Raw genomic sequence first — 55,192 nt, 5'->3', positions numbered from 1 at the left:
AAAGAGCCTCGCGCTCCGTCAGATTTCCTCTCAAATATCGATCAAAGCGGACGAAATACTGTCCGACAACACTAGCGATTGAAAGGAAATCGTTATGAATACTGGTACCGTAAAGTGGTTCAATAGCACCAAGGGTTTTGGCTTCATTCAGCCCGATGATGGCGCAACTGACGTTTTCGTTCATGTTTCCGCTGTCGAACGTGCCGGCATGTCCTCCCTGACGGAAGGTCAGAAGATCTCTTACGAGATCGTTCGCGACCGCAAGTCCGGTAAGAGCTCGGCCGACAATCTGCGGGCCGCATAAGGATGTCATTCGCCTCGGCTGACCACGGATGTACTGGCAGCGAGCGCTTGAATGACGGGAAGAGGTCGGGGTAACGCCCGGCCTTTTTGTTTTTGCCCGGCTTCGGCCGAGCCTGAAGGAGAAGATGATGAGCCCGAACGTCTATTCCGTCGACGATATCATCGTCCTCAAAGCCGGCCTGACCCGCACGGCCACCGGCGACCGGACATGCCGCGTCGTCGGACTGCTTCCGGCGGCGGATCGGGGCGAGCATCAGTATCGGGTTCGCTTCGATAACGAAAACTTCGAACGTCGTATCGTCGCAAGCGATATCGACGCGTCTGCGACCGCAACCTCCGCCGTCAAAAGCGAGGCTTCCCGGGAAACTCCCGGCGGATCGTGGCTCAAGCCGTCGCGCATGCGCATCGGCAAGTAATTTCAACCCATTGATAGAAGGCGGGGTTTTGCCCGCGATGGAAAGGAAATAGTTTGCAGGTTCTTGTCAGAGACAACAACGTTGACCAGGCACTCCGGGTGCTGAAGAAGAAGATGCAGCGCGAAGGCGTCTTCCGCGAAATGAAGGCTCGGAGCGCTTACGAAAAGCCTTCCGAAAAGCGCGTTCGCGAGAAGGCGGAGGCCGTGCGGCGTTACCGCAAGCTCGCCCGCAAGAAGATGCAGCGCGAAGGCCTGCTGCCGGCGCCGAAAAAAGTCGCCCGCCCGGCCCGCTGATATCTGTCACCGCCCGGACATCCCATCAGGAAGGAGGAGATCCCCATGACTGCAACCAAGGACGAATTCTTCAATCCCACCAAGCTTTCCGCGCGTGACAAGGCCGCCGCTACCGACCAGACAGCCCGCGCCATCATTGCCGCGGAAGCCAATCAGCGGGAAAAGAAAACCGAGAAACTGAGGCTGCTTCGCCTCGAAAAGGAAGCCGCCGAACCTTCGCCGGCGCCAGCTCGATCGAAGAGCCGCAAGAGTCTGACAGACCACTGATGTTCAAAAAGCCCGGGATTCCCGGGCTTTTTCTTTAGCGGAAGCAGTTGGGCCGACTACGCCGTCTGAAGCTTCAGCCGGCGCGGCAGCGGCGGGAACGCGAGGGCAATGAGAACAGCTCCAAGGCCCACCAGCGCAGAGCCGATGAACAGCCAGTTGTAGTTGTTGAACTGATCGAAGGCCCAGCCGCCGGCGAGCGGCCCAAAGGCCATGCCGATTGCGGACAGCATGGTCGCGGCGCCGAGAACCGTACCCAGTATCTTGGCTGCAAAATATTCTCCCGCCAGGACGGCATAGAGCGGCATTACTCCGCCATAGGTGCCGCCGAAGATCACCGCCAGCGCGTAGAACTGGGTGAGATCGCTTGCCATCGTGTAGGCGGCGATCACTGCCGCCTGGATCAATAGCCCGCCGATCAATACCGGCTTGACGCCCAGCCTGTCGGCCAGGACGCCGAAAAGGATCCGGCCTCCGAGACCCGCGGCACCTTCGACGCTATAGATGCTGACAGCCGCCATTGGTCCGATGCCGCAGAACATGGCATAGCTCACCATGTGGAAGATCGGCCCGGAATGGGCTGCGCAGCAGGCGAAAAAGGTGAAGGCAAGCACCAGGAACTGCGGCGAGCGGAACACGTGCGAGAGCGGAGTGTCCGCACGTTCCCCACCCGGCGCGGGGGCTGCGCCGGAAGCCGCCGCAGCCGGCGGATTGCGGACCAGAAACACCGTCGGCAGCAGCAGGATCCACGCGCCGACGCCGATCAGGAACATGGCCATGCGCCAGTCGTCATAGGCCGAGATCAGCCATCGCGCCAAGGGCGAGATCGTCATCGGCGCCATGCCCATGCCGGCCGACACCAGCGAGACCGCGAGACTGCGGTGTTTGTCGAACCAGGCCATGGTCACCGCGATCATCGGTGCGAAAAAGGCACTTGCCGACAAGCCCACCAGGCAGCCGTAGACGAGCTGGAACGCCAGCAGGCTCTCCACCTGACTTGCGAGCACCAGCGCCAATCCCAGCAACAGGGCGCCGATCAGTACGACCACGCGTGCGCCGTAACGGTCGCTGGCCGCGCCCCACATGAAGCCGCCAAGCCCCATGACGATAAAGTTCAACGTCATGGCGCTCGATATGCCGGCGCGCGACCACCCGGTCGTCGTGGCGATCGGCTCGATAAAGATTGCGAGCGAAAACATCGTGCCGACGGCGACGCAGCCCATCAGCGCCCCCGCAAAGACGATTGCCCATCGATAATTATTGCTCATGCCACTCCCCTTTCCACAGGTTCGAACATCACCCGTTGGGCCTCACCGCAACGGGTCCTCGAACCTATGACGTCCGAGCCCGGCCTCTCCCGACAGACCTCACCTCTTTTTTTAGCGCCAGCTCGACCCCAACGCAAAAGCCCCGCACGCGGCGGGGCTTCCAGAACTCATATCGTCGTGACGTCGGTTGCGTCGGTATCAGTCGCCACCGGTATTCGGGCGGGCCTTGCCGACATTGCTGTTGGTCGAGGCGGTCTTGCCGTCCGGCTCCTGGCCGTAATAGGTGCCGCCGAGGTGGCCGCCGCCGCTGGTATTCTCGACCTGCCGTTCGGCGCGCTTCACCGCTTCTTTCACGTCACTTTTACTCATGTCTGTCCTCCAGCTTGGGGTTGGTGACAGTGAGCTAACCGCCTCGATGGCGAGGTGTTCCCTGGCATCTCGATCAGTAAGGCCGGCCGCGGCAGCGGAAATCCCGGAACCTCTTGACGAATGATAACTTGGGTCCTATTTGGAAACGATCGTTCTCGAACTGTATCCTTCCCTGATGAACGCAGACGCTGCCACCCGCCCACCGGGCCGCCCCAGAGAATTCGCGATAGAGGATGCCCTCGACAAGGCGATCGTCGTTTTTTCCGAGCGTGGTTATCATGCCGCCTCCATCTCGGAACTCAAGGAGGCAATGGGGCTGACGGCCGGTAGCCTCTACAAGGCGTTCAAGGACAAGAAGGCAATCTTTCTGGCCGCTTTCGACCGCTACAAGCAGGTTCGCAACGCCCTTCTCGACCAGGAAATCGGCGCCGGCACCAATGGCCGCGACAGGGTTTTCCGCATGCTGCGCTTCTATGCGGAGGCGTCGCATGGCGAAAGCGGGCGGCAGGGCTGCCTGGTGGTTGGAACGGCGATAGAGCTTGCGGTCTACGATGCGGAGGCGGCCGAGCGCGTCGGCCGTTCGATGGCACGGAGCGAAGCTCTGTTCAACCGCCTCATTCGCGAAGGGCAGGCCGACGGCTCGATCTCGAAGAGGATCGACCCGGATGCCACCGCCCGTCTCCTGCTGTCCGTCACCCAGGGCCTCAGGGTCCTCGGCAAGACCGGCCCCGACCGCGATCAGGCCTTTTCCGTGATCGACGCGGCGATGAAGCTGCTCGACTGATTTTATTCGATCCTTCCTCCCAAGGAGTTTTTGATGACCAGCAATAGTGCAACGCTTTCGGCGCCAGCCGCTCCTTCCGCCATGTCGGCCGGCATGACCTTCATCATGGCCGCGGCTTGCGGCCTGATCGCCGCCAATCTCTATTACTCCCAGCCGCTTGCCGGGCCGATCGCCGCATCCATCGGCCTGCCGGCCCATGCGACGGGCCTCATCGTGACGCTGACACAGATCGGTTATGGCCTTGGCCTGCTGCTCATCGTGCCGCTCGGCGACCTTCTCGAAAACCGCCGGCTGATCGTGACGATGATTGGCGCTGCCGCGATCGCGCTCGTCGCCGCCGGTCTTTCGACTGCCGTCCTTCCCTTCCTCGCCGCTTCGCTGGCGATCGGCCTTGCCTCCACTGCCGTGCAGATGATCGTGCCCTTCGCGGCCAATCTAGCCCCCGACGCCCATCGGGGCCGGGTGGTCGGCAATGTCATGAGCGGACTGATGGTCGGCATCATGATGGCCCGGCCAGTCTCCAGCTTCATTGCCCGCTTCTCCTCCTGGCACCTCGTCTTTTTTGTCTCCGCTGCGGTCATGGTCCTGCTCGGCTTCGCGCTCGCCACCCGCCTTCCGAAACGGGTGCCGCAGACAAAGCTCTCCTATTTCGCGCTGATCGCGTCGATGGGGCGCCTCTATGCCACACAGCCGGTGCTGCGACGCCGCGCCTTCTACCAGGCCTGCCAGTTCGCCGCCTTCAGCCTGTTCTGGACCGTCACCCCGCTTGTTCTGGCCGGTCCCGCTTTCCAGCTGAGCCAGGCAGGCATCGCGCTCTTCGCCCTTGCCGGCGTCGCGGGCGCCATCGCCTCGCCGATCGCAGGACGCCTCGCGGACCGCGATCTCGGCCGCCCAGCGACGATCTTCGGCATCCTCTCCGTGGCGATCGCCTTCCTGATCACCCACCTTGCGCCGGAGGGTTCCGCTATTGCGCTTGCACTCCTGACATTTGCCGCGATCCTGCTCGACTTCGGCGTGACGATGACGCTCGTTATCGGCCAGCGGGCGATCTACGGGCTTGGCGCCGATCTGCGCAGCCGTTTAAACGGCCTCTTCATGGCGACTTTCTTCATGGGCGGCGCGGTTGGCTCGGCCGTCGGCGCGTGGGCGTTTGCGGAAGGCGGCTGGCTGCTTGCCTCGATGCTGGGCCTTACGCTTCCGGTCCTTGCGCTTGCCTATTCGCTCACCGAAAAGCGGAACTGACAGGCAAGCTGGGTCCGCCTGAGGGGCCATTCTGAAGGCCCTGATCATGTTCGAGCACGTTCTCGAACATGATCGAGGTCGATGAATCCGCTCCCGTTGCCGAAGGTCAGCCATCGCGTTCAAACCCGGAGGCTGCCTTGCGACTGACCAGACGTCTTCTTCTCGCCCTTTCCCTTTGCACCACCGCCACGCCGCTTCTTGCCGCCGATCCTGTCGGTGTCCGCAAGATGAGCGTCGTCTCGCAGGACTATCCCCGCCCGCTCGCCCTGACGGTCTGGTATCCGGCAGCGGTGGCAGGAGCGCCGAGCGCGACCGTTGAGGATCGCATCTTCGAATTTCCGTCCGCCTCGCAGGATGCGGAAATACGGAGAGGCCGCTTCCCGCTCATCCTCCTTTCGCACGGCTCCGGCTCACGGGCCGAGGGTATGGGCTGGATCGCGGCCGAGCTCGCCGAGGCTGGCTTTGTCGTCGCCGGCCCCAATCATCCTGGCACCACGAGCGGCGATTCCACCCCGGCCGCGACAACCAAGATCTGGGAGCGCACAGGGGATATTTCCGTTGTCATCACCGCGCTCTCTGCCGATCCCCAATGGAAAGCCTCGATCGATCCGACCCGTATCGGCGCACTCGGCTTCTCGCTTGGCGGCACGACGGTGCTGGAGCTCGCCGGCGCCCGTGCCGATCTTTCCGGCTATATCCGCTACTGCAAGGAACATCCGGACATGATGGACTGCCGATGGTTTGCAGGCGGCCGCGGCTATGCCGGCGGGGAGCAGGTCTCCGTGCAGCCTTTCGACCTCGCCAGCGTCGACAAGGCGCGGTTCGAACAGTCCAACCGTGATCGCCGCATCACCGCCGTGGTCGCCGTCGATCCGGGCCTTGCCACGGTGATGAAGCCGGAAAGCCTCAAGTCAATCGCCGCGCCAGTGACGCTCATAAATCTTGGAAGCCCGGGACAAATCCCGTTTGCCGTGCTGTCGGATCGACTGGCGACGCAAATAGCCGGCGCCGGCTACCGGCAGGTCGACAATGCCGACCATTTCAGCTTCCTGCCGGTCTGCAAGCCGGGTGCGACGGATTTCCTTCGATCGGTCGGAGAGATCGACCCGATCTGCGAAGAACTTGCCGAAAGATCGCGGGCGGATATTCACGTGGAACTTGCCGGCCTCATCAGACAGGCCTTCGAGCGCACGCTCAAATCCGGCCACTGACCCGCTGGACGCGCAAGGATGCTAAGCCGGCGTTTTCGCCGGCTGGCGATGTTCATGGTTTTTTAGGAACCCGCAACGCAACCTGAAGGCAATTCCTCGTCATCTTTAGGTGCGCCATGATTGTCTGGCATGTGGTTGTGGCGATCCTGACACTCACGTTGCTTGGCGCCGCGGTCCACATATTTCGATCGTCTTTCAACTTCATGCCCGACATATTCGTTTCCGGCAGTGGCCGGTTTTTTCGCGAGCACATGATCAATGATGCATTGAGTACCAACTACAGCTTCTGGGACATGGTCGCCGGCACGGAATATGACGAAGACGGATTTTACGAGTTCTTCAGCCTGAAGAATCTACGCATATGCTGCACACAGACGATAGCGGTCGGGCTGGCTGTGCTTTTCTCGTTCGACCCGCTCTGGGAAGGCTTCACTGGCGCCGTCGACCAGGCACCGGGATGGCTCTGGTCTCTTTTCGTTTACCGGATCCAAAACCTGGAACTCATCTGAACCTCCGAGCCAGCTTGATCACGTTCCCGGAAGCCGTGGCGATCAGGCTACCCGCTTGTAGAACAGCGTCGTGCCGCAGAAGCCGCCTTGCGGCCACATGGCATAATCGGGAATGACCCCGACGCGTTCCCATCCCAAGCGCGGGTAAATGCTTTCCGCCTCGCTGCCGGTTGCCGTGTCCAGCACCAGAAGCGTGCGGCCGCGCCGGGCGGCCTCGGCCTCCACGACCTCCATCAGCTTGCGCGACAGGCCGAGCCCGCGCGCCGAGCGGTGCACGAGAAGCTTCATCAGGTCGCCGCGATGCGGCTGGTTCGGTTTCGACGCCAGCCCCACCTGCACCGTGCCGACCACCCTGCCTTCCACCTCCGCTACCGCAAGAATGATGCTGCCTTTTTCCACCGCATCGGCGATCTCCTGCCAGTAGCCGGTTGCGTCGCTTGGCTCGAAGGGCAGCATGAAGCCCACCGAGGCGCCGCCATTGATGCAGTCGGAGAGGATTTCGGAAAGATCGGGAAGGACGGCGCGGGCTTCTTCGGCATCGACGATTCGGATGGTGGTCATGTCTTGTTCTTTCGGGTCAGGAATTTACCGGCCACGGTCGAGAATGACCGCGTAGCGGGCCGGCTTGTCGGATGGATTGTGGAAGTCGAAGGCGTCGCCGATATCCATGAAGAGGCAGTCGCCGGGATGGAGCGTGTGGACAGTCTCGCCGATGACCATTTCCAGCACCCCCTGGAACAGCCAGACGTGCTGGGTCATTATCCGGCTCTCTTCGCGCGGCGGAAAGCTGACGCGGGCATGCGGCGGAAAATCCACCTCAACGATATCGACCCGGCTCGGCATGCCGGGCGGAGATACCGAGCGCCTCACATATCCCGTATGCGGATCGCGCCAGAGCTTCTGATCGGCGTGGCGGCTGACCGGCGAGGTTGTGGGTCCGTCATCCGCGAAGAAGGCCGAAAGCGACAGGCCGAGCGCCTCCGAAAGTCTCGCCAGCAGCGCCGCCGTCGGGCTCGCTTCCGCCCGTTCGATCCGCGAAATCATTGCCCGGCTGACGCCGGAACGGTTCGCCAGCTCGTCCAGCGTCAATCCCGCCCGGGCGCGCAGGCTCTTCAGCCGTTCGCTGATCGCGTTCTCTATTTGTAAATCCGGTCCGTCCATAATCAAAGAATTACATTCTCTTATGATGGAATCAAGCGTCTTATGTCAGGCGCATGAAATTTGCGGGGCGATGCCGTTTCCGCGATAGCTTCGGCCGCCGCCGATCGGCTATGGGAGCAGGATCGGGATTTGCACCGGCCCGGCCGGCAGCAATCCGCTGCCATTGCCGGAGAGACGAGATGAACGGCCAGACATTGGAAGCGGCCTCGCCCTTTTCGATCGCCAGCATCGTCGTCTCCATGACGATCGCGGCGATCGGCAGCGGCGTGATGTTCGCCTATGTGCCCTTCATGCTCACCCATTCCGCCGCGCCCTGGGCGGCGGGTGCGGCGGTCACCGCCGTCGCCTTCGGCGGGCTTGTCGGCTGCGTGATCGGCGGGCCGCTGATCAAGCGCGTCGGACATGCGCGGCTTTTTGCCTGCTCCATGGCGATGGTGATCATTGCCGCCGTGCTAATCGCCGCCGATCTGCCGCCTCTCTACTGGATCCTTGCCCGCGGCCTCTACGGCGCGGCCGCCAACGTCAATTTCATCATCGCCCAGAGCTGGCTGAACCATGCGGCATCGAACGAGTGGCGCGGCAAGGCCATGTCCTTCTTCTACATGGCCTATGTGCTCGGCCTCGGCTGCGGCGCCTGGATCTTCGGGCAGATCCCGACCGACGGCAATCTCGCGCCGCTCGCCGTTGTCTTCTTCACCGCGCTTGCCATCCTGCCGATCGGCCTCACCCGCCTGCCGAACCCGCCGCCGCCGGCAAGCGTCAGCGTCAACGTCAAGATGGCCTGGCGCATCTCGCCGGTCGGGCTTGTCGGCGTGCTGGCGTCCGGGGGGCTTTCCATGGTCGTGCAGGGTTTCACCCCGATCTATGCCGCCACCAACCAGGTCTCGCAAAAAGACGTGGCGCTCCTGATGTTCGTCATGCAGACCGGCCTCCTCTTCATCCAGTATCCGCTCGGCGTGCTATCCGACCGCATCGACCGGCGCGCCGTGCTCGTCATCACCTGCGGCCTCATCGTCGCGGCGGGCATCGCAGCACTCTTCGTCTCCTTCGCAACGATCCTCCTCCTGATGATCGTCTTCCTGGTCTTCGGCGGGGCGATCGAGACCGTCTATTCGGTCGCCAATGCGCATGCCAACGACCGCGCCGATCCCGGCGATTTCGTGCCGCTTTCCTCGACGCTGCTCGTCGCCTGGTCGACGGCCGCCACCATCGTGCCGCTCGGCGTCACGCTTCTGACGCCCGTCTTCGGCCAGCACACCTTCATCTACGCGATCATCCTGGTGGCGATCGCCTATGGGACTTACGTGATCTGGCGCCTCAAGGAGCGCAAGGCGGTGCCGGCCGACGAGCGCGAAAACATAGGCATCCGCAGCGCCCAGGTTCCGAACGCTTCGGTCCTTACCGATCCGGAGACCGGCAAACCCGCGCAATAGGCCCCAGAACCGGGTTCTATCCTCACCGAATGGTTATCTTTCCGCTTTGCGGCAGGAACCTGCGCTGCTATATGCGCGGGCCATGAGCACCAATTCCGCCCGCACGCCCCTCGACCATATCCGCAACTTCTCGATCGTGGCCCATATCGACCACGGCAAGTCGACGCTCGCCGACCGGCTGATCCAGACGACCGGCGGCCTGGCCGAGCGCGAGATGTCGGAACAGGTGCTGGACTCGATGGATATCGAGCGCGAGCGCGGCATCACCATCAAGGCCCAGACGGTGCGCCTGCACTACAAGGCGAACAACGGCGAGACCTATATCCTGAACCTGATCGACACGCCCGGCCACGTCGACTTCGCCTATGAAGTGTCGCGCTCGCTCTCTGCCTGCGAAGGTTCGCTGCTGGTCGTCGACGCCAGCCAGGGCGTCGAGGCCCAGACGCTCGCCAATGTCTATCAGGCGATCGACAACAACCACGAGCTCGTCACCGTCCTCAACAAGATCGACCTGCCGGCCGCCGAGCCTGATCGGATCAAGGAACAGATCGAGGAAGTGATCGGCATCGACGCCTCCGACGCCGTTCTCATCTCCGCGAAGACCGGACTCGGCATTCCGGACGTGCTGGAAGCGATCGTCCACAAGCTGCCGCCGCCGAAGAGCGAGCTTGGCGACAAGGGGCCGTTGAAGGCGCTGCTCGTCGACAGCTGGTACGACACCTATCTCGGCGTCATGGTTCTGGTGCGCATCATCGACGGCGTGCTCACTAAGGGCCAGACCATCCGCATGATGGGCACGGACGCCAAATACACGGTCGAGCGCGTCGGCGTGCTGACCCCGAAAATGGTCAATGTCGACAGCCTCGGCCCCGGCGAGATCGGCTTCATCACCGCCTCGATCAAAGAAGTGGCCGATACCCGCGTCGGCGATACGATCACCGAGGACAAGCGGCCGACAGCGCAGGCGCTTCCGGGCTTCAAGCCGGCCCAGCCGGTGGTGTTCTGCGGCCTCTTCCCGGTCGATGCAGCCGATTTCGAGGATCTGCGCGCCGCGATGGGCAAGCTGCGCCTCAACGACGCCTCCTTCTCCTTCGAAATGGAAAGTTCGGCCGCACTCGGCTTCGGCTTCCGCTGCGGTTTCCTCGGCCTCCTGCATCTCGAAATCATCCAGGAGCGCCTGGAGCGCGAATTCGACCTCGACCTCATCGCCACCGCTCCCTCGGTCGTCTATCACCTGGCCATGACCGACGGTTCGACCCGCGAGCTGCACAACCCGGCCGACATGCCTGACGTCGTCAAGATCGCCTCCATCGAAGAGCCGTGGATCAAGGCGACGATCCTGACCCCGGACGATTATCTCGGCGGCATCCTGAAGCTCTGCCAGGACCGGCGCGGCATCCAGACCGAACTCACCTATGTCGGCAAGCGCGCCATGCTTTCCTACGAGCTGCCGCTCAACGAAGTGGTGTTCGATTTCTACGACCGCCTGAAGTCGATCTCCAAGGGCTACGCCTCGTTCGACTACCATCTGCACGGCTATCGCGAGGGCAATCTCGTGAAGATGTCGATCATGGTCAACGGCGAGCCGGTCGACGCGCTTTCCATGCTCGTTCACCGCTCGGCGGCCGAAAAGCGCGGCCGCGACATGTGTGAAAAGCTGAAGGACCTAATACCCAGGCACATGTTCAAGATCCCGATCCAGGCCGCCATCGGCGGCAACGTGATCGCCCGCGAAACGATCTCGGCGATGCGCAAGGACGTGACCGCGAAATGCTACGGCGGCGACGCCACCCGCAAGCGCAAACTTCTGGAAAAACAGAAGGAAGGCAAGAAGCGCATGCGCCAGTTCGGCAAGGTCGACATCCCCCAGGAAGCGTTCATCGCCGCGCTGAAGATGAAGGACGATTGAGGGGTCAGGTCGCCGTCAGCTCTGATCTTCACGCCGTGCCTTGTGCGGGCGGAACCTTGCCGTCGGGCGTCAGACCGTCCACGGCATCAGGAAGCTCCCTGGATAATCTCCTCAGCACTTCCTCTTCGGAAAGACCGGTCTTGGCTGCTACATCACGCACGACGTCCGGCCCAAGGGCCTCTTGAAGCTCCGTGTCGTTGATCGGCTCGTTGGCGCCGGTCCTTACCCAGCTCTCGGCTTTGTTTCCCTGTCCGGCCTGACGGAATTGATCGAGCAGGTCGTTCAGCCCCCCGTTGAGGAGCGAACCGACCCCGCCACCTGCGAGAATGCTGCCGAGGCCACCGCTGCTGAGCCTGCCGAGAACATCGTTCAGTCCTCCCGAGGGCTGCGAGGCGGTCGTTCCTTCAGTTCCACTCGGGGGCGTCCCCTGCCGCCCTTCGGTAATGTTTTTCAAAATTTCGGCAATTTTATCCCTGTTCTGGTAGCCGGCAACGGCCAGCACCGCGAGAAGGGCCTTCAATGGGCCGCGTTGCATGATTTGCCTCCCTTGCTGCCTTGTTTGGCTTCGACACAGCAGTTTTCAATCACTTAGGATTCGTGGGGCAAACGGCAATACAGGAAGCCCGTACGGTCGTTCGCGGAAGCGGCAGTTCTCAAGAGGCCACGGCTTGCTTATCTTGCGAGAACAGACCGGGATAATACTCCCCTCCCCGTCATTCCTGTCCCCGGACTTGATCCGGGGATCCGTCACAGGAATCCAGCAGCGCCGCGTCGGCGGCGCGAAAGACTCTTAATCTTGCAACAAGCCAGAGTCTCTCGCCTGGCAGACGCGCGGCGGCTGGATCCCGGCTCGAAGCCGGGATGACGGAGGATGAATCTCCTCTCGTCAGCGGATATCAAGCTACGCGCAATAACCCCGACTGCGGCAAGCCTCACTTCGACAAGGCCTGTCCCCTCGACCTCTCCCGCAAGACACTGTAACCATCCTCATTTGAGAGAAGGAACCCGAATGGACGCGACCTCGACATCATCCGACATGGCGGAAATGGACCGCATACGCGCAGTGGAGCATAGGCGGCTGCGGGCGCTGGTCGAGGGCGACATGGAGACTGCCATGTCTCTGCATGCCCCTGATTTTCAATTGATAACGCCGATCGGCATGCCGCTGTCGCGGGAACAGTATCTCGGTGCGGTTTCGCAAGGCGCGATCAAATATCTGACATGGCAGCCTCAGGAGATAGTGGTTCGGCTGCATGAGGACGTGGCGCTTATCCGCTACCGTGCCGCGCTCGAAGTCATCTTCAACGGCCACAAGGTGCCGCTCAGCGATTACTGGCATACGGATACCTACGAGCATCGGGACGGACGCTGGCTGGTCGTCTGGTCGCAGGCAACGGCGATCCAGTAGGGCCACCCTTTTTGCCGCGAGGCCGAAGGGGAGATCGGGCGGCCGCGGCGAACCCGTCCCCTTCGTCCTGACCGCTCGATTTGCGCCTTATGCTGCCGGCGGCCGATATCGAACCGATTTCGCCTTCCCCATGGCCTGCATCGCCTCGTCGACGCTAAGAAGGACGGTGGTCTCGAGAGAGCGCACCGCGCCACCGGCGCCGATGGCCAGCGAGACGGCAGCCATCGAGACATTGTCGGGGGCTTCCCACAGATTCCAGCCGTCATGCTCGCCGAAGGCGTACCAGAATCCATGGAGCTTTCCGCCGACGGATTCGATGTAGGTACGGGCCGCCTCCCGCCGATCCTCGGGGTTTTCGATCATCCGCGCCCAGGTCTCGGGCGTGTAGCTAAAACGCGTGAGATACATGGCCATGGCTTGCCTCCTCCATCAGGCCAGTTCAGTTAACGCCCAAGTTTGCAGGAACGCGAGTCAATCCAACGGAGGATTGCCTGCGAGAATAGCCAGGGGGAGGATTGCCGGGACTAGACCGGTGTATTGAGGACGGATGAATTGCTTCTCGGGATCATGAGCGTATCCTCAGCCGGCGTCGGGACAGTGCTCTACTGTTGGGAACCCGAACCATTTGCACCTATAGCGATCCGTCAGCGGCCAGAGAGAAGAAGGCGGCCGCGGGAATCGATGATTGGTCGTCGGCAACGGCGGCGATCTCGGACGCAACCGCACAGCCCAAGTTGACTGAGTCAAGACACGGGCGTCGGCTAGTCCATACCAGGTGACGTCGGTGTCCAGATAGGAGATACCGAGATGAATAAGTTGTGCCTACCGATCCTGACGCTTTTGATCGGGTTCCCCTTACTGATCTGCGGCGTAGCAACTGCGGAAGAGGGAGATTATTACGATGGCATTCCCCAGCGGGGCTATTCTGCTCTTGCCCCGGACTCTATGACGACATCCAGCGTCAGGAATTCCGCCGAGGTGCGCGATCCACTCTATCGGCTCCGGATCAGAAGTGGCCGCGACAACACTTGGCCGGCCTTCAATGATGGCATGCCGCTTTCCGATTAATATCTCTCGGCGAAAAACATTGGCCGTCGAGACTTGCAACTTGGCGGCCAACGCGGGGAACGACAGTTGATAGCAGTTATGGCAGCTTTCGAAAGCTCCGTCTGGTGCTCAGATCACGGCAAGCCCGACGCATACCTGCTTTACCCATTCCTGGAACCCTCTGTCGAAATTTCCCGCAGCGGAGCGCGGCTCAGTTCGTTGCCGGCGGCGATCGCCTTGCGCAGGAGCCGCATCAGTTCCTGCTGCTCTTCACCGGTCAGGCCGCGGACCAGCAGTTCCTGCGCTGTCTCCACCGCCGGGCTGACCGCTTCAAGCGTCTTTTGCCCTTCCGTGGTGATCTGCAGCTCGCGGGAGCGCCGATCCCGGCTGCTGGCGCGGCGCTCCAGCAAGCCCTTCTGCGCCAGGCGGTCTACAACCCCCGTGATGGTCGTCCGATCATAGGCGATCAGCCCGGCCAGCGTGATCTGGTCGATTCCCGGATTGGTGCTGACCGCAGCAAGCGCTGCATATTGCACCGGCGTCAGATCGAAACCCGCCCCCTCCACCTCCGCGTGAAAGACCGCCACCGCGATCTGCTGAAACCGGCGGGCGAGATGCCCCGGCATATCATTGTTGTCCTTCACCGACGTCTCCGCTGCGTATCATCTTCTTGACAGCATACTGATGATCAGTATGCTGATCAATTATTCACTTGCCGCATTCACGGCGGCAGGCCGGCACAGACTAAATCACGGGACGATCCGGCAGTCGACATCGCGACCGAACCGGCCGACCGTTCCCGCGCGAAAGCCTCAAAGACCCAAGCGGAGGAGAAGCGTGATGCAATTTCATTTGAGCGGCTACCATCCCGGCGATCCGGAGATTTCCGATCCTGCCGAACGTGTCGCGGCGTCCGGCGCCTCCGGTCCGCTGCCGGAGGAGGTCGACGTACTCATTGTCGGCTGCGGCCCGGCCGGCCTCACCTTGGCAGCCCAGCTTTCCGCCTTCTCGGATATCAGGACCTGCATCGTCGACCAGAAAACCGGCCCGCTGCTTCGCGGTCAGGCAGATGGCATCGCCTGCCGCACCATGGAGATGTTCGAGGCCTTCGGCTTTGCCGAACGGGTCCTGAAGGAGGCCTATTGGGTCAACGAGACGAGTTTCTGGAAGGCCGCGGAGGATGGTGATGGCCGGATCGTTCGAAGCGGCCGGATCCAGGACACCGAAGACGGGCTTTCGGAATTCCCGCATGTCATCCTCAACCAGGCGCGTGTGCACGATTTCTTCCTCGACGTCATGCGAAAATCACCTGCCAGGCTCGAGCCGCATTACGGCCGGCGCCTGATCGATCTTTCGGTGGACGAGGCGTCATCCTCCCACCCGGTCACCGCAAGGTTCGAGCGGCTCGACCCGGAGCATGAAGGGCAGGTCGAAACGATCAAGGCCCGCTACGCGGTCGGTTGCGACGGCGCGCGCAGCACGGTGCGAAAGTCCATCGGCCGCGTCCTCACCGGCGATTCCGCCAACCATGCCTGGGGTGTCATGGACGTGCTCGCCGTCACCGATTTTCCCGACATCCGGCTGAAGGCGCTGATCCAGTCCCCGGGCGAAGGAAGCATCGTGCTCATCCCTCGCGAAGGGGGCTACCTCGTCCGCATCTATGTCGAACTGGACAAGCTCGATGCCGGCGAGCGGGTATCGAACCGCAGCATCACCTCCGATTATCTCATTGCCGCAACCCAGCGGATCCTGAAACCCTATACGCTGGAAGTAAAGGAGATCGCGTGGTGGTCGGTCTACGAGATCGGCCAGCGGCTTTGCGACAGGTTCGACGACGTGCCGGAGGAAGCGGGCGCCGGCCGCCGGCCCCGCGTCTTCATAGCCGGCGATGCCTGCCATACCCACAGCCCGAAGGCCGGACAGGGCATGAACGTTTCGATGCAGGACGCCTTCAATCTGGGCTGGAAGCTCGCGGCGGTCCTGCGCGGTCAAAGTCTTCCGCATCTGCTGCACAGCTATTCCGCCGAGCGCCAGGCGATCGCGAGCGAGCTGATCGATTTCGACCGGGAATGGGCGAAAATGCTCAGCGCATCCTCGGCGGAAGGCAGGCAGGTCGATCCGGCGGAAACCCAAAACTATTTCGTCCGCCACAGGCGCTACACCGCCGGCACGGCGGTCCGCTACCAGCCCTCGATCCTTACGGGGGATGCGACCCACCAACATCTTGCGGAGGGGTTTTCGATCGGCATGCGGCTCCATTCCGCGCCGGTCATCCGCCTGGCGGACGCCAAGCCTGTTCATCTGGGGCACGTGGTCAAGGCGGACGGCCGCTGGCGTATCCTTGCCTTTGCCGGCGCCGGAGACCCGGCCGACCCCGCCTCCGGCATTCAGGCCCTATGCGCTTTTCTGACCGATTCCTCGGTGTCGCCCATCCGGAAATACACCCCGGCGGGTCAGGATATCGACTCGGTGATCGATGTTCGCGCGATCTTTCAGCAGGGACATCGCGACCTTGCGGTGGAGAGGATGCCGGCCTTCCTGCTTCCCCGGAAAGGCCGCTACGGGCTTTGCGACTACGAAAAGATGTTCTGCCCCGACCTCAAGCACGGTCAGGACATCTTCGATCTGCGCGGCATCGACCGGCAACGGGGGTGCCTAGTGGTCGTCCGTCCCGACCAGTATGTGGCGCAGGTTCTTCCGCTCAACGGCCATGCCGGCCTGGCGGCCTTCTTCGACGGTTTCATGGCCTTGAAGGGATAATGGTCTGAGTGCGCGTTGACATCCGATTCAATTTGTACAACTGTACAAATTATAAGGTCAATCGACAAAGAGTCCGATGCGCCAGAGCTTGAAAGAATCGCTTCTTCGACACGCCGTGACGCTGTTTTCGCAGAGCGGCTACAATGCGGTTTCGCTGCGCGACATCGCCAAGGCGGCCGGCGCCAATGTCGGCAGCCTGACCTATCACTTCGGCTCGAAGGCCAATCTGCTTCGAGAGATCTACGAACTTCACACGAGGCCGATGAACGCCCGCCGCCTCGAGCTGCTCGGCGAGGCGCGGCGGATCAGCAATCCCGACGAACGGCTGATGGCCGTTCTCAGGGCCTATGTCGTTCCAGCCTTTATCTCTTCGACAGAAGGCGACGGCGGCGGTGCGGAATTTACGCGGATGCGGGCAGTCCTTTCCGCTGAAGGCAATCCCGATGCCCGCAAAATCATCGCCGACGCTTTCGACGAGACGAGCCGCGTCTTCATCGATGCGCTTTCCGAATGCGTGCCCGGCGCATCGCCGAAAGGGCTCATCTGGCGCAGCCAGTTCCTCCTCGGCGCCCTTTATTACACCCTCGTCAACCCGGAGCGCGTAACGCGCCTTTCCGGAGGAACCGTGGATGGAGAAGACCGGGAAGCCGCCGTCAACCAGATCGTCGAGGCAAGCTATGCCAGCTTCCGCAGCCTCTCCACGGAACTCGCCGCGCCTGCGCCACGGATCATGAAAGGTAGAAATTGATGCCCACTGCCTCCCATGCGAGCGAGACACGGCGCAAGCCGGATTTCACTCTCCCAGCCGGCAGTTGCGATGCCCATTGCCATGTCTTCGGTCCTGGAGATGTTTTTCCCTACGCGCCCGATCGCAGCTATACACCCGCCGATGCACCGAAAGAGGCGCTTGCAGCGCTTCACGAAACGCTCGGCATCGACCGCGCCGTGATCGTGCAGGCCAGCTGCCACGGCACCGACAACCGCGCCATGCTCGATGCGATCGCCCGGCGCCCTGACCGCTATCGCGGCGTGGCCATCGTCGACGGCAGTTTCGACGACAAGGCCTATCAGCTGCTGGACGATGGCGGCGTGCGCGGAGTCCGCTTCAATTTCGTCCGCCATCTCGGTGGCGCGCCCGACATGGATGTGTTCAACGGGGTGATCGACCGGATCAAGGGCCGCGGCTGGCACGTCGTCCTGCATCTGGATGCGGCCGATATTCTGCCGCTTTCCGACATGATCCGCAGCCTGCCGGTGCCCTTCGTGGTCGACCACATGGGCCGCGTCGACACGACGCTCGGCATTGATCAGCCGGCAATCCGGGCGCTGCTGGAACTTGCCCGGCGGGAGAACTGCTGGATCAAGGTCAGCGGCTCCGAGCGGATTGCGCGTTTTCCGTTCGATGCGGCGGTGCCGTTCGCTCGGGCGCTCGTGGAAACGAGCCCCGAGCGGACGCTTTGGGGCACGGATTTTCCGCATCCCAATCTAAAGGAACCCGTCGACGAGGTTGACCTCGTCGACCTCGTTCCCCGGTTCGCGATCACCGCGGAGGAACAGCAGCGGCTGCTCGTCGATAATCCCGCGCGGCTTTACGGTTTTGCCGCCTGAGCGGACTTTCAAAAAGAGGAGGAGGAGAAGATGCATTTTGATATGGTGCGGAAACCGGAGGGGATGCTCCGGCGGACTGCTCGGGTGATGACATGGCTGCTACCGGCAATTGCACTGGCGGTCGCGGCTCCCGTCGGCGTTCAGGCGCAGGCGGATTACCCCTCGCGTGACATCACTCTCGTTCTGCCCTTCGGCCCGGGCGGGATTGCCGACATCACTTCGCGGGTCGTAGCGGATGCTCTCGGCAAGAAGCTCGGCCGGCAGATCGTCATCCTCAATCAACCGGGTGCAGGCGGCGCCACCGCCGCGCGGGCGGCCCTCAATGCCGAGGCCGACGGCTACACGCTCGCCCTGCTTTCGAACGGGACCGCAATCAGCGTGCCGCTTTTCAAGAACCTGCAATTCGATCCGGTCAAGGATTTCACCCCCGTATCGAGCCTTGCCTATTTCGACTTCGTCTTCGTGACCAAGGCAGGCGGCAAGTTCAAGACGCTCAAGGATGTTCTGGAGGCGGCAAAGGCCGATCCGGGTGGCCTGAACGTCGGAACCATCAATGTCGGCAGCAGCCAGAACCTTGCCGCCGAGCTCTTCAAATCGACCTCCGGCATCGACTTTACCATCGTGCCCTACAAGGCGACGCCGGACCTGCTGGTCGCGCTGCTCGGCGACGAGCTGGACGTGATCGTCGACAGCCAGACCGCGCTGAAGGCCGCACTGACGCAGGGACAGGCCACTGCAGTCGCTTCCTCCGGTCCGACACGCTCCAAACTGCTGCCGGACGTGCCGACCGCTCAGGAACAGGGTGTTGCCGGCTTCGACGTGACGTCCTGGAACGGCGTTTTTGCGCCAGCTGGTACGCCGGAAGAGGTGGTGAAGAAGCTCAACGCCGCGCTTGTCGACGTTCTGGCCGATCCGGCCATTCAGAAACGGTTTGCGGATCTGGGAGTCGAAGCCCGCTCCAGCACCCCTCAGGAGATCGGCGATCGCCTGAAGTCCGATATCGCCAAGTGGGGCGAGGTCATCAAGAAAGCCGGCATCCCGCAACAGTAGCGCGGGTGCGGGCACGTCTCTTTACCGGGCCGTCACGGGCGGCCCGGTTTGCTCAAGGCTCTTCCTTCTTCGAAATCCAGGGCATGGGCTGCCGCTGGAGAAAGGCATCGATCCCGGCGCGTCCCTCGTCGCTTTCCCAACGGTCGGCGAGCAGGCCGATGCTGTAAGCAATCGAATCATCAGTCGCTTCACGGGCGAGGTTCTGAATAAGGCTCTTAGCGCTGGCCACCGCTCCTGGCGCACAATCAAGGAAAGCCGAGACCTCTGCCGCGATTGCACCGTCGAGTTCGCCCTGTGAGCAAACGACCGACACCAGCCCGATTTCACGCGCCGTCTCGGCATCAAAACGGCGGGCATTCAGAAACAGGCGGCGGGCATGGCCCTCGCCGATGCGCCGGACGACATAAGGGCCGATCGTCGCCGGGATGAGGCCAAGCCGGGTTTCGGTGAGCGCGAACTCTGCGCTCCCGGCAGCGATGACGATGTCGCAGACGGACATCAGGCCGATGCCGCCGCCGAAGGCATTGCCCTGCACCTTGCCGACCAGCGGCTTCGGCAGGTCGTCCAGCGCCTTCAGCATCATCGCAAGTTCGGTCGCACCTTCAATTTTGCCGTTGCGGTCCTTGCCCCCCTGATCCCGCATCCACTGAAGGTCGCCGCCGGCGCAGAAGGTCGGACCCGAAGCGGCCAGCACCACGACCCGAACCGTGTCATCGGATGCAAGCCTCGCCGCCGCATCGGCCAATTCGGCAATCATCATGGCGTTCATGGCGTTGTGTTTTTCCGGCCGGTTCAGCGTCAGTTCGGCGATCCCCCGGACATCCTGCCCGATGGTCAGCGTCTGGTAGCCGCTCATCAGCGTGCACCTCTCAATCTACGGGCGAAGGCCTCCGCCTCCGCCAACAGGCTGCGGTTGATGCGGGTTTCGAAACCGAGTGCATGGAGATGGTCGACAGTTCTGCCGGTTGCGACATTGCCTTCCGCGCCTGGTGCGTAGGGGCAGCCGCCCAGTCCGCCTGCCGCCGCGTCGAAGACACGCAGCCCCTTTTCCAGCGATACGGTGACGTTGTCGACGGCGCGACCGTTGGTGTCGTGGAAATGGCCCGCGAGGGACGCAACCGGCACACGCTCCAGAACCGCATCCAGCATGGCCTTGATCCGCTCCGGCGTGCCGGTACCGATCGTATCTCCGAGCGAGATCTCGTAACAGCCGAGGTTCAGGAGTTTCTCCGCCACGTCCGCCACCCCGGCGGGAGATGTCGGTCCGTCATAAGGGCAATCGACGACACAGGAAATGTAGCCGCGCACCGGCACACCATCCCGCCGGGCCTGTTCAACCAGCGGGACGAACCGCTCCAGACTTTCGGCGATGCTGCAATTGATATTGCGCCGGCTGAAGCCTTCGGAAGCGGAAGCGAAGACAGCGACCTCGTCCGCCCTTGCCGCGCATGCAGCCTGGTAACCGCGCAGGTTCGGCGTCAGCACGGTGTAGAGAGTGCCGGGCTTACGGGTGACGCCGGCCATGACCTCCGCCCCGTCGGCCATCTGGGGCACCCAATCGGCGCGGACAAAGCTCGTCACCTCGATCTTCTCAAAACCGCAGGCGGAGAGCATGTCGACCAGTTTGATCTTGTCGATGGCCGGAATGATGCGCTTCTCGTTCTGCAGGCCATCGCGGGGACCGACTTCGTGGATGCGCACGAACTCAGCCATGTTCCGCCTCCTGAAGCGGCTCCAGCGTCAGAAGTACGGCCCCTTCCAGAACCTGCTCGCCTTCCGACACCATTACATCGGCTATGGTGCCGTCGCGGGAGGCCGGCAGCGTCAGCTCCATCTTCATCGCTTCCATCACCGCCAGCGTCTCACCTTTGACGACAGTGGCGCCGGGTCTCGCCCGCATCAGCTTCACCTGACCCGGCATGGGCGCGACAATGCGGTCACCGCCGGCGACCGCTTCATCTTCGCCCGCCAGGACGTCCATCAGGACGAAATGCCAGTTTTCGCCATCCCGGAAGATCGTCACGTCCCTGAGGCCGCGAATTGCATGGAGCGTGTGGCTTCGGCCGGCGCCCTCGACGATATAGGCGTCGCCGGCGTATGAAACGCGAAGGTCGGAGGATTTGCCCTCGGCCGTCACCTCGTATCCGCCCTCCGGCCTTGCGGCAAAGGAAACCGGCAGGCGATGGCCCCGATGCTCGAGCGACACGAAATCCTCGGCTTTCGACCACAGCCGAAACCCTGAAAGAGCATCCCGGGGGTCATTCGATTTTTTCCGTTCAAGCGCACCGGCCAGGATGAGGGTCGCCAGCGCGACAACATCGTGCGGCGCCGGATGAATCATCGTCAACTCGGCAAGATGACGATCGATCAAGCCCGTATCCGGACGGCCCTCGGTGAAATCAGGCTGCGCCGTTAGCCGGCGAAGGAAGGTGGCATTGGTCGTGACGCCTGTGGCACGGACTTGCGCGAGAGCCGTCGAGAGCGCCGACAGCGCTGCAGCCCTGTCAGCCCCATGGGTAACGATCTTGGCAATCATCGGATCGTAATAGGGGGAGATACGGTCGCCGGCGCGCACGCCGCTGTCGACGCGGGCGAGATGCTCGGGCAGATCGAGATGGGTTAGCTTGCCCGTTGCAGGCAGGAAACCCCGCTCGGCATCCTCGGCATAAAGCCGGGCCTCAAAGGCCCAGCCATGGATGGAAAGCTCTTCCTGCCGGCGCGGCAGAGGCTCTCCAGACGCAATGCGGAGCTGCCATTCGACGAGATCGACACCGGTGATCGCTTCCGTCACAGGATGCTCCACCTGCAACCGGGTATTCATCTCCATGAACCAGAACCGATCGGCCCGAAGCCCTTCGGAACCGTCGGCGATAAATTCGATCGTACCGGCCCCGGAATAACTGATCGCCTGCGCGGCTTTTACGGCTGCCTCACCCATAGCGCAGCGCATCTCGTCCGGCATGCCGGGTGCGGGCGCTTCCTCGATGACCTTCTGGTGGCGGCGCTGAAGCGAGCAGTCGCGCTCGAACAGATGCACGACATTGCCGTGGTCGTCGCCAAAAACCTGGATCTCGATGTGCCGCGGATGGGTAATGTATTTTTCGATGAGGCAGGAGGCGTCGCCGAAAGCAGCCAGCCCCTCACGCTGGGCCGATGCAAGCGCTTCCTTGAAGGAGGCGGCGTTTTCGACACGGCGCATGCCCTTGCCGCCTCCGCCGGCGCGGGCCTTGATGAGAACCGGGAAGCCGATGCGCTCCGCTTCCCGCAAGAGGAAATCAGGATCCTGTTCGGCGCCGTGATAACCCGGCACGACCGGCACACCGGCTCTTTCCATCAGCCCCTTGGCGGCGTCCTTCAGGCCCATGGCGCGGATGGCATCCGGCGACGGCCCGATAAAACGAATGCCGGCCGATGTCACCGCATCGGCGAAATCCGGGTTCTCCGACAGGAACCCATAACCCGGATGGATGCCATCGGAGCCGGTGCGGACGGCCGCTGCGATGATCAGGTCGCCGCGCAGATAGCTCTCTGACGCCGGAGATGGACCGAGGTGCACTGCCTCACCGGCAAGCGAGACATGCAAGGCATCGCGATCCGCATCGGAATAGACGGCAACAGTTGCGATGCCCAGCCTGTGACAGGAGCGGATGATGCGGCAGGCAATCTCGCCGCGATTGGCTATGAGGACTTTCCTGATCATGACGCCCTCACATGCGGAACACGCCGAAGCGTGTTTCCTCGATCGGCGCGTTGAGCGCGGCGGAGAGACTGAGCGCCAAAACCTGGCGGGTCTTGGCCGGATGGATAATGCCGTCGTCCCAAAGCCGCGCAGAGGCATAAAGCGGATGGCTCTGCTCCTCGAACTGATCGAGGACCGGCTGCTTGAATGCCGCCTCCTCTTCCGTGCTCCAGCTCCTGCCGCCGCGTTCGATCGCCTCACGCCGGACCGTCGCCAGCACACCGGCGGCCTGCGGGCCGCCCATGACGGAAATGCGGCTGTTCGGCCAGGTCCAGAGGAAACGGGGAGAATAGGCGCGGCCGGCCATGCCGTAATTGCCGGCGCCGAAGGACCCGCCGACTAGGATCGTCACCTTGGGCACCGATGTCGTGGCGACCGCCGTGACCAGTTTGGCGCCGTGCTTGGCGATGCCTTCCGCCTCATAACGCCTTCCGACCATGAAGCCGGTGATATTTTGCAGGAAGACGAGCGGGATTTTTCGCTGCGAGCAGAGTTCGATGAAATGCGCGCCCTTCTGGGCGCTTTCGGAAAACAGCACGCCGTTATTGGCTATGACGCCGACCGGGATCCCGAAGATATGCGCAAAGCCGCAGACGAGGGTCGTGCCGAAACGGGCCTTGAACTCGTCGAAGCGCGAGCCGTCAACCACGCGGGCGATCACCTCACGGATGTCGTAGGGCGTGGCAAGGGACGCCGGCACGATCGCGGCGATTTCTTCCGGGTCGTAGAGCGGGTCTTCCGGCTTTTCGAGCGCAGCAGTATCCGGCTTGCGGGTGTTGAGGCCGGCAACGGCACGCCGGACCAGCGCCAACGCATGGGCATCGTCGCGAGCGAGATGGTCGGCAACGCCGGAGAGCCGCGTATGGACGTCGCCGCCGCCCAGATCCTCGGCGCTGACCTCCTCGCCGGTGGCAGCCCTCACGAGTGGTGGGCCGGCGAGGAAGATCGTACCCTGGTCGCGAACGATGATCGCTTCATCCGACATGGCCGGCACATAGGCGCCGCCCGCGGTGCAGGAGCCCATCACCGCGGCGATCTGGGCAATGCCCTTCGCAGACATGCGGGCCTGATTGTAGAAGATGCGGCCGAAATGATCCCGGTCAGGGAATACCTCGTCCTGGTTCGGCAGGTTGGCGCCGCCAGAATCGACGAGATAGATGCAAGGCAGACGATTTTCCTCGGCGATCTCCTGGGCGCGGAGATGCTTCTTGACTGTCATCGGGTAATAGGTGCCGCCCTTTACGGTGGCATCGTTGGCGACCACCATGACCTCCCGGCCTTCCACACGGCCGATGCCGGTGACGATGCCGGCAGACGGACTGGCGCCGCCATAAAGCCCGTGCGCGGCCGTCGCTCCGATTTCGAGAAAGGGTGAGCCGTGATCCAGCAATCGGGCGATGCGCTCACGCGGGAGAAGCTTGCCGCGCTTCACGTGCCGCGCCCGCGCATCCTCGCCGCCACCGGCTTCGGCAAGCGAAACGGCGGCCTGAACCTCGGCGATCTTCATCTCCATGGCGGCGCGGTTGGCCTCGGCAGCTTCACTCCTCAGATTGACCTGCGACCGGATGACAGCCATCAGGCGGTTTCCTTGAAGAGCTCGCGGCCGATCAGCATGCGGCGGATTTCGGAGGTTCCGGCGCCGATCTCCATCAGCTTGGCGTCGCGCAGCAACCGGCCGGTCGGGTTGTCGTTGATATAACCGTTGCCGCCGAGCACCTGGATCGCCTGCAGCGCCTGCTGGGTCGCCTGTTCGGATGCGTAAAGGCAGCAGGCGGCGGCATCCTGCCGCGTCACCACGCCGCGATCGCAGGCGGTTGCGACAGCGTAGACATAGGCCCGGGCGGAATTCATGGCGGTGTACATGTCGGCCACCTTGGCCTGGATCAGCTGGAATTCGCCGATCGGCTGACCGAACTGCTTGCGCTCATGAATATAGGGCATCACAACGTCGAGGCAGGCATGCATGATGCCGATGCCGATGCCGGCGAGAACGACACGCTCGTAATCGAGCCCGGACATCAGCACGCGCACGCCGCCGCCCTCGATGCCCATGACGTTTTCAGCCGGCACTTCGCAATCCTCAAACACCAGTTCGCAGGTGTTGGAGCCGCGCATGCCGAGCTTGTCGAGCTTTTGAGCGGTGGAAAAGCCTGCGAAGCCTTTCTCGATCAGGAAGGCGGTGATGCCTTTCGGGCCGGCGGCCGGATCGGTCTTCGCATAGACCACCAGCACATCCGCATCCGGACCGTTGGTGATCCACATCTTGCTGCCGTTCAGAACATAGACGTCGCCCCGCTTTTCAGCCCGAAGCTTCATCGAGACCACGTCGGAGCCAGCCCCTGGTTCCGACATCGCAAGCGCCCCGACGTGCTCTCCCGAGCAGAGTTTGGGCAGATACCGCGCCTTCTGCTCGGCATTGCCGTTGCGGTTGATCTGGTTGACGCAGAGATTGGAATGGGCCCCATAGCTGAGCGACGTCGAGGCGGAGGCCCGCGCCAGTTCCTCGACGGCGACGACATGGGCGAGGTAGCCAAGTCCTGAACCGCCAAAATCCGGATCGGCGGTGATGCCGAGCAGACCGAGCGCCCCCAATTCAGGCCACAGATCGCGGGCAAATTCGTTGCTTCGATCGATTTCATCGGCGCGGGGCGCAAGCTTTTCCTGCGCGAAACGATGAACGGTTTCGCGAACCGCCTCGACATCCTCACCGAGAGCGAAATCCATGCTTGAGTGGAACACCTTGTCTCCTCCCGGTGTGCCAAGATTTTATCAGAAGGTTGTGGGGCAGCCGCGAACGATCGTCAATGACCCAGACGGAGATCGCAATATCCGGTCGTTTCAGGAAAGCGCTTTGAAAAAAGATTGCCTTTATTTCGGCAGATGATGCGGGTTCAATCCCGGTACCCATTGGGTATTCGGCATTCGAGTGCCGGTATAGGTGATGCCGCTTTCGGTTTCACAGCGATAGACGCGGGTCGGCATGCGGTCGCCATAGAGAATGTCGAAACGGCCGCGGGGCCGGTAGACCTCTTCGATATCCGTGGTGCAGGTATAGGCCTGCTTCTGCACACGCTCCTCTTCCGGCACCACACCGGGCAGATCCCGAAAATAGGTGCCGGGCGAGAAATCCAAGCTCTTCCGCTCGGCCGCGAACACGTCAACGGGCGCAAACGCGGCGATGATGAGCGCCACAAGCATTACGACGGGCAAGATCCATGCACCCTTGAACATCATTCCACTCCTCACCCGCAAATCCCGCGGGTGTTTCCAAGATATGGATGACAGAGCGCCCGTTCCATGGACCGGGGTCCACATTTGCGTGATCATCAACCGATTTCCAATCGGCGATAGTCCGTAGGCTGCTGATAGAGCCAGCCGATGCGCTTGACTGCTGCTTCGAAGTTTTCACGCGCGACGCTCATCGTGTGGCCATTGGCATGGAGAAGCGTTTCCTCGTTTTCCATGATGCCGACATGGCCTTTCCAGAAAACGAGATCGCCGCGACAAAGTTCCTCACGTGAGATGGAGACGCCGACCTCGGCCTGCATGTCGGAATCGCGAGGTGCGGCCTTGCCGACCATCATCAGTGCGAGCTGAACCAATGCGGAGCAATCCAGCCCGAAGCCGGAACGGCCGCCCCAGAGATAGGGCGTCTCGATAAACTTCTCCGCGACCGCGACGTAGTCGTCACCCATGGTCTCGGCAACGGGAAGGCAATGGCTGGCGATCACCGCACCGCCGCCGGACAAGAGACAATAACGCGTGCCGCGGGTTTCCGCTTCGCCGACCACCACGATGCGGCTGCCCAGGGAGAGAGCCGTCGTCGGAGGCTTGCGAAGCTCTGGCTCCGGGTAAACGAAGGTGCGTTGAACTGCGATACGATGTGTCGGTTCTTCCGGTTCGCCCAACATAGTCTCCGGCAGATAACCGACATAGCCGTCCTGATCGGCCTGGACCCAGGCGAAGCCACCGGCGCGATCGAAGACCCGGACGGTCTCCCCAAAAAGAAGTTCCGTATCGATGCCGAGAGCAAGGTCGGGCGACGGCCGCAACTGGGCTATCGGCACGACGACCCGAGCTGGTTCGCCACGCACGAAATTTTCCGCGTCGACGCTGCCCTTCAGCAATTCGTCGGCGAGGTCGGGCCGGAAGGCATGCAGGCGTCTGTCGAGCAGCTTCGTCATTTCATATTCCCGGCCGGCGGGCTTCCTGGATGATCAAGTCGCCCATTTTTTCAAGAAACAAGGCGCCTGCGACCGTGCGCTTGATGATCACGTTGCGGCGGTCGCGTTCGTCCCGTTCGCGATCCACCAGGCCCATGCCGCCCATCGAGTCCAATGCGCGGGTAATCACCGGCTTGGATACGCCGAGCGTTGCCGCCAAGCCCCTTACCGTATGGGGCGGCGGCACCAGATAAATATGCAGCAGGATCGATATCTGGCGCAATGTCAGATCCCGCCCGTCATGCCGCACCTGCTCCAGCGAGACCCGGTGCCACAAACCTAATGCCTGCGTGGCCGTCAGTTCCAGCGTCATGATGACCCTCGGCTCAAAATCCTGCAGATTTTAGGCCGAAGGTCTTACCGGTTTGTTTCGGCGCTTACTTCGCAGCCATATCGCGGATCACCCGGTAGAGGGCACGGATTGCAAAGGCCTCGCCGCCGACCGGCGCATGCGGTTTATCGGCCAACACCCAGGCGTAGATGTCGAAATGTGCCCAGCTTCTGGTGGCCGTGACGAAGCGCTTCAGGAAGAGAGCCGCGGTAATGGCACCCGCCATGCCGCCCGATGGCGAATTGGTGATATCGGCGGCGCGGGCGCGGATATCCTTGTCATAACCCATCCAGAGCGGCAGCCGCCACAAGGGATCGGCCTCAGCCTTTGCGGCTTCCATCAGTCTCGCGGACAGCGTCTCGTCGTCAGTAAAATAAGGCGCCAGTTCGGCGCCGAGAGCGACACGCGCCGCGCCGGTGAGGGTCGACATGTCGATCATCAGGTCCGGCGGGTTTTCATCCGCATAGGCGAGCGCATCTGCGAGGACCAAACGGCCTTCAGCATCGGTATTGTCGATCTGCACGGTGAGACCCTTGCGGCTCCGGTAGATATCGCCGGGGCGGAAGGCGTTGCCCGAAATGGAGTTTTCGACCGCCGGCACGAGCACCTGAAGGTCGACTTTTAGTCCGGCATCCATGATCATCAGGGCAAGGCCCATGACATTTGCCGCACCGCCCATGTCCTTCTTCATCAGCGCCATGTTGGCGGCGCCCTTGATATCGAGACCACCGGTATCGAAGCAGACGCCCTTGCCGACAAGCGTCACGCGCGGATGCCCCTTCTCGCCCCAGCGCAATTCGAGCAGCCGAGGTGCAGAAGCGCTGGCGCGGCCGACGGTGTGGATCAGCGGGAAGTTTTCCTCCAGCAGATCCTCGCCGACTATCGAAGTGACGGTCGCGCCATAATGTTCGCCAAGGGCGCGGAAGGCGGCCTCCAGCTCGGCTGGCCCCATCTCGTTGGTCGGAATATTGACGAGGTCGCGCGCCAGGAAGACGGCGGCAAGCTGACGTTCGACATCGGCAACATCGACCGTCTCGGGAACCACGAGCCGGACGTCTTTCTGCTTTTCGGCCTTATATCGGCTGAAGGCGTAGGTGCCGAGGCCGTAACCCAGTGCAAGCTGCTCCGGTGGCAAGGATGCCGCGGTTTCGATGTGCCAGTCTCCTGCCGGCAACAGCTTGGAGAGCCGACCGGTGATGAAAGGAGCCTCCGCCGGGTCGTTGCCGAGGCCGAAGAAGGCGCTTCCCACCTCCCCGCCAGCCGGGACGAGCAGAAGAGCACCGGCTTCGGCCTTGAAGCCCGCGGCTTTTGTCCAGGCGAGCACCGGCGGCTCGAACTTTCCTTCTTCGAGGTCGGACGGAGTCACGGCGTAGACGGGCTTGGTAGCCGCGGTCTTCATGCTGAAGATGGCGGGGCGCTCGATAAATTGAAACGGCGTCATGGGGGGCCTTTGCAAAGGGCTGGAATCGTTCATCTTAACGGTCTGTTAGGGTTAACAGTTTATTTCTGGAGAGGAAATGCGCCACATGCCGCCACCCGAGAAAAGGTCGCAGCGGCAAGGACTGACGAGACCCCTGATGACCGCTTCTGCCGCCCTAATCTTTCGCAAGAACCGTCTCGCCCAGACTGTCGCGATCGCCCTCCTGACGGTCTCCCTCGCCGGTTGCGCCAGCACCAAAAGGGATCCGGAGACAACCGGCTCGATCCCGAAGGTCTCCACGGCTTCGCTTCAGGGCATGGACACGGCCGCGCTTTCGGCCACCGAGCGGTCGATCGGGGCTGCCTATGTACGCGATCCGAAAAACAGGGATATCGGCCTGAGATATGCAACCGTACTCGGCATGACAGGCAAGTCCGCGCAGGCGCTTGCCGTGATGCAGCAAGTGGCGATTGCCCACCCTGCCGACCGCGAGGTTCTTGCAGCCTATGGCAAGGCGCAGGCCGCCGCCGGGCAGCTCGAACAGGCGCTGGCAACGATCAATCGTGCCCAGACGCCGGATCATCCCGATTGGCGGCTTTATTCGGCCGAAGGCGCCGTACTGGACCAGATGGGCCGCTCGGACGAGGCGCGGAAGAAATATCGCATGGCGCTCGATGCGCAGCCAAACGAGCCGAGCGTTATCTCCAATCTCGGCATGTCCTATGTCCTTTCAGGGGATCTTCGCACGGCCGAAACCTATATGCGTAACGCCGCAGCCCAGCCCAGTTCCGACAGCCGGGTGAGGCAGAACCTGGCACTCGTCGTCGGTTTGCAAGGCCGCTTTGCGGAAGCGGAAGAGATTGCCCGCAAGGAACTCTCGCAGCAGCAGGCGGATGCCAACGTCACCTACCTGCGCTCGATGCTGTCGCAGCAGAACTCGTGGAGCAAGCTTGCCGACAAGGACGGCAAAGGTAAGCCGAACAACACGAATTGAGCGGTCGCTAAAGAGAAAACGAGACCCCCGTCATCTCAAAAGCCTCTTTGATAAAGAGTCTTGCGGAAGTCTAAGCCATAGCTGCTTGCTTTTCGCCGTAGGTTGGATCGTATGGGCTTCTGGACAGTCCCGGAGATCTCCGCACGTGATGAAGCTCGACCACCTCACCGTGATAGCCCCAACGCTGATCGAAGGGGTACTGCATGTTCGAAATTGCCTTGAACTCGACGTGCCTTTCGGCACTCATCACGACTATATGGGCACATACAACCACCGACTTCAGCTCGGAAATTCTGTCTATCTAGAGATCGTAGCGCTGGACCCGGAAGGAGTGGACCCCGGTAGGCCGCGCTGGTTCGGTCTCGACAACCAGGAAAGGGTCAGATCGGATTGGAAAGAAGGTCGTCGCCTGCGAGGGTGGGTGGCGAACACGGATGCGATTGATTCCATTGTTTTGACCCGCCGAGCGATCTTCGGCAGCAAGGTTCGCCTTCCGACAACCAATCCGACTTTCGCTTTCACCATCCCGGAGGATGGATCGCTTCCCCTAGACGGCGTGGCCCCCTCGATCATCGACCACTGCGGGGACCCCACCTCAATGACCTCAATTCCTGACCTGGGTGCGCGCCTTCGTTCGCTTATCCTCGAACATCCAGATTCTGCCGCCATCGAGACGCTTTATCGCGAACTTGCCATCGAGCATTCACCAATGGTCGTCCAGGCGTCCAAAGTCCGCTATCGGGCACTTATCGAGACACCGAGTGGATTGAGAGAATTAACGTGACCCGAAAGCAAAGTTCATTTCTTTCCACGGGTGCCGCCGCGTTAAACAAAACGCGAGACCACAGTAATTATACCGCCGATCAGCACGAGATTGATGCAAAGTCTTGCCAGCATTGTCATATCCTCCAATTTGCCAATCGCAGCCGGCGCGGTTTGAAGCGGACTGCCGGGTGCATCGATTACATGGAAAGGGTAATGCAACTGCGCTGAATGCGTGCTGAAGTCTCAGTTCAGGAAGCGTTCAGGAGGGCGGTATCGAGCTGACCCGCGCAAGGCATCAGAATTTGTCGGCGACCTGAATGCCGGCAGGACCCAGAATGACCGCGATGAGGACCGGCAGGAAGAACAGGATCATCGGCACGGTGAGCTTCGGCGGCAGGGCAGCCGCTTTCTTTTCGGCTTCGTTCATGCGCTCGTCACGGCCTTCCTGGGCAAGTACGCGCAACGCCTGGGCAATCGGCGTCCCGTAACGTTCCGCCTGGATTAGCGCCTGGGTCACGGCCTTCACGCCGTCGAGCTGGGTGCGAATGCCGAGGTTTTCCAGCGCAGTGCGGCGGTCCTGCAGGAAGGACAGCTCGGCTGTCGTCAGCACCATCTCCTCCGCCAAAGGTGGCGACTGCTGCGCCATTTCCTCTGCGACGCGGCGCATCGCGGCCTCCATCGAAATCCCCGATTCGACGCAGATCAGCATCAGGTCGAGCGCATCCGGCCAGGCCCGCTTGATCGATGCCTGACGCTTGTTCACGAGGTTGGTGACGTAAATATTGGGCGCGTAGAAACCAAGATAGGCGACGATGATTGCAGCCAGCATCCGGATCGGGAGCGGCCGGGACGCAAGGTTGCCGAGCACGAAGATCCACACGACAGCGGCCGCCAGAAACGCGAATGGCAACAGGAACCGCGCCACCAGAAACATGTTGAGGGCGTTTTGCGAGCGAAGGCCCGCAGCACGAAGCTTGTTGACCGTGTTGTCGTCGACTAGCGCCTTGCGGAGGTTGAAACGTTCGACGATCTGGCGGACGGACTGGTTGTTCTGCGCACGCAGGGACGTCTTGGAATTTTCCGCGCTTACGCGGGCGCGTTCACGCGCCCTGATCTGATCGCGCTCGGTGGAGACCGCCTTCATACGCTTGTCGAGGTCGCCCTTTTCGAGAAAAGGCGCCGCCAACGTGTAAAGCGTTGCGAAGACCGCTACGGCAACCAGGAGCGCCAGGAGGGTGGCTGGGTCGGTGAACGTCGTCGCAAGTTCTTTCACCTCACCCTCCTCAAATATCGAAATTGATCATGTTGCGCATGACGAAGATGCCGATCGACATCCACACACCGGAGACCAAAAGGATCAGGTGGCCACGCGGATCAGTGAAGATGATCGCGATGTAATCGGGCGAGGTAAGATAGACGAGGAGCGTCACGATAAAAGGCAAGGCTCCGATGATGGCAGCGGAGGCCTTCGCTTCCATGGACAGCGCGCTCACTTTCGCCTTCATCTTCTTGCGGTCGCGCAATACCCTCGAGAGGTTGCCGAGCGCTTCCGACAGATTGCCGCCTGCCTGACCCTGGATGGTGATGACGATGGAAAAGAAATTCACCTCCGGCAGAGGCATGGTCAGCATCATTCGGGCGCAGGCTTCCGGAACGCTCAGGCCCACCTGCTGCGATTCCACGACGCGGCGAAACTCGGTTTTCACCGGCTCCTGTCCGTCCGAGGCGATCAGGCGCAGGGAATCGTTGAGAGGCAGGCCGGACTTGATCGAGCGCACCATGACGTCGAGCGCATTCGGAAATTCTTCCAGAAACTTCTTCTGCCGGCGCTTCACCAGGAAACCGATCACCCAGCGCGGCAGGCCGATGCCGCCGACGAATGCTGCGCCGACAACTGCGAGCAACGGCAGTCCGGCGATCAAGGCGGCCAGAAAAACGAAGATGCCGAACAACGCGCTGAACAGGTAGAAGCGGCCCATCGTCAGCGAAAGACCAGTCTGGGAAAGCCTGGACTTCAGGCTTCCGTCGCCCATCTTCCGGCTTTTCTCTGCCTGTTTCTTCTCCAGATCCTTCAGCGAATCCTGCATCGATTTGCGACGCTTGGAGAGTTCCTGCACCCGGTCCCGTGCTGCCTTCGCCCGCACGAGATCCGTTTCGGCGGATTTCACGCGGTTAAGCCGCGTGTCCGCCTTCTTTTCCACCTCCATGCGGGAGAACAGCAGTGCGTAGCATACCGCCGCTGCGGCGACTGCCGCCAGCGCGATGATCGCTACGACCGTGATATCCAGCCCGAACATGGACGTATTCTCCTCAGTCCTTCACCCGTTCCATGGCATCGAGAGCCGCGGAAAGGCGCTTGTCTTCGTTATAATATCGGGCGCGATCCCAGAAATGCGGCTTCACGATGCCGGTCGACATATGCCGACCGATCAGCCGGCCGTTGGCATCCTCGCCGTCGATTTCGTAGCGCATCAGATCCTGGGTGACGATCACGTCGCCTTCCATGCCGACCACTTCGGTGATCTGTGTGATGCGGCGGGAGCCGTCGCGCAGACGCGCCGCCTGAACGATGACGTCGATCGAACCGGTGATGATCTCGCGCACCGTCTTGGCCGGCAGCGAATAACCGCCCATGGCGATCATCGATTCCATACGGCTCAGGCATTCACGCGGGGTATTGGCATGGATGGTGCCCATCGAGCCGTCGTGGCCGGTATTCATCGCCTGCAACAGGTCGAAGACTTCCGGGCCGCGCACTTCGCCGACGATGATGCGTTCCGGACGCATGCGCAGGCAGTTCTTGACGAGATCGCGCATGGTGATCTCGCCCTCGCCCTCGATATTCGGCGGACGCGTTTCCAGGCGCACGACATGCGGCTGCTGCAGTTGCAGTTCGGCGGTGTCTTCGCAGGTGATCACCCGCTCGTCGGCGTCGATGTAACGCGTCAGGCAGTTGAGCAGCGTCGTCTTGCCCGAGCCGGTACCGCCGGAAATGACGACGTTGCAGCGGACGCGGCCGATGATCTGCAGGAGAACTGCGCCCTCCGGGGTAATGGCCCCGAATTTCACCAGCTGGTCGAGATTGAGCTTGTCCTTTTTGAACTTGCGGATCGTCAGCGCCGGGCCGTCGATGGCGAGCGGCGGCGCGATGACGTTGACGCGCGAGCCGTCCGGCAGGCGCGCGTCGCAGATGGGCGAAGATTCGTCCACACGCCGTCCGACCTGGCTGACGATGCGCTGGCAGATCGAGAGCAACTGACCATTGTCGCGGAAGCGGATCTCAGACTCGATCGTCTTGCCGCCGACTTCGATGAAGGTCTGGCCGGCGCCATTAACCATGATGTCGGCGATGTCGTCGCGCGCCAGCAGCGGCTCAAGCGGGCCATAACCCAAGACGTCGTTGCAGATGTCCTCGAGCAGTTCCTCCTGCTCGGAGATCGACATCGCGAAATTCTTGATGGTGATGATATCGTTAACGATGTCGCGGATTTCCTCACGCGCACTTTCGGCATCGAGCTTGGCGAGCTGGGAAAGGTCGATCGTATCGATGAGCGCGGAGAAGACCTGGCTCTTTGTATCGTAATACAGTTCGGTGCGGGTCTGGCGCTTGCGGACAGGTTGCGGCGCAAGCTGCGGCGGCGGAACCGGCTGACGCTCGCGCGCGGGCTCGGCCAGGATTTCCGGGGCCGGCGGCCTTGCCGCCAGCGAACCAGCGGACGCGGCCGGCGGCGGCGCAAGCCCCACGCTCTTCCCAGATCCCTCGTTTCCGCGCTTGCCAAACATTCCGGTTTCCTAACGTCTAAGCCTTTTTGCGCCCAAGCATGTCGAGCACCTTCCCCAGACCACCCTTTTTCGCCTTCTTCACCGCGACGCGGCCGGTGACGATATGGGCAATCTGCGAGAATGTTTCCGCAGCAGGCGACTTCGCATCGATCTCAGAAATCATACGGCCGCTGTTGGCCGCGTTGCCGAAGAGCTGGACATCGAAGGGCAGGATGGCGATCGGCTCGATCTCCAGCGGCTCGATGAAGTCGGCGGGCGCGATTTCCGGACGCTTCGGCATGCCCACCTGGTTGAGGATGATATGCGGCGGGCGGTCATTCGGCCGAAGCTTCTTCAGCGCGTCGATCATATTCTTGGTGTTGCGCAGGTTCGCAAGATCGGGAACGGCGCAGATCACCACCTCGTCCACCTCGCAAAGCACCGCACGGGTCCATTCCGTCCAAGCATGCGGAAGGTCCAAGACTGCGACCGGCGCGCTGCGCTGCAGGAGCTCGATGATGGGCGTAAAGGCTCCGCGTTCGAAATCATACGCCCTGTCGAGTAGCGACGGAGCAGCAAGAAGCGACAAGTGCTCCGAGCACTTGGTCAGCAGACGGTCGAGGAATACCTCGTCCAGCCGTTCCGGCGCAAAGACCGCTTCTGCAATACCTTGAGCGGGATCCTGGTCGAAATCGATATTGGCCGTGCCGAAGGGAAGGTCGAGATCGGCAAGAATAGTCTCGGTCGAAAACAGGCTGGAAATGCCGAAGGCACAGTTGTGCGCGATGGTGGACGAGCCCACCCCTCCCTTCGCGCCGATGAACGCTATGGATTTCCCGAGCGGCTCAGCATCCGGGTCGACGAAGATCGTCGAAACCGAGGCCAGCATATCGGGCATCTGCACCGGCGCGACCAGATATTCGGAAATTCCGTTGCGGATCAGCTCCCGATAAAGGGAGATATCGTTGTAGCGACCGACGATGATGACCTTGGTGGAGGGATCGCAGACTTCCGCAAGCGGCGCCAGCTCTTCGAGCAGGTTCTTCGGTTCCGCCTCCGTCTCCAGGATGATCAGGTTCGGCGTGGGAGCCGAAGCAAACATGTTCGCCGCAGCGCCGGTGCTGCCGACGGTCACGCGAAGATTAACCTTGGACATGCGGCGGTCCCGCCCCATGCGGTCCATCATCCGTTGCATGGCCTCGCTCTCGCAGAAAGCATGGATCGAGATGCGCGGCAGCGGACGCAGTGCGTCCATATCCGCAGGGCGCTCCGCGTCATCGAAATGTTCGTCTTCGTCGGAAGCACGAATCTCGTAGCTGATCGGGCTCATCTTTTTCTCCGCTTCCCTGCCATCCGCTCAGTTACTGCTTTTTTCGCCACGGTAGTCGCTGATGACCTTGGCCCGCTGCGTGGCATCGATCGGTGTCGTCCCGCGGGGCGCGATTAGATCGGTCGGATTGGCCACCTGGGCAGCAAGGTTGTTCTGGCTCGCACAGCCGAAATTGTACCAGTTCCTATTGCCGAACGTGTTGTCAGAGAGATCGGCGGGCCATTCTCCGCACGGGCTCGTCATCGCTTTGGTCGTCGAATAGGCGAGCCGGATCGGTGCAGCATCTCCGTTTGGAGACGCGGCATAGCTGCTCATCAATATCCTGTCGGCCCTGATGCCGTTGGTCGTCAGCGTTCGGCGGATATCGCCCGCCAAGCGCTGGGCAGCCGCGGAATTATAGGAACCATGGGGGACCTGGATCTGAACGACGCCCGCTGGCGATGAGGCAAAATTCTGCGCGAAACCCTTCACCGTGTCCTTCATGCCGATGGACAGCCGAACATCGCCAGAGGCGACCGGAATATCGAGCGCATGTTCGCCTTCCGCCAGCACGATGGGATGGCGGGTCCGGTAGTCATCGGGAATGGAGCCGGTGGTAAGCTGGCTGTTGCCGCATCCGGACAACAGAACTGCCGATGCCGCAAGCATCACGGCTGCGGCGATCTTGTGTCGGGGAGACTTGACTGCGCCCTTCATGGCATTCTGTCCTTCGGCGGCGGTTTCTGCTTGCGTTTCCATGGCCTGGGTCACTTGTAGATGAAGCCGACCGCGCCGTGGTACTGGCCGGTCGCGACCGGTTCCTTGCGGCCGTAGATCTTGTTCACGCGGTTCAGGAAGAAGGTGGCGGCGTCGTTTTCCGGATTGAAATTGTCATCCGGACGCGCGATCTCGCTACGAGCCACCGGCCGGACGAGATAGGGCGTCGCGATGATGACCAGTTCGGTCTCATTGCGGACAAAATCCTTGCTGCGGAAGAGAGTGCCCAACACCGGCACCTTGGAAATGCCAGGGAGGCCCGACATGGCCTGCCTGATATTATCTTGGACCAGTCCAGCGATAACGATGGAGCCGCCGGAAGGCAACTCGACCGTGGTGGACGCCTCACGTTTGCGGATCGACATATAAGTGTTGCCCTGGATACGCGGCGAACTTCCGTTGCCTGTGGCAACGGACCCTTCATAAGTGGGTTCGGAGACATTGGTCTCGATGTTCAGGCTGATCCGTCCGGGAGACAGGACGACCGGCTTGAAGTTCAACTCTATCCCGTAATCGACCGAATTGACGGTCCGGGTGACAGTCGGCACGCCGGTATCTTCGTCAACGCCAACTTCCTGCTCCGCGGGTAGCCGGAACTCGCCGCCGACATAAAACTTCGCCTGCTGTCCCGAGATCGCCGTCAGGCTGGGCTCAGCGAGTGTCCGCATGACGCCAGCCTGCTCCATGGCGTTCATGTAGGTCGCCAGCCCGACATTGCCGATCGACCCTGTCAGCGTTCCCATGCCGAAGGTGTTGATCGCGTTGCCAAGATTGGAGGGATTGGAAAAACCGATCGAGCCGTCAGGCCCCGAGACCGACCCGTTGAAGCCGAGCTGCTTCAGCACCTGGCGGCTGACTTCAGCAACTGTCACCTTCAACGTCACCTGATCTTCGCCCTCGATCGTCAACAGATTGACGATCTGCGACAGCTGCCGCGCTTCTGCAAAAATGTCAGCGTCGCCGTTATTGCCTTGAGCTGTCAAGTTTCTCGTCGTCGCTTCGCCGCCTTTCAGGAAAGCCCTGGTCAGCTTTTCCGCCTGCGCGGAGTCCTGCGGGGTTCGAACCGTTCCCGACAGCACGACGTTGTCGGAGATGATCTCAACCTTGACGTTGGATTCGGGCAGGAATCTCCGCAGATTCTGCTGCAGGCCCGCGATGTCGCGCTCAATTTCCAGATCCAGGCTGATGATTTCCTCGCCATGCGAGCCGAAGACGAAGATATTGGTCTGGCCGACGGTCTTGCCGAAAAGATAGATACGCCGGGATGTCCGGGTTACGGCATCGGCCATCTCCGGGTTGGCCACAAGGATATCGTGGGCATCCGCCGGCAGGTCGACGACCAGTGCCTTGTTGAGGCCAAGCGCCACCCGCTTGCGAACACCCGGTCCGCCTTCTGTGATGCGAATCACGCTAGCGTCTGTCGCCTGAGCCTGGGCAGGGGCCAAATAAAGGGGGGCGATATTGACCGGAACACCGGCAAAAGCGACGCAGAAGGCCATCCCCGCCGCCACCGAACTGCGAATCTTCCGCTTCAGAATGTTCACTTGATCCGCTCCGTTCATTGCGCTGGCGCCTGCGTCGCGGCCGTGCTTTTGACGATCGAGCCCGATTTGATGACCTGTATGTCCGCCCGGTCTCGGCCGTGCAGCAGGTAGTCGGCCGCCACCGTATCCGCCTCCTGGGAATCGGCCACCGAACGCAAGGCAAGCGTGAGCCGCTCCGCCATCTGCTGGGAAACGGCGATGACCTGGGCCTGATCCGGCGTCAGTTCGAGCGTCGCCGTCGTGCCGACCACCGCCTTCTTGCCGTCCTCGGTCTCCTGAATCTGCTGGTCGATTGCGAGGACACGGATATTGTTCAGGATGTTTTCCGTGATGTAACGGCCGTCATCCTTGTTTTCACGCACCATGATAATGTCGACACGGTCGTTCGGCAGCACGAAGCCGCCTGCCCCGGTGGAAACCGAGATTTCAGTCGCCACGGCCCGCTTGCCGGCCGGCAGCAGCGAAGACATGATGCGACTGGAAGAATCTGCCACCTTCTCGGCGCGAAGCGGTTCACCCTTGAACATGGGCATGCGAACCACCACGCCCTGAAGTTCTGTGATGGCATCGGGCCGTTTGTCGGCGGTAATGAAGCCGTCGATCACTCCACCTTCCGGCCAGGCGATCCATTCCATCGACTTTTCGTTCAGGCGGCTGCCTACCGGCAAGTTTTCGGAGGAAACAAGAACCTTGACCGTGGGCTCGCGCTTGATCACCGTTTCGACCAGTTCGGGGCCTTTGTTGCCCGCCAGCCGCACGGCCAGCAGGCCTGCCAGACCTGCGGCCACCACGGCAACCGCGAGTATGATGATACGGGTGGGCTTCATGGACATTCCTTGGGAACTCTACTTCCCACAAAGAATGGCCGCGAATGGTGTAATTATGGTTAATAAGACGCTTACAATTTAGGTTAACAAGATATTTCCACTGCACCGGACCTCAGTGGAAAGCATTTGTCGCAAGCAAATAGATAGGAGCCTGGTGAAATGTCAGAAAACCGGCGATCGCTATAGCAAGGCCGTAAGGGATTTTCTTGGCGGTGACCAGCGAGGCCGGTAGCGGGATCCCCATTGCCATGACCGAGTTTGCCTGAGAGCGAAGAAGAAGAATGACGAGGGTCACCGCACCGCCGACGAAGCCGACGGTCATCAAGAATACCAGAAGCGAGTGATTGAAGCCGTACCAGACCGCACACGCCGTTAACAGTTTTGCGTCACCTCCACCCATCACGTTCGATGCGAAGAGGGCAAAGCATACGCCGAAAACAACTCCTCCCGCGAGAATGCCTGTGCCAATTTCCTGCCATCCGAGACCGGAGAAAGGCGCCAACAACAGGAACGACGCCAATAGGATGGCAGGAATGCGATTGGGTATCGTCATCTTGGCGAGGTCGGTAAACGCGGCTAACGTGATGCAAAGCGGCAATAGCATCAATATCGCTGCTGAAATCATCTAGCCGTCCCTCGGTAGGAAGATAGGCAGTTCAAAATTCGGACTAACCCCAGGTATAAAAGGAAAACCGCCCTCTGAAGAGCGGTTTCAAGTCATTCAATCTGCCAATAGGCGAGCGCAAATTATGGCGCAGTCTTCGCGTTCGCTGCGTTCATCTTGTCAGACAGCGAATCGAATGTGCTGTTCAGCGTGGTACCGAGCGTGGTGGCACCGGCGATCAGAGCAACGGAAATAAGGGCAGCGATGAGGCCATACTCGATGGCGGTTGCACCGGACTCATCCTTCAGAAAACGAGCGAAAATCTTGGACATGGGAACTCTCCTACTCCACAACTGGTTGTTCAGCACTTCCCGACAACTGTTTTCCGTTGTTCGGATGGCAGCAATCTACCGGGGGACGATTGCCAAGCGCTTAAGGAAGAGCGTTATCAAGTCGTTAATGGAAGATTGCCGGAAGGAATGGTAAATAAAGAAGACAGCAACAAGATAGTATTTGAACAATATTCGGTGGTGCCGCAGCGCCCTAATATTCCCTGTCACCCAAGGCTTTAACAGCCTCTCTCCTCCCGAATGAGCCGCCGGCGCCAAACGATATCGGCGGACAAAACGAGGTTAACATCGGATAAAAAGGCCAGCCGCTGTGCCATTTAACCGTTCATTCACCAATCGCATCCATCCTTGAGCACTACAACCGCATCCAAAGGCTGCCTGCAATGCTCTACCGTCGCGTCATGGTCCGACTCGCCGCCGTCTGCGGCCTCGTCTTTGCGGCGGCACCCGGAAATGTGCTGGCTCAGGAGGAAGGCGATCTTCTGCGCGTCTTCATGAACCATGCCCGGGTATTGCGGCTGGACCGGCCGGTGAGCAAAGTCATCGTCGGCAACTCAAATGTGGCCGATGCCACCGTCGCGGATTCCACCACCATCGTGGTCACGGGCCGCAGCTTCGGGACGACCAATCTCGTGCTTCTGGATGCGGAAGGAAACGCGATCGCCGATGAACGCGTCCTTGTTTCCATCGATGAGGGAAATACCGTCCGCGTCTTCCGGCAGACCGAACGCAAGATCCTCTCCTGTACGCCCAACTGCGAACAGCATGCCGAGTTCAAAACCGACGGCGCGCCCTGATCAGGGACAAACCGGTAAACTCACGCCCTTTGCGGCAACGGAATCTCAATAATCAACCCGTACGATTCCGAGGCTCGAAACCGGGCTGTGGGCGGGAAACGATGGGCGAGAATCAAGACGAGACCGAAAAGGTCGCGCCGGCGGGACGCGGGGCTGTGCTCGGCCGGATATTCAGGTCGCAAGACGGGGCGGCCGCCATCGAGTTCGCGCTGCTGGCACTTCCCTATTTCATGATCGTCTTTGCAATCCTAGAAACCTTTGTTGCCTATACGGGCGAACAGCTCGTCGCCAATGCGGTCGATACGGTGGCGCGCAAGCTCAGGACCGGCAGCATCACCGCGGCCAACACCGATCGAACCGCATTCCGGCGAACCTTCTGCGACGAAGTCTCGATCATGATCAAGTGCAGCGAGGAAGAGATAGCAACTCCCGACAAGCTGTGGCTGGATGTCCGCAGCTTTCCGAGCTTCGCCGATATACCGGGAAACGTGCCGCTCAATACGTCGCAGGATCTGGATACGGCTTCGGTGAACAACTATAGCCCGGGCGCCCAGAAGACGATCAACATGGTGCGCGCCTATTACCGCTGGGATGTCATCACCGATCTGCTTCGGCCCTACATCACCAACATTCGACCCTCCGGCGGCCGTCCGAACTATTTCCTGATCGTGGAGACAGCCACATTCCGAAACGAGGATTACCCGTGATGGAAGCGCCAGATCAGCATCTGCAAAGGCATTCCGGCAGCTTCCTGGCTCGGCTCAGGCGGCTGGCCACCGACCGTGGCGGTGCAGGCGCCGTTGAATTCGCGCTGATTGCCCCACTTCTGCTCAGTCTCTACATCACGTCCTTCGAGATTACCCTCGGTCTTAGCGTGTCCAAAAGGGTGACCCGCAGTGCCGGCACGATCGCGGACCTCGTGACGCGCGAGACAAGCGTCAACAAGGCGCTCCTCACGACGATGGAGGACGTTACGGACAGCCTCTTTGCGCCATACACGCCCAATGCGTTGAGCATCCGAGTCACGGGGGTGGCGCTGGATGCCGCCGGCAATCCCAAGGTGGCCTGGTCCTGGGACGACACCGATGCCCGCCCCTATGCCGTCGGTGCAACCGTCGATGTCCCGACCGAGATGCGCTTACCCAATTCTTTTCTCATACATTCGGAGGTCTCCGTTTCCCACGACCTTCTGATGTTCATGTCGGGCCTCCTGCCGTCCGAACTCAAGACAATCACCATCGCCCGGGATTACTTCTACCGTCAGAGGATCGGAACCAGCATCTCCTGCTCGGACTGCTGAGGCGCCTCATCCATCATCCCCCTTTGCCAAGCGGCAGGCACGGCTGTATGAATCGCGATTCAACGCGGCCGAAGGCCGGTGAACTGCGTTTGACATCCCTGGTGACCGATGGCTCGTGCCTTTCTGTTCGTTCTTGACTCCTTTGGCGTTGGCGGCGCGCGGGATTCCGATGCCTATGGCGACCTTGGCTCCAACACGCTCGGCCATATCGCGGAATTCTGCGCCGCCGGGGCCGGCGACCGCGCGGGTCTCCGGCAAGGTCCGCTGCATCTGCCGAACATGTCGGCGCTCGGCCTTCTCGAAATCGCCAGGCTTGCCGAAGGCGACTATCCCGCGGGAATGCCGATGCCGGAGCGGATTTTCGGCCTGTTCGGAGCGGCGGACGAGATTTCCCGCGGAAAAGACACCCCTTCCGGACATTGGGAAATCGCCGGCACGCCGGTAATGTTTGACTGGGGCTATTTCCCCAACGAGGGCGACGCCTTCTCCCCCGAACTGGTGGAGGCGATCTGTCGGGAGGGCGATATCCCGGGCATCCTTGGCAATTGCCATGCATCGGGTACGGAGATCATCGCACGGCTTGGGGAGGAGCATATCCGGACCGGCAAGCCGATCTGCTACACATCCAGCGACTCGGTGTTCCAGATCGCCGCCCATGAACATCATTTCGGTTTCGATCGGCTCATCTCGCTGTGCCAGACCGTCCGCGAATTGCTCGATCCGTTGAATATCGGTCGGGTGATTGCCCGACCCTTCATCGGCGAAACGGCAGGAACGTTCGAACGCACCGGCAACCGGCGCGACTTCTCCGTTCCTCCGCCGGAACCGACGCTCCTCGACCGGCTGATCCGAGGCGGGCGGTCGGTGCATGCAATCGGCAAGATCGGTGATATCTTTGCTCACCAGGGCGTTTCCCGGGTCATCAAGGCCAACGGCAACGCCGCCCTGATGGAGGCGACGCTTGCTGCAATGGACGAGGCCGCGGTCGGCGATCTGGTTTTCACCAATTTCGTGGATTTCGACATGCTCTACGGACATCGCCGCGACGTGCCGGGCTATGCAGCCGCGCTCGAAGCCTTCGACCTCGCATTGCCAGATATTCATCGGCGGCTGAAACCGGGCGATCTCGTCATCCTTACCGCCGATCACGGCTGCGATCCCACATGGCGCGGCACCGACCATACACGCGAGAGGGTGCCGATCATGGCATTCGGACCGGGAATCCGGTCGCGCTCGATCGGATTGCGGTCGACCTATGCCGATATCGCGGAGACCATTGCCGAGCACCTGGCCATTCCACCGGGTCAGCATGGACGGAGCTTCCTGTGACTGCGCATCTTTTAAAAGCCGAGATCCACTGCCATATCGAGGGCGCCGCGCCGCCTGCGCTTGCTGAAGCCCAGGCCCGAAAATACGGCGCCGATACCAGCCACATCCTGCGAGACGGCGCCTATAAGTGGTCCGATTTCTCCGAATTCCTCGTCTGTTACGACGCGGTGGCGGCGCTCTTCAGGACGGCTGCGGACTATGCGCTGCTGACGGAATCCTATCTCCTCGAGCTCGCGGCAGCGAACACGATCTACAGCGAGATCATCGTATCTCCCGATCACGGCGACCGCATCGGCCTTGGAGCCGATGCCTACCTTTCGGGAATCTGCGACGGCATCCATGCGGCGCGCGAAAAGACAGGCATCGAGGCACGCATCATCGTCACCGGCGAACGACATTTTGGCCCCGACAGGGTCGTCTCCGCCGCGCAATATGCCGCGAATGCGAAGAACCCGCTGGTGACCGGCTTCAACATGGCGGGTGAAGAGCGCATGGGCCGGGTCGCCGACTACGCCCGCGCCTTCGATATCGCCCGCGACGCCGGGCTCGGGCTCACTATCCATGCGGGCGAGGTGTGCGGGCCTTTCAGCGTCTCAGACGCGCTCGATCTGGTGAAACCGTCGCGCATCGGACACGGTGTTCGGGCGATCGAGGACCCCGCCCTGGTGGAGCGCCTCGCCGAACTCGGCACCGTCCTGGAAGTCTGCCCCGGCTCGAATATTGCACTCAAGGTCTTTTCCGACTTCCAGAGCCATCCTTTGAAACCGCTCAAGGCCGCCGGCGTGCGAGTTTGCCTCAATTCCGACGACCCACCCTTTTTCCATACGTCGCTCACCCGCGAATACGAAATCGCATCGAAGGAAATGGGAATGGCGGATGCAGAGATCGACGCCATGACGCGGACCGCGCTCGAGGCGGCCTTTGTTGATGAAGGGACGCGGTCACGCCTGCTCTCCCAGTTCGACGCCGGGATGGCTTGACGTGAGGCGATTGGGGATGAGGCCGTCAAACGCGCCTGACGGGTTGCAGAACGCGGCTTTTTCCTCAAAAGAAGAGACAGACAACAACGAGGGAAGCTCATGAACGGCGTCACTGTCATCGATCACCCGCTGGTGCAGCACAAGCTGACGATCATGCGCAAGAAGGAAACCTCCACAGCCGGCTTCCGGCGGCTGCTGCGCGAAATCTCAACACTGCTCTGCTACGAGGTGACCCGCGACCTCGAACTCACCTATGAAACGATCGAGACGCCGCTCGTCGAGATGCAGGCGCCGATCCTCGAGGGCAAGAAGCTCGTCTTCGCATCCATCCTGCGCGCCGGCAACGGCTTGCTCGAAGGCATGCTGGACCTCGTGCCGTCGGCCCGCGTCTCGCATATCGGCGTTTACCGCGATCATGAGACGCTGCAGCCGGTGGAATACTATTTCAAGGCGCCGGAAGATATCGCGGAGCGGCTTGTCATCGTGGTGGACCCGATGCTTGCAACCGGCAATTCCTCGATCGCCGCCGTGGACAAGCTCAAGGAACGCGGCGCCCACAACATCCGCTTCCTCTGCCTGCTCGCCGCGCCGGAAGGCCTCAAGAATTTTCAATCGGTGCACCCGGACGTGAAGATCTACACGGCCTCGATCGACAGCCACCTCAATGAAAAGGGGTATATCGTTCCAGGTCTTGGAGATGCCGGCGATCGCATGTACGGCACGAAGTAATTCTTCAGGATTTCCTTACCAAATTTCCAACTGAAGGACCTGCAAAACCTTTGCAGGTCTTTTTGTTATGGTTTTTACGCTAATGGCAGACTATCGGGTTCCCATGATCGAGGGACATTCATGCTCCTGCGCACCGTCATCTTCGCGGCCATAGCGGCTTTGCTTGCAACGCAGATCCCGTCGATGATCCAACTGGCCCACCAACCGCCGGCCACGACGGCGGCAGCTGAACCGGCACAACCACAATCGATCGCCGCGGCAGCCGGCAGTGCGGTGCTCGAAGCCGATGGCCGCGGGCATTTCAACGGGACGTTCCGCATCAACGGCAAATCCGTGGATGGCTTGGTCGATACTGGAGCCTCGCTTGTCGCAATCAACGAAAGTACCGCCCGCAAGCTGGGTTTCGGCGCAAACAGCCTCGACTTCCGCTACACCGTCAATACCGCAAACGGCGGCACGGATGCGGCGCGTGTGGTGCTCGGCCGCATCGAGATCGGGGGCGTCCGCGTGAAAGACGTCGATGCCTTCGTGCTGCACGACAAGGCGCTTTCCGGAACGCTCGTCGGCATGAGCTTCCTGAAAAAGCTGAAATCCTTCCAGGTCGAAGGCCGAAACCTGAAGCTCACCCAGTGATCAGCCGATCCGTTTAAGGACAACAGGTGAAGCCGCGGGCGGTGCATCCGCGATGGTGCAAAACACCGCGACATCCCTTGCGATACGCTCCGCGTCCTCCTGGTTCTTCGCATGCACAGTGGCAATGGGCTCACCCTTCGAGACCTGCGTGCCGAGTGCCAGAAATCCGTTGATACCCACTCGGTGATCGATGGAGTCCGCTGCGCGTTTGCGGCCGCCGCCGAGTTCCACCACAGCAAGACCGAGCCCGCGTGTATCGTATGAGGCAAGATAGCCATCGCGCGGCGCCGGAACGTGCAGGCTCGCGGGAGCACGCTCCAGGTAGGCATCGGGCCGATCACAGAAATCGGCGGGTCCGCCAAGCGCGTGCACCATGCGTCCGAAACGCTCTTTCGCCTCGCCGGAGGAAAGCGCCCGACGCGCATTTTCCTCGGCGTGGCGCAAATCTCGAAAGAGACCGGCCTGCACCAGCATTTCGGCGGCTTCGGCCATGACCACGGCCTCAAGTCGCGAACCGGCCTTCAAGCCGGACAGGAATTTGAGGCAGTTGACGATTTCCAGCCCGTTGCCTGCGGCATCCGCCAGCGGCTGGTTCATGTCGGTCAGCAGCGCGGCCGTTTTCAGGCCTGCGCCGTTCGCCACCTCGACCAGCGAGCGCGCCAACACTTCGGCTTCCTCCATGCTTTCCATGAAGGCGCCGTTGCCGACCTTTACATCGAGCACCAGGCTCCCGAGACCGGCCGCAAGCTTCTTGGACAGAATGGAGGCGGTGATCAGCGGCACCGATTCCACGGTCGCCGTCACGTCCCTGATGGCGTAGAGGCGGCGGTCCGCGGGCGCAAGAGCCGTCGTCTGTCCGATAATGGCACAACCGACTTTCTCGACGACCCTCCGGAGCAGCGCTTCGTCCGGCATGACATTGTAGCCTGGGATCGACTGCAGCTTGTCGAGAGTCCCGCCGGTATGGCCCAGGCCGCGGCCGGAAATCATCGGCACGGCCAGGCCGCAACTGGCGACGATCGGCGCCAGCATCAAGGAAACATTGTCTCCAACACCGCCGGTCGAATGCTTGTCTGCGATGGGCCGGCCAAGGCCGCCCCATTTCAGCACAGTCCCGGAATCGCGCATGGCCAGCGTCAACGCCACTGTCTCATCCCGGGACATGCCCCGAAAGAACACAGCCATGGCGAAAGCAGCGGCCTGCCCTTCTGTGATTTCGTTCCTGGTGAGTGCTGCGATGAAGCCAGCAATCTCATCGGCGGCAAGTGTTTTCCCGTCGCGTTTGCGACGAATGATTTCCTGTGGGATCATTCTGTCAATAGCCGCTCGACACGCGGGCGCTGGTGCCGCCGCTCAACACACCCAAAATGTCATCAAGAAGGCCGGACGCTCCAAAACGGAATGTCGAGGGCATGATCCAGTTCGGACCCATGATGGTTTCGGCAAGGCGGAAATAGAGATCTGCATCCGCTACGCTGCCGATGCCACCGGCCGGCTTGAAACCGACGCGTTTCCGGGAGTCACGGATCGCCTGCAGCATGATGTCGGCAGCCTCCAGCGTCGCGTTGACCGCGACCTTGCCCGTCGAGGTCTTGATGAAATCGGCACCTGCAGCGATTGCGAGTTCGGACGCACGGCGGATGAGCGCGCTGTCTTTCAATTCACCCGTCTCCAGGATCACTTTCAGACAGGCTTGCGGGCAGGCGGCGCGCACGGCTTCGATCAATTCAGTCACCGCCGCCTCGTCGCCCGCCAGCAGCTTGCGATAAGGGATGACCATGTCGATCTCGTCGGCACCATCCTCGATAGCCTTGCGGGTTTCGTCGATGACGGCCGCGACCGGCAAATCCCCAGTCGGGAAGTTTACCACGGTCGCTATCCGGACCGCATGGTCCGGCCCCAGAATGGCTCGCGCATGCGCAACAAAACGCGGCCAGATGCAGATTGCCGCCGTATGGCCGTAGGGTGTCTGGGCGCGCAGGCACAGTTTCTCGATCGCGGCATTGTCGCAATCGTCGCGCAAATTCGTCAGGTCGAGAAGCGAGAGCGCGAAGGCTGCCGCCTCGCGCGGGCTCAGGAGTTCCATTTCGTGCCTCCCCGGGCTTGATCGAGCCGGTATAATTATCGTTCAAACGATTAGAAGCAACCCGCCGAGGTTGCGCGGAACGTCACACGCCAAGTATCCAATTGAAATCTATCGTGTATCAAGCCAACATTTCTTTTAAAATGGTAGCCAGACGCTGGCCGCCGACCGGCGCCATGTCCTTGGTTTCCTCGTGGCTGAGTTCGGCACCGGTCATGCCCGCGCCGAAATTGGTAATGACCGACGCGGCTGCTACCTTCATCCCGAAGTAGCGCGCCAGAATGACCTCCGGCACAGTCGACATGCCGACCGCATCGGCGCCCAGGATACGTGCCATGCGAATTTCCGCCGGCGTTTCAAAGCTCGGGCCTGAAAACCACATATAGACGCCGGAAAACAACGGTATACCGCAGCGGATTGCGGCGTTGCGCATGCCGAGCGAAAGGGACGCGTCATAGGCGCTGGTCATGCCGACGAAACGACGGTCTCCCTCTTCACCGATCAGCGGGTTCAGGCCGGAATAATTGATATGATCGGTGATCTGCATCACCGATCCCGGCGGCATATCCTCACGCAGCGAGCCCGCGGAGTTCGTCAGGATCAGCGATTGAACGCCGATCCCCTTCATGACCTCGATCGGAAAGCGCATGGCCTTCGCATCGCCATGCTCGTAATAGTGCGCACGACCCGACAGCATGATGACCGGCTCTGCGCCGAGATAGCCGGCGACCAGCTCGCCCGCGTGGCCTGTGACGCCGCTTGCCGGAAACCCTTCCAGGGCGCCATAGGGCACACGAACCTGGTCCGTCACCTCCCCCACCAGCGAGCCGAGGCCGGAGCCGAGCACGATTGCGTGGCGCGGCACGAGACCGTCGAGGCGATCGACAAGGAGGTCGATGACTTCCTTCATCCGATCACATCCGTTTCAAAGGCATAGGGCAGCAGCTCCGCCATGGTGACTGTCTTCTGGACGCCGGCATCGTCGCAAAGGTAGATGCGCGTATCGGCGGACGCGAATTCCGAAATCTTTTGACGGCAGCCGCCGCATGGCGTGCAGAGCGGCAGTTTTTCGGCAATGACGGCGAGTTCTACGATCTTGCTGGCGCCGCCCATGATCATAGCACCGATCGCCGTCGGCTCCGCGCACCAACCCTGCGGGAAGGATAGGTTCTCGATATTGGCACCCAGGTAGGCGTTCCCGTCGTCCGCGCGGATCGCGACGCCCACGGGAAATTTCGAATAGGGCGCGTATGACTTTTTCATTGCCTCGCGGGCGGCTTCGAACAGCTCTTGAGACATATCCTAGCGCTCCTTCGTGTAGGGGACGCCGCCGGCCTTCGGCGGGCGTGCAATGCCTATGAAGCCGGCAAGCAGCACACAGGTCAGGATATAGGGCAGTGCCTGGAAGATTTGCACAGGCACCTCCCCGATCAGCGGAAGCGATTTGCCCTGCATGAAGTTCGCAAAAGCGTCAAGAAAGCCGAAGAGCAGACAGGCGAGCATCACCGGCACCGGCTTCCATTTCGCAAAGATCAGCGCCGCAAGCGCTATATATCCCTTGCCGGCCGACATGTTGTTGATGAATGCCGCCGATTGGGCGATCGCCAGGTAAGTTCCGGCGAATCCCGCCAGGAAGCCGGTGACGATCAGCGCACGATACCGCAGCCAGCTCACCGAAATGCCCGCCGTATCCACGGCGCCTGGATTTTCTCCCACCGCGCGCAGACGCAGACCGAAACGTGTCCGGTACAAGACCCACCAGGAGATCGGCACCATTAGAAACGCGATGTAAGTGAGGATATTGTTGCCGGAAATGACGTTGGCATAAAGAGGCCCGAGGATCGGCACATCGCGTATCGCATCGGTACCCGGCAGGATGATCGGCGCGAACCGGCCCGAGCCCGGCACCTGCGCCGTCCGGCCGCCTTGCCCGAACCACGCCTGACCGAGCACGATCGTCAAGCCGGCGGCCACGAAATTCAGAGCCACGCCGGAAACGATCTGGTTGCCGCGATTGGTGATCGAGGCAAAACCATGAATGAAAGAAAACGCGATCGCGACCAGGATGCCCGCCGCAAGGCCGAGCCAGGCGTTGCCGGTCCAGTAGGCGGCACAGGCCGAGGCGAACGCCGAGACCAGCATCTTGCCTTCCAGGCCGATATCGAAAATCCCCGCCCGCTCCGAAAACAGCCCCGCCAGCGCGGTGAACAGCAAGGGGATGGACAGGCGGACGGCCGAACCGAGAATGCCGATGAAAATATCGAAATAATCCATGAGCTACTTCCCGGAAATCTGCTGGTAAAGCCGAACGATTGCCGGCCGAAGCATGTATTCCAGCGCGCCCGCAAAGAGGATCACCAGGCCCTGGATGACGACGATCATGTCACGGGTGATGCTCGGCATGTCGAAGGAGAGCTCCGCTCCGCCCTGATAGAGAATTCCGAAGAGCAGTGCGGCGAGAATGATCCCGACAGGGTGGTTGCGGCCCATCAGCGATACGGCGATACCGACGAAGCCTGCGCCGCCGACGAACTCGATCTGCAGCCTTGCCGAAGCTCCCATGACGGGGTTGAGCGCCATCATGCCCGCAAGGCCGCCGGAGATCAGCATGGCGATCATGACGATCTTTGCGTAGGGGATGCCGGCATAACCCGCCGCCGTCGGGCTGATGCCGAGCGTGCGCATTTCATAACCGAGCTTGGTGCGCCAGATCAGCATCCAGACCAGGAAACACATGACAAGCGCGATCAGGAAGGAGAAGTTGAGCGGGGCTGCGCCCAGCTTGCCGCCGAACATCGAAATCAGCCAGTCGAGCTTCGGGAGCTGGCCGCCTTCCAGGAAGGTGCGCGTTTCCGGCGCCATCTTGCCCGGCACGATCAGCACCCGCACGAGCAGATAGTTCATCAGCGACGACGTGATGAAATTGAACATGATCGTGGTGATGACGATATGGCTGCCGCGCTTGGCCTGAAGCCACGCCGGTATCGCGGCGCAGGCGGCACCGAAGAGAGCAGCGCCGATCACCGCGAAAGGCATGGTCACGTACCAGGGCACATAGCGATCAAGCGAAAGTGCAACGAGCGCCGCGCCGAGGCCGCCGAGATAGGCTTGTCCTTCCGACCCGATGTTGAACAGCCCGGCATGGATGGCGACCGCCACCGACAACCCGGTAAAGATGAAGCTCGTGGCGTAGAAGAGCGTAAAGCCTATGCCTTCGCCGCGGCCGAGCGCACCGATCAACAGCAGGCGCAGGGCCTCGAGCGGGCTTTCTCCGATAGCCCAGACCACGAGGCCGGAAAAAAAGAAGGCAAGTACGAGATTGAGGATCGGGACGACGATGTAGTTGATCCAGGCGGGAAGCTGAACGGATGCGGTGCTCATGCGGCGATCCCGGCCATCATCAGGCCCAATGTCTGTTCGCCGGCATCACCGGTCTTCTCCCCGACGACCTTGCCGGCAAACATCACCAGTATGCGGTCTGAAAGGGAACGGATTTCGTCGAGTTCCACCGACACCAGGAGCACTGCCTTGCCTGCATCCCGCATGTCGATGATCCGCTTGTGAATGAATTCGATGGCGCCGATGTCGACGCCTCGGGTCGGCTGGCCGATGATCAGCACATTCGGATCGCGCTCTATCTCCCGGGCAACGACGATCTTCTGCTGGTTGCCACCGGAAAAATTCGCCGTCTTCAACCGAGGGTTCGGCGGCCGGATGTCATATTTCGCGATCTTTTCTTCCGCATCCTTGCGCATCGCATCAAGATCGAGCATCGCGCCACGCCCATAACGTGGGTCGCGGTGGTAACCGAGGATCGAGTTCTCGTATTCCTCGAATTTCAGCACCAGGCCCATATGGTGCCGATCCTCGGGAATGTGAGCGAGGCCAAGATCGCGCAAGCCCGCCGGACCGATCCCAGCAACCGGCTTGCCGTCGATGAATATCTCGCCGGAGTAAGGTTTGCGAATGCCGGCGATCGCCTCCAGGAGCTCGGATTGGCCGTTGCCCGCAACCCCGGCAATACCGACGATTTCGCCGGCGCGGACATCGAAGGAAACATCGTCCACCATGGTGACGCCGCGAGCATCCCTGACCGTCAGGTTCCTGACTGACAGCAGAATGCGGCCCGGATTCGCGTCGCCTTTTTCCACATGCAGCAATACGCGGCGGCCGACCATCAGTTCGGCCAGTTCCTCGACCGTCGTCTCGGACGTCTTGCGGGTTGCCACCATTTCGCCGCGGCGCATGACCGAAACCGTGTCGGTGATCGCCATGATCTCGCGCAGCTTGTGGGTGATGAGAATGATCGTCTTACCCTGGTCGCGCAGTACACGCAGCACCTTGAAGAGGTGGTCGGCCTCCGCCGGCGTCAACACGCCGGTCGGCTCGTCCAGGATGAGGATTTCTGCCCCACGGTAGAGTGCTTTCAGAATCTCCACGCGTTGCTGGCTGCCCACAGGCAATTCTTCGACCACCGCATCGGGATCGACCTCGAGGCCGTAGTCGTCCTCCAGGCGCTTCAATTCCTTGCGGGCACTTGCAACGCCCTTGCGAAGCAATTGCCCGCCTTCGGCGCCCAGCATGACGTTTTCCAGAACCGTAAAATTTTCAACCAGCATAAAGTGCTGGTGCACCATGCCGATGCCCGCAGCGATCGCCGCCTGGCTGTCGCGGATTACGATCGGCTTGCCTGAAATGCGGATTTCGCCCTGATCGGCATGATAGAAGCCGTAGAGGATCGACATCAGCGTCGATTTTCCCGCGCCGTTTTCGCCGATGACGCCATGGATCGATCCCTTGGCCACGGTCAGATTGATGTTCTTGTTCGCATGCACCGCACCGAACTTCTTGTCGATGCCGACAAGCTCGATTGCAGGCTCAATCTCTTTGGGGAGGTCGAGGCTCAAATGGTTCGCCTTTCCACATTATGAAAAAGGGCGCATGGCGATCCGGACCGCCATGCGCCCTTCAGGCGTGTCTCTTATTTGGGGCAGGATTTATCCGACATATAGTCGTGCACCTTGACGGTGCCGGCGATGATGTCGGCCTTGGCCTTTTCCACGGCAGCCTTCATTTCAGCGGTAATCAACGACTTGTTGTTGTCGTCGAGCGCATAGGCCACGCCGTCTTCCTTGACGCCGAGAGCCTGGACGCCGGCGGTAAACTTGTCGTCCTTGGTGTCCTTGAAGGTGTTATAGACAGCAAGGTCGACACGCTTGACCATGGAGGTCAGGACCGAGCCGGGATGCAGGTGATTCTGGTTGGAATCGACGCCGATCGACAGCTTCTTGTTGTCGGCCGCAGTCTGCAGCACACCGAGGCCGGTCGCACCCGCTGCCGCATAGATGACATCGGCGCCCTGATCGATCTGGTTCTTCGTCAGTTCACCGCCACGGACAGGATCGTTCCAAGCCGCACCGGTGGTGCCGGTCATGTTCTGGAAAACTTGCGCGTCCGCCTTCGCGGCCTTGACGCCCTGGACGTAACCGCAGCCGAACTTGCGGATCAACGGGATATCCATACCACCGATGAAGCCGACCTTGCCGGTCTTGGATGCCATGCCGGCGAGCAGACCGACGAGATAGGAGCCTTCCTCTTCCTTGTAGACGACCGAACGGACATTCTTCAGGTCGACGACCGAGTCAACGATCGCGAACTTGGTGTCCGGGAATTCCGCCGCAACCTTTTCCATGGCCGAAGTCCAGGCAAAAGAGACAGCAACGACAGGATTGTAGCCGCGGCTGGCGAAGTTGCGGATTGCCTGTTCGCCCTGCGTATCGCTGGTGGGCTCGAAGTCGCGATATTCGATCCCCGTTTCCTTCTTGAACTGCTCGGCGCCGGCAAAAGCTGCCTCGTTAAAGGATTTGTCGAACTTGCCGCCGGTACCATAGACCAGCGCCGGCTTCACCTCCGCTGAAAGCGCGGTGGCCGACATGGCGCCCAAGGCAATGAGGCTTAAAAGGGTTCTTTTCATCGTGCAGCCCTGTTTTTAGCTGTTTGATCCTCCCGCAAGCCCGTCCCCCGGGCACTTCTGCGGCCACCTGCCCTTTTTCTTTTCAGGGTCTGGCTGCGGTCACTCTTGCACGGGTTTCGGAAAAATTCACGAGATTTTTTTCAGTTGGTAAAGAATGGCGAACCTGCCGAAAACTTGAACAAAGGTCGGAAATAACTGCATGAATCTGTGGCGCGACGCATATTTTCATGCCAGCCGGGAAGACGACTACTCTCCTCAGGCCGCAACGGCTACTCAGCATCTTAACATGCCGGCGGGAAGGGTTCAGGCGGAAAACCGTCCCGCAAAACGCGGTTTTTCGTAGCCAGCCATCCAGAAGAGGAGCGCCAGGGTCAGGAAGATTGCAAAAGCGGGCTGTGCCAGAACCGGCGCTACGAAGGGGCGCCAGAGATCGGCGCTGATATAGGTCTCGGCATAGATTTCGCTGAGCGCGAGGCTTTCCGGATCGAGATTGAGCCAGGCATTGCCGAGGCTGGTCAGCACGACCGAAGACGCGGAGACGGATTGAATCGAATCCAGGGTGCCGGCGACGATTGCAGCAAGAAGCGCCAGAGCGCTCACCGTATGGAAGACGAAGCGAAGTATTCGCATTTTCTATTAGCCATTTCGTTGTCGACCGCCGATGAGCCGGACAACACCGGTCCCATATCGAAAGAAATAGCCGTCGCCTCCCAGCTTGGCAACGCGACCCCAAGGTTTTACGTCCTGTTGTCAAAAATCGTTCAGATTCCGGTTGATCCTTCGGAATTGATCGGTATATATCGCGCCCGACCGCTGTGTTGCCCCCGATTTGCACGCAGCCCTTTATCCTAAGGACAGGTGGCCGAGTGGTTGAAGGCGCACGCCTGGAACGCGTGTATACGTGAAAGCGTATCGAGGGTTCGAATCCCTCTCTGTCCGCCATTCTCCCAAAATCCTGCCGTCTTTCCAGATGCATCCGCCCGTTCAATACTGAGCGGTCAATCTCCCATGGAAAAACTGACCTCCTGCCAGCGATGACTTCCTGGCTCCAGGGCCACCAGGAGCTCGAAAGTCCTGCGGCTTGGCGCGCCCGCCGTCGCGACATCGGCATAACCCTGCATGGCGAAACGGCAGTCGCCCTCCCAGCGGAAACTTCCCGGGGCGATATCGAGCACCTCCGGCCGCTCTTCCAAGAGCTGCCTTGACTTCTCGAAGGCCAGAGTTCCGGAACAGGCGCCTTCATCGATCTGCTCACCGAAGCCCATCAGAAGTGCCAGGCCGGAAAGCGGAGCCACAAACGCGATGGATTTCCAAATACGTGACCCCATCGGGATCTCCTTCCTGGAAAGCGGAAGCGGGCGAAATCTTGCACCGCCAGCGAACGGACCCACCGATCCGAACCAAAGGATAACACCCTTGCGACAACGCCGCCAAACGCAACCGGAAACATGATAACGCCCGACGTGAACCGAAGCCGCTTCCGGATTTTGCAGAGACAGCGCTTGCAGGTTAGCTTCCCCGACAGTTATCTCTTTATTTTCAGGTGGAATAAACTAGGACATTGAGCGGCTGACTTTCTTTATGGGCACTTGATGAAATTTGGAACGAGTGGACTTCGTGGGCTTGTCGAGGATCTGGCGGGACGGGCGTCGGTTGTTTATGCGCAGGCTTTTGCGCGGCATCTTCT

60 protein-coding genes and 1 tRNA gene are annotated in these 55,192 nt (G+C 61.2%); 26 read left to right on the top strand and 35 right to left on the bottom strand.

From position 1 onward, the window contains the following. Window positions 1-94 precede the first annotated feature (94 nt). The 4 genes from EDE09_RS24450 to EDE09_RS24435 all read left to right on the top strand — a co-directional run bounded on the left by EDE09_RS24450 (window position 95) and on the right by EDE09_RS24435 (window position 1,279). Window positions 95-304, top strand: a complete 210-nt coding sequence (locus EDE09_RS24450; RefSeq protein ID WP_007770461.1) for a cold-shock protein — start codon at window positions 95-97, stop codon at window positions 302-304. Window positions 305-431: 127 nt separating this feature from the next. Next, window positions 432-719, top strand: a complete 288-nt coding sequence (locus EDE09_RS24445) for a cold-shock protein (RefSeq protein ID WP_112796501.1) — start codon at window positions 432-434, stop codon at window positions 717-719. 53 nt (window positions 720-772) lie between these two features. After that, on the top strand, window positions 773-1,012 hold the full coding sequence (gene rpsU, locus EDE09_RS24440; RefSeq protein ID WP_105373873.1) for a 30S ribosomal protein S21: 240 nt from the start codon (window positions 773-775) through the stop codon (window positions 1,010-1,012). A gap of 45 nt (window positions 1,013-1,057) precedes the next feature. Then, window positions 1,058-1,279 carry a hypothetical protein gene (locus EDE09_RS24435; protein WP_105373874.1) on the top strand — a complete coding sequence of 74 codons (222 nt, stop codon included), beginning with the start codon at window positions 1,058-1,060 and terminating at the stop codon, window positions 1,277-1,279. A gap of 56 nt (window positions 1,280-1,335) precedes the next feature. Here EDE09_RS24435 and EDE09_RS24430 read toward each other — a convergent pair whose 3' ends face one another. Beyond that, a complete protein-coding gene (locus EDE09_RS24430; RefSeq protein ID WP_112796441.1) occupies window positions 1,336-2,544 on the bottom strand; it encodes an MFS transporter in 1,209 nt (402 codons plus the stop codon). A gap of 198 nt (window positions 2,545-2,742) precedes the next feature. Further along, the gene (locus EDE09_RS28360) at window positions 2,743-2,913 is read right to left on the bottom strand and encodes a hypothetical protein (RefSeq protein ID WP_165924265.1); all 171 of its coding nucleotides are present in this window, start codon (window positions 2,911-2,913) and stop codon (window positions 2,743-2,745) included. A 175-nt stretch (window positions 2,914-3,088) separates the two neighbouring features. Between EDE09_RS28360 and EDE09_RS24425 the strand changes: the two genes are divergently transcribed. The 4 genes from EDE09_RS24425 to EDE09_RS24410 all read left to right on the top strand — a co-directional run bounded on the left by EDE09_RS24425 (window position 3,089) and on the right by EDE09_RS24410 (window position 6,659). Then, the gene (locus tag EDE09_RS24425; protein WP_112796498.1) at window positions 3,089-3,697 is read left to right on the top strand and encodes a TetR/AcrR family transcriptional regulator; all 609 of its coding nucleotides are present in this window, start codon (window positions 3,089-3,091) and stop codon (window positions 3,695-3,697) included. Between the two features lie 33 nt (window positions 3,698-3,730). After that, complete coding sequence (locus tag EDE09_RS24420) at window positions 3,731-4,939, top strand: MFS transporter (RefSeq protein ID WP_112796439.1); 1,209 nt, start codon at window positions 3,731-3,733, stop codon at window positions 4,937-4,939. A gap of 137 nt (window positions 4,940-5,076) precedes the next feature. Continuing rightward, the gene (locus EDE09_RS24415; RefSeq protein ID WP_112796496.1) at window positions 5,077-6,150 is read left to right on the top strand and encodes a dienelactone hydrolase; all 1,074 of its coding nucleotides are present in this window, start codon (window positions 5,077-5,079) and stop codon (window positions 6,148-6,150) included. A gap of 116 nt (window positions 6,151-6,266) precedes the next feature. Further along, on the top strand, window positions 6,267-6,659 hold the full coding sequence (locus tag EDE09_RS24410; RefSeq protein WP_105373877.1) for a hypothetical protein: 393 nt from the start codon (window positions 6,267-6,269) through the stop codon (window positions 6,657-6,659). A 42-nt stretch (window positions 6,660-6,701) separates the two neighbouring features. On the opposite strand, the gene EDE09_RS24405 is transcribed toward EDE09_RS24410, so the two are convergent. Continuing rightward, window positions 6,702-7,220: a GNAT family N-acetyltransferase gene (locus EDE09_RS24405; protein ID WP_112796436.1), complete on the bottom strand. Its 519-nt coding sequence runs from the start codon at window positions 7,218-7,220 to the stop codon at window positions 6,702-6,704. 24 nt (window positions 7,221-7,244) lie between these two features. After that, on the bottom strand, window positions 7,245-7,820 hold the full coding sequence (locus EDE09_RS24400) for an XRE family transcriptional regulator (protein ID WP_112796433.1): 576 nt from the start codon (window positions 7,818-7,820) through the stop codon (window positions 7,245-7,247). 179 nt (window positions 7,821-7,999) lie between these two features. Between EDE09_RS24400 and EDE09_RS24395 the strand changes: the two genes are divergently transcribed. After that, window positions 8,000-9,253, top strand: a complete 1,254-nt coding sequence (locus EDE09_RS24395) for an MFS transporter (RefSeq protein WP_105373880.1) — start codon at window positions 8,000-8,002, stop codon at window positions 9,251-9,253. An 82-nt stretch (window positions 9,254-9,335) separates the two neighbouring features. Continuing rightward, window positions 9,336-11,162 (top strand): translation elongation factor 4, encoded by a 1,827-nt coding sequence (gene lepA / locus EDE09_RS24390; RefSeq protein WP_105373881.1) that lies wholly within the window; start codon window positions 9,336-9,338, stop codon window positions 11,160-11,162. A 28-nt stretch (window positions 11,163-11,190) separates the two neighbouring features. Here lepA and EDE09_RS24385 read toward each other — a convergent pair whose 3' ends face one another. Then, window positions 11,191-11,697 (bottom strand): YidB family protein, encoded by a 507-nt coding sequence (locus tag EDE09_RS24385; protein WP_105373882.1) that lies wholly within the window; start codon window positions 11,695-11,697, stop codon window positions 11,191-11,193. A 474-nt stretch (window positions 11,698-12,171) separates the two neighbouring features. On the opposite strand from EDE09_RS24385, the gene EDE09_RS24380 reads away from it, so the two are divergent. Then, complete coding sequence (locus EDE09_RS24380) at window positions 12,172-12,570, top strand: nuclear transport factor 2 family protein (RefSeq protein ID WP_112796431.1); 399 nt, start codon at window positions 12,172-12,174, stop codon at window positions 12,568-12,570. Window positions 12,571-12,657: 87 nt separating this feature from the next. Here EDE09_RS24380 and EDE09_RS24375 read toward each other — a convergent pair whose 3' ends face one another. After that, window positions 12,658-12,984 (bottom strand): GYD domain-containing protein, encoded by a 327-nt coding sequence (locus tag EDE09_RS24375; RefSeq protein WP_162712201.1) that lies wholly within the window; start codon window positions 12,982-12,984, stop codon window positions 12,658-12,660. Between the two features lie 393 nt (window positions 12,985-13,377). Here EDE09_RS24375 and EDE09_RS24370 point away from each other — a divergent pair, with 393 nt between their 5' ends. Next, entirely contained in the window at window positions 13,378-13,638 is a 261-nt protein-coding gene (locus EDE09_RS24370; protein WP_112796429.1) for a hypothetical protein, read from the top strand. A 140-nt stretch (window positions 13,639-13,778) separates the two neighbouring features. On the opposite strand, the gene EDE09_RS24365 is transcribed toward EDE09_RS24370, so the two are convergent. After that, window positions 13,779-14,261: a MarR family transcriptional regulator gene (locus EDE09_RS24365; RefSeq protein WP_112796427.1), complete on the bottom strand. Its 483-nt coding sequence runs from the start codon at window positions 14,259-14,261 to the stop codon at window positions 13,779-13,781. Window positions 14,262-14,457: 196 nt separating this feature from the next. On the opposite strand from EDE09_RS24365, the gene EDE09_RS24360 reads away from it, so the two are divergent. The 4 genes from EDE09_RS24360 (at window position 14,458) to EDE09_RS24345 (ending at window position 19,035) form a co-directional block, all read left to right on the top strand. Next, complete coding sequence (locus tag EDE09_RS24360) at window positions 14,458-16,377, top strand: FAD-binding monooxygenase (RefSeq protein WP_112796425.1); 1,920 nt, start codon at window positions 14,458-14,460, stop codon at window positions 16,375-16,377. A 76-nt stretch (window positions 16,378-16,453) separates the two neighbouring features. Next, window positions 16,454-17,125 (top strand): TetR/AcrR family transcriptional regulator, encoded by a 672-nt coding sequence (locus tag EDE09_RS24355; RefSeq protein WP_112796423.1) that lies wholly within the window; start codon window positions 16,454-16,456, stop codon window positions 17,123-17,125. Beyond that, window positions 17,125-17,985, top strand: a complete 861-nt coding sequence (locus EDE09_RS24350; protein ID WP_132413165.1) for an amidohydrolase family protein — start codon at window positions 17,125-17,127, stop codon at window positions 17,983-17,985. The genes EDE09_RS24355 and EDE09_RS24350 overlap by 1 nt, the downstream gene beginning before the upstream one ends. A 30-nt stretch (window positions 17,986-18,015) precedes the next feature. After that, a complete protein-coding gene (locus tag EDE09_RS24345; RefSeq protein WP_245505229.1) occupies window positions 18,016-19,035 on the top strand; it encodes a tripartite tricarboxylate transporter substrate-binding protein in 1,020 nt (339 codons plus the stop codon). Between the two features lie 52 nt (window positions 19,036-19,087). On the opposite strand, the gene EDE09_RS24340 is transcribed toward EDE09_RS24345, so the two are convergent. The 9 genes from EDE09_RS24340 to EDE09_RS24300 form a co-directional block, all read right to left on the bottom strand. Beyond that, window positions 19,088-19,891, bottom strand: a complete 804-nt coding sequence (locus EDE09_RS24340; protein WP_112796419.1) for a crotonase/enoyl-CoA hydratase family protein — start codon at window positions 19,889-19,891, stop codon at window positions 19,088-19,090. Further along, window positions 19,891-20,748 carry a hydroxymethylglutaryl-CoA lyase gene (locus tag EDE09_RS24335; protein ID WP_112796417.1) on the bottom strand — a complete coding sequence of 286 codons (858 nt, stop codon included), beginning with the start codon at window positions 20,746-20,748 and terminating at the stop codon, window positions 19,891-19,893. Before EDE09_RS24335 ends, EDE09_RS24340 begins: the two co-directional genes overlap by 1 nt. After that, window positions 20,741-22,735 (bottom strand): acetyl/propionyl/methylcrotonyl-CoA carboxylase subunit alpha, encoded by a 1,995-nt coding sequence (locus EDE09_RS24330; RefSeq protein WP_132413163.1) that lies wholly within the window; start codon window positions 22,733-22,735, stop codon window positions 20,741-20,743. The genes EDE09_RS24335 and EDE09_RS24330 overlap by 8 nt, the downstream gene beginning before the upstream one ends. A gap of 7 nt (window positions 22,736-22,742) precedes the next feature. Next, the gene (locus EDE09_RS24325; RefSeq protein ID WP_112796412.1) at window positions 22,743-24,350 is read right to left on the bottom strand and encodes a carboxyl transferase domain-containing protein; all 1,608 of its coding nucleotides are present in this window, start codon (window positions 24,348-24,350) and stop codon (window positions 22,743-22,745) included. Next, the gene (locus EDE09_RS24320) at window positions 24,350-25,498 is read right to left on the bottom strand and encodes an isovaleryl-CoA dehydrogenase (RefSeq protein WP_207914886.1); all 1,149 of its coding nucleotides are present in this window, start codon (window positions 25,496-25,498) and stop codon (window positions 24,350-24,352) included. The genes EDE09_RS24325 and EDE09_RS24320 overlap by 1 nt, the downstream gene beginning before the upstream one ends. A gap of 144 nt (window positions 25,499-25,642) precedes the next feature. Continuing rightward, entirely contained in the window at window positions 25,643-26,005 is a 363-nt protein-coding gene (locus tag EDE09_RS24315; RefSeq protein ID WP_112823806.1) for a hypothetical protein, read from the bottom strand. A gap of 95 nt (window positions 26,006-26,100) precedes the next feature. Then, window positions 26,101-26,958, bottom strand: coding sequence for an NlpC/P60 family protein (locus EDE09_RS24310; protein ID WP_112796403.1), 858 nt, complete (start codon window positions 26,956-26,958; stop codon window positions 26,101-26,103). 1 nt (window position 26,959) lies between these two features. Then, complete coding sequence (locus EDE09_RS24305) at window positions 26,960-27,310, bottom strand: MarR family winged helix-turn-helix transcriptional regulator (protein ID WP_105373896.1); 351 nt, start codon at window positions 27,308-27,310, stop codon at window positions 26,960-26,962. 64 nt (window positions 27,311-27,374) lie between these two features. Next, window positions 27,375-28,769 (bottom strand): leucyl aminopeptidase family protein, encoded by a 1,395-nt coding sequence (locus tag EDE09_RS24300; protein ID WP_112796401.1) that lies wholly within the window; start codon window positions 28,767-28,769, stop codon window positions 27,375-27,377. A 136-nt stretch (window positions 28,770-28,905) separates the two neighbouring features. Between EDE09_RS24300 and EDE09_RS24295 the strand changes: the two genes are divergently transcribed. Beyond that, window positions 28,906-29,742 carry a tetratricopeptide repeat protein gene (locus EDE09_RS24295; protein WP_112796399.1) on the top strand — a complete coding sequence of 279 codons (837 nt, stop codon included), beginning with the start codon at window positions 28,906-28,908 and terminating at the stop codon, window positions 29,740-29,742. Between the two features lie 148 nt (window positions 29,743-29,890). Beyond that, complete coding sequence (locus EDE09_RS24290; protein ID WP_207914885.1) at window positions 29,891-30,526, top strand: VOC family protein; 636 nt, start codon at window positions 29,891-29,893, stop codon at window positions 30,524-30,526. A 276-nt stretch (window positions 30,527-30,802) separates the two neighbouring features. Here EDE09_RS24290 and EDE09_RS24285 read toward each other — a convergent pair whose 3' ends face one another. The 9 genes from EDE09_RS24285 to EDE09_RS24245 all read right to left on the bottom strand — a co-directional run bounded on the left by EDE09_RS24285 (window position 30,803) and on the right by EDE09_RS24245 (window position 39,662). Then, window positions 30,803-31,780, bottom strand: coding sequence for a type II secretion system F family protein (locus EDE09_RS24285; protein ID WP_112796396.1), 978 nt, complete (start codon window positions 31,778-31,780; stop codon window positions 30,803-30,805). A gap of 10 nt (window positions 31,781-31,790) precedes the next feature. Further along, a complete protein-coding gene (locus EDE09_RS24280) occupies window positions 31,791-32,804 on the bottom strand; it encodes a type II secretion system F family protein (protein WP_112796394.1) in 1,014 nt (337 codons plus the stop codon). A 13-nt stretch (window positions 32,805-32,817) separates the two neighbouring features. Then, a complete protein-coding gene (locus tag EDE09_RS24275) occupies window positions 32,818-34,290 on the bottom strand; it encodes a CpaF family protein (protein ID WP_132413159.1) in 1,473 nt (490 codons plus the stop codon). 16 nt (window positions 34,291-34,306) lie between these two features. Next, a complete protein-coding gene (locus EDE09_RS24270; RefSeq protein WP_112796392.1) occupies window positions 34,307-35,599 on the bottom strand; it encodes a CpaE family protein in 1,293 nt (430 codons plus the stop codon). Window positions 35,600-35,626: 27 nt separating this feature from the next. Continuing rightward, window positions 35,627-36,295, bottom strand: a complete 669-nt coding sequence (locus EDE09_RS24265; RefSeq protein ID WP_112796490.1) for a CpaD family pilus assembly protein — start codon at window positions 36,293-36,295, stop codon at window positions 35,627-35,629. Window positions 36,296-36,345: 50 nt separating this feature from the next. Continuing rightward, window positions 36,346-37,917, bottom strand: a complete 1,572-nt coding sequence (locus EDE09_RS24260; RefSeq protein WP_162712199.1) for a type II and III secretion system protein family protein — start codon at window positions 37,915-37,917, stop codon at window positions 36,346-36,348. Next, window positions 37,914-38,726 carry a Flp pilus assembly protein CpaB gene (gene cpaB, locus EDE09_RS24255; protein WP_112796391.1) on the bottom strand — a complete coding sequence of 271 codons (813 nt, stop codon included), beginning with the start codon at window positions 38,724-38,726 and terminating at the stop codon, window positions 37,914-37,916. The genes EDE09_RS24260 and cpaB overlap by 4 nt, the downstream gene beginning before the upstream one ends. Before the next feature lie 112 nt (window positions 38,727-38,838). Then, a complete protein-coding gene (locus EDE09_RS24250) occupies window positions 38,839-39,351 on the bottom strand; it encodes a prepilin peptidase (RefSeq protein WP_112796389.1) in 513 nt (170 codons plus the stop codon). Window positions 39,352-39,473: 122 nt separating this feature from the next. Beyond that, window positions 39,474-39,662 carry a Flp family type IVb pilin gene (locus EDE09_RS24245; protein ID WP_112796386.1) on the bottom strand — a complete coding sequence of 63 codons (189 nt, stop codon included), beginning with the start codon at window positions 39,660-39,662 and terminating at the stop codon, window positions 39,474-39,476. A gap of 419 nt (window positions 39,663-40,081) precedes the next feature. On the opposite strand from EDE09_RS24245, the gene EDE09_RS24240 reads away from it, so the two are divergent. From EDE09_RS24240 to EDE09_RS24210, 7 genes are all read left to right on the top strand, one after another. Beyond that, window positions 40,082-40,477 carry a pilus assembly protein N-terminal domain-containing protein gene (locus EDE09_RS24240; protein ID WP_105373962.1) on the top strand — a complete coding sequence of 132 codons (396 nt, stop codon included), beginning with the start codon at window positions 40,082-40,084 and terminating at the stop codon, window positions 40,475-40,477. A gap of 101 nt (window positions 40,478-40,578) precedes the next feature. Continuing rightward, window positions 40,579-41,184 carry a TadE/TadG family type IV pilus assembly protein gene (locus EDE09_RS24235; protein ID WP_105373908.1) on the top strand — a complete coding sequence of 202 codons (606 nt, stop codon included), beginning with the start codon at window positions 40,579-40,581 and terminating at the stop codon, window positions 41,182-41,184. Beyond that, window positions 41,184-41,777 (top strand): TadE/TadG family type IV pilus assembly protein, encoded by a 594-nt coding sequence (locus EDE09_RS24230; RefSeq protein ID WP_112796382.1) that lies wholly within the window; start codon window positions 41,184-41,186, stop codon window positions 41,775-41,777. Before EDE09_RS24235 ends, EDE09_RS24230 begins: the two co-directional genes overlap by 1 nt. A 108-nt stretch (window positions 41,778-41,885) precedes the next feature. Further along, window positions 41,886-43,106 (top strand): phosphopentomutase, encoded by a 1,221-nt coding sequence (locus EDE09_RS24225; RefSeq protein WP_112796380.1) that lies wholly within the window; start codon window positions 41,886-41,888, stop codon window positions 43,104-43,106. Continuing rightward, a complete protein-coding gene (locus tag EDE09_RS24220) occupies window positions 43,103-44,086 on the top strand; it encodes an adenosine deaminase (RefSeq protein WP_112796378.1) in 984 nt (327 codons plus the stop codon). The genes EDE09_RS24225 and EDE09_RS24220 overlap by 4 nt, the downstream gene beginning before the upstream one ends. A 99-nt stretch (window positions 44,087-44,185) precedes the next feature. Continuing rightward, window positions 44,186-44,815 (top strand): uracil phosphoribosyltransferase, encoded by a 630-nt coding sequence (upp, locus tag EDE09_RS24215; protein ID WP_105373912.1) that lies wholly within the window; start codon window positions 44,186-44,188, stop codon window positions 44,813-44,815. Window positions 44,816-44,935: 120 nt separating this feature from the next. Next, complete coding sequence (locus EDE09_RS24210) at window positions 44,936-45,448, top strand: TIGR02281 family clan AA aspartic protease (protein WP_112796376.1); 513 nt, start codon at window positions 44,936-44,938, stop codon at window positions 45,446-45,448. Here the strand turns inward: EDE09_RS24210 and deoA are convergent, their stop codons facing one another. From deoA to EDE09_RS24165, 9 genes are all read right to left on the bottom strand, one after another. Further along, complete coding sequence (gene deoA, locus EDE09_RS24205) at window positions 45,449-46,759, bottom strand: thymidine phosphorylase (protein WP_112796374.1); 1,311 nt, start codon at window positions 46,757-46,759, stop codon at window positions 45,449-45,451. A gap of 4 nt (window positions 46,760-46,763) precedes the next feature. After that, window positions 46,764-47,534, bottom strand: coding sequence for a deoxyribose-phosphate aldolase (gene deoC, locus EDE09_RS24200; protein ID WP_112796372.1), 771 nt, complete (start codon window positions 47,532-47,534; stop codon window positions 46,764-46,766). A 118-nt stretch (window positions 47,535-47,652) separates the two neighbouring features. Next, a complete protein-coding gene (locus EDE09_RS24195; protein WP_105373916.1) occupies window positions 47,653-48,441 on the bottom strand; it encodes a purine-nucleoside phosphorylase in 789 nt (262 codons plus the stop codon). Then, window positions 48,438-48,830: a cytidine deaminase gene (locus EDE09_RS24190; protein WP_112796370.1), complete on the bottom strand. Its 393-nt coding sequence runs from the start codon at window positions 48,828-48,830 to the stop codon at window positions 48,438-48,440. Before EDE09_RS24190 ends, EDE09_RS24195 begins: the two co-directional genes overlap by 4 nt. A 3-nt stretch (window positions 48,831-48,833) precedes the next feature. Continuing rightward, complete coding sequence (locus EDE09_RS24185; RefSeq protein WP_105373918.1) at window positions 48,834-49,805, bottom strand: ABC transporter permease; 972 nt, start codon at window positions 49,803-49,805, stop codon at window positions 48,834-48,836. A 3-nt stretch (window positions 49,806-49,808) separates the two neighbouring features. Then, window positions 49,809-50,912: an ABC transporter permease gene (locus tag EDE09_RS24180; protein WP_105373919.1), complete on the bottom strand. Its 1,104-nt coding sequence runs from the start codon at window positions 50,910-50,912 to the stop codon at window positions 49,809-49,811. Next, window positions 50,909-52,414, bottom strand: a complete 1,506-nt coding sequence (locus tag EDE09_RS24175; RefSeq protein ID WP_112796486.1) for an ABC transporter ATP-binding protein — start codon at window positions 52,412-52,414, stop codon at window positions 50,909-50,911. The genes EDE09_RS24180 and EDE09_RS24175 overlap by 4 nt, the downstream gene beginning before the upstream one ends. Window positions 52,415-52,512: 98 nt before the next feature. Further along, a complete protein-coding gene (locus EDE09_RS24170) occupies window positions 52,513-53,505 on the bottom strand; it encodes a BMP family ABC transporter substrate-binding protein (protein WP_105373920.1) in 993 nt (330 codons plus the stop codon). Between the two features lie 303 nt (window positions 53,506-53,808). Then, on the bottom strand, window positions 53,809-54,135 hold the full coding sequence (locus EDE09_RS24165; RefSeq protein WP_112796367.1) for a hypothetical protein: 327 nt from the start codon (window positions 54,133-54,135) through the stop codon (window positions 53,809-53,811). Window positions 54,136-54,357: 222 nt separating this feature from the next. Here EDE09_RS24165 and EDE09_RS24160 point away from each other — a divergent pair. Then, window positions 54,358-54,447 (top strand) — tRNA-Ser (locus EDE09_RS24160). A 56-nt stretch (window positions 54,448-54,503) separates the two neighbouring features. Here EDE09_RS24160 and EDE09_RS24155 read toward each other — a convergent pair. Beyond that, window positions 54,504-54,833: a hypothetical protein gene (locus EDE09_RS24155; RefSeq protein ID WP_112796365.1), complete on the bottom strand. Its 330-nt coding sequence runs from the start codon at window positions 54,831-54,833 to the stop codon at window positions 54,504-54,506. Between the last annotated feature and the right edge of the window lie 359 nt (window positions 54,834-55,192).

Source organism: Neorhizobium sp. S3-V5DH, assembly GCF_004343065.1.
Taxonomy (GTDB): Bacteria; Pseudomonadota; Alphaproteobacteria; order Rhizobiales; family Rhizobiaceae; genus Neorhizobium; species Neorhizobium huautlense.
Note: the sequence above shows the minus strand (reverse complement) of the source record. Positions and strands in the feature narration are given on the sequence as shown.

Coding starts and splice junctions, on each gene's coding strand:
- EDE09_RS24450 (WP_007770461.1), top strand. CDS start 95: ATGAATACTGGTACCGTAAAGTGGTTCAATAGCACCAAGGGTTTTGGC.
- EDE09_RS24445 (WP_112796501.1), top strand. CDS start 432: ATGAGCCCGAACGTCTATTCCGTCGACGATATCATCGTCCTCAAAGCC.
- EDE09_RS24435 (WP_105373874.1), top strand. CDS start 1,058: ATGACTGCAACCAAGGACGAATTCTTCAATCCCACCAAGCTTTCCGCG.
- EDE09_RS24430 (WP_112796441.1), bottom strand. CDS start 2,544: ATGAGCAATAATTATCGATGGGCAATCGTCTTTGCGGGGGCGCTGATG.
- EDE09_RS28360 (WP_165924265.1), bottom strand. CDS start 2,913: ATGAGTAAAAGTGACGTGAAAGAAGCGGTGAAGCGCGCCGAACGGCAG.
- EDE09_RS24425 (WP_112796498.1), top strand. CDS start 3,089: ATGAACGCAGACGCTGCCACCCGCCCACCGGGCCGCCCCAGAGAATTC.
- EDE09_RS24420 (WP_112796439.1), top strand. CDS start 3,731: ATGACCAGCAATAGTGCAACGCTTTCGGCGCCAGCCGCTCCTTCCGCC.
- EDE09_RS24410 (WP_105373877.1), top strand. CDS start 6,267: ATGATTGTCTGGCATGTGGTTGTGGCGATCCTGACACTCACGTTGCTT.
- EDE09_RS24405 (WP_112796436.1), bottom strand. CDS start 7,220: ATGACCACCATCCGAATCGTCGATGCCGAAGAAGCCCGCGCCGTCCTT.
- EDE09_RS24400 (WP_112796433.1), bottom strand. CDS start 7,820: ATGGACGGACCGGATTTACAAATAGAGAACGCGATCAGCGAACGGCTG.
- EDE09_RS24395 (WP_105373880.1), top strand. CDS start 8,000: ATGAACGGCCAGACATTGGAAGCGGCCTCGCCCTTTTCGATCGCCAGC.
- lepA (WP_105373881.1), top strand. CDS start 9,336: ATGAGCACCAATTCCGCCCGCACGCCCCTCGACCATATCCGCAACTTC.
- EDE09_RS24385 (WP_105373882.1), bottom strand. CDS start 11,697: ATGCAACGCGGCCCATTGAAGGCCCTTCTCGCGGTGCTGGCCGTTGCC.
- EDE09_RS24380 (WP_112796431.1), top strand. CDS start 12,172: ATGGACGCGACCTCGACATCATCCGACATGGCGGAAATGGACCGCATA.
- EDE09_RS24375 (WP_162712201.1), bottom strand. CDS start 12,984: ATGGCCATGTATCTCACGCGTTTTAGCTACACGCCCGAGACCTGGGCG.
- EDE09_RS24370 (WP_112796429.1), top strand. CDS start 13,378: ATGAATAAGTTGTGCCTACCGATCCTGACGCTTTTGATCGGGTTCCCC.
- EDE09_RS24360 (WP_112796425.1), top strand. CDS start 14,458: ATGCAATTTCATTTGAGCGGCTACCATCCCGGCGATCCGGAGATTTCC.
- EDE09_RS24355 (WP_112796423.1), top strand. CDS start 16,454: ATGCGCCAGAGCTTGAAAGAATCGCTTCTTCGACACGCCGTGACGCTG.
- EDE09_RS24350 (WP_132413165.1), top strand. CDS start 17,125: ATGCCCACTGCCTCCCATGCGAGCGAGACACGGCGCAAGCCGGATTTC.
- EDE09_RS24345 (WP_245505229.1), top strand. CDS start 18,016: ATGCATTTTGATATGGTGCGGAAACCGGAGGGGATGCTCCGGCGGACT.
- EDE09_RS24340 (WP_112796419.1), bottom strand. CDS start 19,891: ATGAGCGGCTACCAGACGCTGACCATCGGGCAGGATGTCCGGGGGATC.
- EDE09_RS24335 (WP_112796417.1), bottom strand. CDS start 20,748: ATGGCTGAGTTCGTGCGCATCCACGAAGTCGGTCCCCGCGATGGCCTG.
- EDE09_RS24330 (WP_132413163.1), bottom strand. CDS start 22,735: ATGATCAGGAAAGTCCTCATAGCCAATCGCGGCGAGATTGCCTGCCGC.
- EDE09_RS24325 (WP_112796412.1), bottom strand. CDS start 24,350: ATGGCTGTCATCCGGTCGCAGGTCAATCTGAGGAGTGAAGCTGCCGAG.
- EDE09_RS24320 (WP_207914886.1), bottom strand. CDS start 25,498: ATGGATTTCGCTCTCGGTGAGGATGTCGAGGCGGTTCGCGAAACCGTT.
- EDE09_RS24315 (WP_112823806.1), bottom strand. CDS start 26,005: ATGTTCAAGGGTGCATGGATCTTGCCCGTCGTAATGCTTGTGGCGCTC.
- EDE09_RS24310 (WP_112796403.1), bottom strand. CDS start 26,958: ATGACGAAGCTGCTCGACAGACGCCTGCATGCCTTCCGGCCCGACCTC.
- EDE09_RS24305 (WP_105373896.1), bottom strand. CDS start 27,310: ATGACGCTGGAACTGACGGCCACGCAGGCATTAGGTTTGTGGCACCGG.
- EDE09_RS24300 (WP_112796401.1), bottom strand. CDS start 28,769: ATGACGCCGTTTCAATTTATCGAGCGCCCCGCCATCTTCAGCATGAAG.
- EDE09_RS24295 (WP_112796399.1), top strand. CDS start 28,906: ATGACCGCTTCTGCCGCCCTAATCTTTCGCAAGAACCGTCTCGCCCAG.
- EDE09_RS24290 (WP_207914885.1), top strand. CDS start 29,891: ATGAAGCTCGACCACCTCACCGTGATAGCCCCAACGCTGATCGAAGGG.
- EDE09_RS24280 (WP_112796394.1), bottom strand. CDS start 32,804: ATGTTCGGGCTGGATATCACGGTCGTAGCGATCATCGCGCTGGCGGCA.
- EDE09_RS24275 (WP_132413159.1), bottom strand. CDS start 34,290: ATGTTTGGCAAGCGCGGAAACGAGGGATCTGGGAAGAGCGTGGGGCTT.
- EDE09_RS24270 (WP_112796392.1), bottom strand. CDS start 35,599: ATGAGCCCGATCAGCTACGAGATTCGTGCTTCCGACGAAGACGAACAT.
- EDE09_RS24265 (WP_112796490.1), bottom strand. CDS start 36,295: ATGAAGGGCGCAGTCAAGTCTCCCCGACACAAGATCGCCGCAGCCGTG.
- EDE09_RS24260 (WP_162712199.1), bottom strand. CDS start 37,917: ATGAACGGAGCGGATCAAGTGAACATTCTGAAGCGGAAGATTCGCAGT.
- cpaB (WP_112796391.1), bottom strand. CDS start 38,726: ATGAAGCCCACCCGTATCATCATACTCGCGGTTGCCGTGGTGGCCGCA.
- EDE09_RS24250 (WP_112796389.1), bottom strand. CDS start 39,351: ATGATTTCAGCAGCGATATTGATGCTATTGCCGCTTTGCATCACGTTA.
- EDE09_RS24245 (WP_112796386.1), bottom strand. CDS start 39,662: ATGTCCAAGATTTTCGCTCGTTTTCTGAAGGATGAGTCCGGTGCAACC.
- EDE09_RS24240 (WP_105373962.1), top strand. CDS start 40,082: ATGGTCCGACTCGCCGCCGTCTGCGGCCTCGTCTTTGCGGCGGCACCC.
- EDE09_RS24235 (WP_105373908.1), top strand. CDS start 40,579: ATGGGCGAGAATCAAGACGAGACCGAAAAGGTCGCGCCGGCGGGACGC.
- EDE09_RS24230 (WP_112796382.1), top strand. CDS start 41,184: ATGGAAGCGCCAGATCAGCATCTGCAAAGGCATTCCGGCAGCTTCCTG.
- EDE09_RS24225 (WP_112796380.1), top strand. CDS start 41,886: ATGGCTCGTGCCTTTCTGTTCGTTCTTGACTCCTTTGGCGTTGGCGGC.
- upp (WP_105373912.1), top strand. CDS start 44,186: ATGAACGGCGTCACTGTCATCGATCACCCGCTGGTGCAGCACAAGCTG.
- EDE09_RS24210 (WP_112796376.1), top strand. CDS start 44,936: ATGCTCCTGCGCACCGTCATCTTCGCGGCCATAGCGGCTTTGCTTGCA.
- deoA (WP_112796374.1), bottom strand. CDS start 46,759: ATGATCCCACAGGAAATCATTCGTCGCAAACGCGACGGGAAAACACTT.
- deoC (WP_112796372.1), bottom strand. CDS start 47,534: ATGGAACTCCTGAGCCCGCGCGAGGCGGCAGCCTTCGCGCTCTCGCTT.
- EDE09_RS24195 (WP_105373916.1), bottom strand. CDS start 48,441: ATGAAGGAAGTCATCGACCTCCTTGTCGATCGCCTCGACGGTCTCGTG.
- EDE09_RS24190 (WP_112796370.1), bottom strand. CDS start 48,830: ATGTCTCAAGAGCTGTTCGAAGCCGCCCGCGAGGCAATGAAAAAGTCA.
- EDE09_RS24185 (WP_105373918.1), bottom strand. CDS start 49,805: ATGGATTATTTCGATATTTTCATCGGCATTCTCGGTTCGGCCGTCCGC.
- EDE09_RS24180 (WP_105373919.1), bottom strand. CDS start 50,912: ATGAGCACCGCATCCGTTCAGCTTCCCGCCTGGATCAACTACATCGTC.
- EDE09_RS24170 (WP_105373920.1), bottom strand. CDS start 53,505: ATGAAAAGAACCCTTTTAAGCCTCATTGCCTTGGGCGCCATGTCGGCC.
- EDE09_RS24165 (WP_112796367.1), bottom strand. CDS start 54,135: ATGCGAATACTTCGCTTCGTCTTCCATACGGTGAGCGCTCTGGCGCTT.
- EDE09_RS24155 (WP_112796365.1), bottom strand. CDS start 54,833: ATGGGGTCACGTATTTGGAAATCCATCGCGTTTGTGGCTCCGCTTTCC.